The following is a 54,726-nucleotide window of genomic DNA, read 5'->3' on the forward strand; positions in this document are numbered from 1 at the left end:
CAGCACACAGCGGCCAACACATATCCCGACTGTGGAGCGAGCAAGCGGCCAATCAGCCGCGGTGCGTCACGCCCGCAATCAATGGCCGACAGCCGCAAGCAGCACACCAGCGGCAACCCGCGGCCGCAGACATGTCGATTCAGTGAGAAGAGCAAGCGTCAATTTCGCAGAAGCGAGCCGCGCCAGTCGGGAAGCAATTTCTACTACAAGGCACGGGACAACCATCACGAGGATTCCCGCTGCACGCCTCAGGCGCGCTTCAAACGCTCAGAGCATCGCTGCAGGAATGATTCAAACGCTCAGTGAACGTTGCGCGGTGGTCGAAGGAATCGACGACAGCATACACAGCCGAACCGGCCAACTGCTTTTACGATTCCCGATTCCCGAATCCCGAATCCCGGCCTCACTCCCGCATCGCCAGTACCGTGATCTCCTCGCGATCGTGATACAGCTGCTTGGCGCGCACGATCAATGACTTTTCTGCCTGTTGCTCGAACAGGTCCAGGCATAGACGGGTCTCGTCCCAGCGCTTTTTCATCGGCAGCTTGAGGTTGAAGATGGTGTTGCGGCACCAGCCTTCGCGCACCCAGGTGGCCATGCGTTCGGCCACGCGGCGCGGTTGCTCGACCATGTCGCAGACCATCCAGTCCAGCGGTTGCGCAGGCTTCCAGTGAAAGCCGTCGGCACGCAGATGCTCCACCAGCCCGGTCTCCAGCACATGCTCGCGCAGCGGGCCGTTGTCCACGCTGGTCACGTGCACGTGCTGCCGCGTCAGTACCCAGGTCCAGCCGCCGGGCGCAGCGCCCAGATCGGCTGCGCGCATGCCCGGCTTGACCCGTGTGTCGCGTTCTTCGGGCGTGAGCAGCGTCAGCAGGGCTTCGTCGAGCTTGAGCGCAGAGCGCGAGGGCGCTTCCGGCAGCAACTTCAGGCGTGGAATGCCCAGTGGCCACGGCGCGCTGTCGGCGCTGTCGGCCATCGCCAGTACGGCGTGGTCGCCGTCGAGAAAACAGACGTGCAACCGCGGTTGGCGCAGTTGCGGCTTGTCGGTGAGCAAGCCGGCCTTGCGCAGGGCCGGGCGCAGCGCATTGCCGAAGCTGCGCGCCAGGCCCGCCAGCGGCTTGCCCGCGTCCGAATCCGGGTGTTCCACCCACAGATCGCCAAAGCGCTGCTGCCCGTCCAGCGCGGCCAGGATCGGCGTGATCCGGTCCTTGGGGTCGATGCCCTTCAGCTCGGCAATCACCACCAGCTTTTGCCGGGCGAAGATCAACTCGCGCCACTGCAGTTTTGCTGCAAGTTGCGCGGCGTCGTCGCAGACGAACAGCACATAGCCATCGTTGCGCTGGGTGCGCGCATAACCGGCGATGCCGACGAATGCCGCGCGCGCGCTCAGTTCTGCGGCCAGCTCAGGTTCGAAACCCTGCCGGCAATAACACAGCAGGCCGCTCATCGCTGCACCTGCCCGGCGCCCATTGCGCCTGCGACATCAATAATGGTCACCGCCGCCCTCGCCGTAGTTGCGCAGCACGGTACACGCCTGGTCGCGCAGCACGTCGCGCACCACCTCGATGCCGCGACGGGTCAGTTCGCCCACCCAGTCGGCCGGCAACGGGCCTTCGTCGAATTGCGTCAGCGCCATCACGTCGTCGGCGCGCGCGCCGATCAGCAGGCGATCGATGCCGGCCCATACGGTGGCGCCGTAGCACTGGCAGCACGGCTGCGCGGAGGTGGCCAGCGTCACCGGCGACAGCACATCGTTCAAGCGTGGCGTCTGCAGGCGCTGTTGCGCGAGCATGTAGGCCATGTTTTCGGCATGCGCCAGCGAGGTGGTCTGCGGCACCACGCGGTTCACTGCCGCGGCGATGATGCGGTGGTCCGGGCCGAACACCACCGCGCCGAACGGGCCGCCGCTGCGCTCGCGCACATTCATCCGTGACAGCTCGATCGCCAGGGCCACCTTGTCCTCATCGCTGGGATAGGCGCGGCTGTCGTCGACATGCGCGTGGATCCAGTCGGGCAGGGTGAGGTGGACGTGCGCGTAGAGCATCAGTGGACCATGTCTGTAGGGGGAGTGGCGGGGCGCAGTGTATCGGCCTGCGCGTCCTTTGCGGCACATTGGCCGGCCACGCACTGGCAGGCGCTGATCTCGCGGAAGCCGCACACGCTCATCATGCCGCCAGCCTGGCATTGCGCCAGCACGCCTTTGGGGTCGGTGGCGCTGTTGACGTTGACGCAGGCCGGAAACGCACCGCAACAGTTGCCGACATTCTTCACCGTGCAATCGGCATCGGTGCGGCAGGTGGCGGTGACGATGACCGCCTTGCCGGTTGCCGGGCCGCGTGTCGCGCCGGTCGCCGCAGGCGGCGTGGCGGTATCGGCCGGTGGTGCGGCCACGCAGCCAATCGACCCAAGACAGGCCAGCAGCAATAGCGTGCTCAGACACCGGGACAAAAGACGGGACATGCGGCCGCTCCGATCAGGATAGGTGAGCGGCCATGGTAAGCCCCGGATGCGCGGAATGTGGCGCGCGCAGGATCAGCGACAAGATCCCGCAATCCAGGTCATGCGCGCGTTGAGGCTGATGACGCTGGCGATGGCGTTGGGTGTGACCGGGACATGCCTGCAGTCTTGGAGCAGCTAACAAAACCATTGTGCAGCCCCATGCGGGCGCGGCCGATGCTCGAATCGGCACGTGCCACGCGTCCACTCCGGTTCCTCCGTACCGTCCGCACCCACCTGGCGACTGCTCGATACGTGTTGTCAGCCGCTCTTGGTGAAGTCAACGCCGTCTGCGCAGTGACCGGTGGCAGCGCGTGGCAAGGTCCAGTTGCTGCATGCTTTCGTCGCGGCGATCGCTGGGCAGATCGTCATCTAGCCGACCCGGAAGCAGCGTACAGAACACCTCGGCCGGAGTCGCCGCGTCCGAGATGGGCGGCTGCGGCGAGCAGGCCGCCAGGCCGATCGACAGCGAAAACACCGCGCCGCGCAAGATATTTGCAGGTGGGCGTAAGCATGGTTGCGGGAGGCACATGGCAGCATCGCTGGCTGACACAGCCTGCACTCTAGGCCGCCGCGTGCATCAGGTACCGGCGTCATTTCGCTTGCGCATGCAGTGCTGCGCACCACAGCACGCCGACCAGCAGGCAGGCGATGGCGGCCAGCTCCAGTGGCGTGGGCAGGCGCATTTCCCAGGCGAAGCCGTACAGCAGCGCAAAGACCGTCTCGAACACGATCATCTGCCCGACCAGGGTCAGCGGTAGCACGCGACTGGCACGGTTCCACAGCGCGTTGCCGATGATCGAGGCCAGGATGCCCAACAACAGCGACACGCCCCAGAAACTGGCCCACTCGAGCGGTGCATGCGTTGCACTGCCGATCAGGGCCACCGGTGCCAGCAACAACGCCAGTGCGCTGGTGACCACGCCGGTGAGCAACGACCAGTCGCCGCCGGACAGATCCGGGCGCCGCCGCAACCAGCGCGCATTGGCGATCGAATAGGCCGACCACGACACCAGCGCACCCGCCGCACACAGCAGGCCGGCGATCCGGGTCAGCCGATCGCTTGCCTGCTGGCCGGAGTCGTCCTGCACGGTATCCAGTGCCACCAATGTCACGCCGATCACGCACAGCACGCAGGGCGCGGCCAGACGTCGCAATTGCACCGCACCGGCGGCCCGCGTCCCGATCACGGTGACCACCACCGGCAACAGCCCGATGATCAATGCCGTTGCCGCGCCGCCTGCCCACTGCACGGCGCTGCCAAGCAGCACGTAATAAACCAGGTTTCCCATCAGGCTCAAGCGCACCAGCGCCCACCATTCGGCAGCGCCCAGCCGGGCAGCGGTCTGCCGCGCGCGGGGCGCCAGCAGCAAGGCCGCCACGGCGCCATACGCGAGATACCGCGCCACCGCCAACTGCAGCGGCGTAAAAGCGCCCAGCAGTTGCGGTGCCAGAAACACCAGCCCCCACAGCGCGCCTGCGCCGATTCCGCAGGCGACACCCACCATCAAGCGTTCACGCATCGTGCCGTTCCTCAGGGCGTGTATTGCAGCGTGCCGTGCGGCAGGGCGTTGATCAAGGCGAGCGCTGCAGACAGATACAACCCCGCCACGCCGCAACGGTGCGCTGTTCCAGCCGCTGTGATGTCGTCGGTCACACGCACCGCGCCGCGTGCGAACGATGGCGTTGCGCAATCAGTGGGATGGCGTCGCAGCACCTGCGCGACCGCCACGATCGTGATGGTCTGCAGATCCACGGCATGGCGGCCAGTCTGCTGCGCATCGGCGCTGCGGCGGCGAGGGTGCGTGATAACGCAGATGCCGCCTCTGCAGCCGCACAGCCGCCGACCGATCTCGCTGGCAGCGACGCCCTGCTTGCAAGAGCGCCGCTGGCTGTCCTGCGCGCTTACTTGGCCCAGGTATCGCGCAAGGTCACGCTGCGATTGAAGACCGGTGTGGCCGCACTATGGTCGCGACGGTCGGCAACGAAGTAACCGGTGCGTTCGAACTGGAACGCCTGCTCGGGCGCTGCCAACGCTGCACCCGGCTCCACGTAGCCGCGCACGTTGCGCTTGGATTCGGGGTTCAGGTAATCGCGGTAGGTCTTGCCTTCGGATTCGTCGTCGGGCTTCTCCACCGAAAACAGGCGGTCGTACAGGCGGATTTCCGCTTCCACCGCGTGCGCGGCGCTGACCCAGTGGATGGTGCCCTTGACCTTGCGGTTGGCACCTTCCATGCCCGGTCGCGATTCCGGATCCAGCCAGCCGCGCAGTTCGACGATCTCGCCGTCGGCGTTCTTGATCACCTCGTCCACGCGCGCAATGCCTGCGCCGCGCAAGCGGATTTCGCCGCCCGGCACCAGGCGCTTCCAGCCCTTGGGCGGAACCTCGGCAAAATCCTCGCGCTCGATCCACAGCTCGCGCGCGAACGGCACCTCGCGTGTGCCAAAGCTGTCGTCCTTGGGGTGGTTGGAAAATTGCAGCGTTTCGGCGTGGCCTTCCGGCAGGTTGGTCAGCACCAGCTTGAGCGGATCGATCACGGCCATGCGGCGCGGCGCCGCTGCGTCCAGATCCTCGCGCAGGCAACCTTCCAGCACCGAGAAATCGATCAGCGAGTTCTGCTTGCTGATGCCCACGCGGTCGACGAACAACCGCATCGCCGCCGGCGTGTAGCCGCGGCGGCGCAGGCCCTGCAGCGTGTACATGCGCGGGTCGTCCCAACCGTCCACCAGTTGCTCTTCCACCAGCGCGGTGAGCTTGCGCTTGCTCATCACCGTGTAATTGATGTTGAGGCGCGAAAACTCGATCTGCCGCGGCTTGGCCGCTTCGCGCGGCAAGCCCTTGTCCAGCAGCGGCTGCAGCAGTTCCGGGTGACCGGCCAGGTCCACCTTGTCCACGCACCAGTCGTACAACGGGCGGTGGTCTTCGAATTCCAGCGTGCACAGCGAGTGGGTGATGCCTTCCACCGCATCGCCGAGCGAATGCGCGAAGTCGTACATGGGGTAGATCGGCCACGCATTGCCGGTGTTCTGGTGCTCCACATGCTTGATGCGGTACAGCGCCGGGTCGCGCAGGTTGATGTTGCCGCTGGCCATGTCGATCTTGGCGCGCAGCGTGCGCGCGCCGTCGGGGAATTCGCCGGCACGCATGCGCGCGAACAGCTCCAGGTTTTCTTCGACGCTGCGCTCGCGGAACGGCGAATTGCGGCCGGGCTCGGTCAGCGTGCCACGGTACTCGCGCACCTGTTCTGCGGACAGGTCGCACACGAACGCATGGCCATCGCGAATCAGCTTCTGCGCGGCTAGGTAATACACCTCGAAATAATCCGAGGCGTGGCGCAGTTGCGCCCACTCATAGCCCAGCCAGCGCACATCGTCCTGGATGGCGACCACGAACTCGGGGTCTTCCTTGGCCGGGTTGGTATCGTCCAGGCGCAGATTGCACAGCCCCCCGAACTCGGCCGCCAGTCCGAAATCCAGGCAGATCGCCTTGGCATGGCCGATGTGCAGGTAGCCGTTGGGCTCGGGCGGGAAGCGGGTGCGGATGACCGTGTGCTTGCCGCTGGCCAGATCCTCGCGGACGATCTGGCGGATGAAGTCTTTCTTCTCCGCCGGGGCGGTGGCGTCGGTGGCTAGGGTCTCGGACATGCGCGCATCAGCAATAGGTAAACCGCAAGTTTAGGCGGTGGCACCGGATAGGGGTAGGCGCGGGCGGCGGCGGGGTGCCGTCTGGGCGTCGATTTGCGTGTGGCCTGGTGCCCAATCGCCCCTGCAGGCCGTGCCGGGGTTGCGTGGGTTCTGGCGTCGCCTGCCTTCACGCTGCAACCCACCGGCACGCCAGGCGGCGCCGACGGACCAGGCGAGCAGGCGCGGTCGGAGCGCCCTTCGCGCAACAACCGCGGTGCCAAAGCCGCTCTCGCCTCACGCTTGGCTTCTTCGCGCTGTTGATCCGCAAACACGGCCTTGCGCGCGTGCTGCAGGACAGGGCATGCCGTGCGGCCCGGCATGGCTGGCGGGCATCGGCCGCGACGCGTACGCTGCGCCGACCCCGTTGGAGCGCTCGAGCCCATGTCACTGCCCCGTCTGGTGATCGGCGACAAGACCTTGTCTTCCTGGTCGTTGCGGCCGTGGCTGCTGTTGCGTCACTTCAAGGTGCCGTTCGAGGAAGTCGCGCTGCCACTGGCGACGCCCGAATTCCAGGCGCGTATTGCCGGGTATTCGCCGACCCGCCAGGTGCCGGTGCTGTGGGACGACGCCCTGCATGTGTGGGATTCGCTGGCGATCTGCGAGTACATCAACGAGCGCTGGCTGGACGGGCGCGGCTGGCCGGCCGACCTTGCCGTGCGCGCACAGGCGCGCGCTGCCGCGGCGGAGATGCATTCGGGCTTTGCGGCCTTGCGCAGCCAGCTGCCGATGAATCTGGCCCGCGCGCCGGGCCCTGCCCAGTGGGATGCGGCCGCCGAGCGCGATATCACGCGCATCCAGGCGCTGTGGGCCAGCCTGCGCGCCGAACACGGCCATGCCGGGCAGTTCCTGTGTGGGCAGTTCGGCATCGTCGATGCGATGTATGCGCCGGTGGCGCTGCGTTTTTCCAGCTACGGCGTGCCGTTGTTTGAAGCGGCCGGCGATTATCTGGCGGCGCTGGATGCGTTGCCGGCGTTGCGCGACTGGCGCAACGGCGCAGCGCGCGAACGTGCGGAGCGTGGCTGAAGATGCAAATCGCCTACCGCGCCAGTCACCTCATCGATGCGCATCTGGCCAAGCACGCGCTGGAAGATGCCGGCATCACCGCGTTCGTCTTCGGTGAATCGCTGCTGGGCGGCGCCGGCGAGCTGCCCGCCTTCGGCGTGCTGCAGGTCTGCGTGGCAGATATGCAGTTGACTCAGGCCCAGGCGGTGCTGGCAGAGATCGGCTTGTGCGGGCAGGTCACGCGGGCGCTGTAGCGTTGAACGCGCTGGGCGCCTGTGCAATGCCTGGCGTAGGAGCGCACCCGGGCGCGACGGGCATTGCCGGGAACATACGTCGCGCGCGGGTGCGCTCCTACGAGGGAATCGCGCGATCGCGCGCCCATCAACTCTGCTGACGCCACCCCGGCGGCGCTGCATCCGGCGCGGCCAATGCGCGCAGGCGCTTGAACAACACGGTGGTTTCGGCCACGTTCCAGACCCGCAGTGCGACCTCGAAGGTATCCAGCGGCTTGGTCAAAAAGTCCTTGGCGCCCAGGCCCAGTGCGCGGTGGCGCGCGCTGCGGCTGGGGTCGGCGGTGAGCACGATCACGGGCAGGAACTGGCCAGGGTCTGATAGCCGCGCCAGCTGTTCCAGCAGCGCGTAGCCGTCCAGCTCGGGCATCTTCAGATCCAGCAGGATCAGGTCCGGCGCAAATGCCGAGACCAGGCCCATGACCCGGAGCGGATCGGTGGTGGCGATCACTTGCTGGAAGCCTTCGCGTTGCAGCAGGTCTTCGAGCAACCGCACATTGGCCGGCTCGTCGTCGACAATGAGGATGCGGGAACCGAGGATTTCGTCGCGTGTCATGCCAGCAATCCGTCAAGCACAGTGAAGAATTCCGCCACATCGAGCGGCTTGGTCAGATAGGCGCGCACGCCTTGATTGCCGACGCGCGCCAGCGTGGCGGTCGTGGCATCGGCACTGATCACCACCACCGGGATGGCGGCCAGCGCCGGCTGCGCCTGCAATTCGCGCAACAGCTCTTCGCCGTTGCCATCGCTCAGGTGCAGGTCCAGCAGGATCAGATCCGGCGCGCCGTGCTGCAATAGCGCACGCGCCTGCGCCAGGCTGGCCGCTTCGAGCAGTTGCCACTGCGGGCGACGCTCGGTGAGCGTGCGGATCAACGCCTGATTCGATGGGTTGTCTTCGATGCTCAACAGCCGGCACACGCCGCTGCCGACACTGCTCGGCGGCACCAGCGGCCGCGCAGGTTCGCTTTGCTGATGCTCGCCCTGCGGCAGGGAAATCCAGAACCGCGCGCCATCGCTGCTGCTGTCCACGCCAATCTGCCCACCCATCGCCTCGATCAAGCGCTTGCTCAGCGCCAACCCCAGCCCGGTGCCTTCCACCGCAGAGCGCTCGGCGCCCAAACGCTCGAACGGTGTAAACAGGCGTTCGATCTGCGCCGGGGTCAGCCCCGCGCCCTGGTCGGCAACCGTGATACGCACCTGCTCGCCATCGGCCTGCGCGCTCACCTGCACCTGGCCGCCAGTACGATTGAACTTGACCGCGTTCGACAGCAGGTTGAGCAGCACCTGGCGCAGCCGCTGCGCATCGGCGCGCACCGTCCACGGTCCATCGATGGATGCCGGTTGCAGTGCAATGCCATGCTTGTCGGCATCCGGCGCGATCAGTCCCAAGGCTTCGTGCACGGCCGCGCGTACCGAGACCGGCCCCGGGCTCAGATCAAGTTGATCGGCTTCGATACGCGCGATGTCCAGCAGCTCGGTGATCAACCCGAGCAAGTGCCTGCCGGCACCCAGAATGTGCTGCAGGTGCCGCCGATGACCCGGCTCGGGCAGATCCATTTCCAGCACCTGCGCATAGCCCAGGATCGCATTGAGCGGAGTCCGCAGTTCATGGCTGCTGCGCGAGAGAAATTCGGTTTTTGCGCGGTTGGCGGTTTCGGCCTCGCGCCGCGCCAGCTGCGCTTCGGCTGCGCGTGCGGCCAATAGTTCGCTGGCTTGCGCCAGACGCTGCCCGACCTGGCCCAGCTCGTCGCCGGCACGCGGTTGCGGTGCCAGCGGCAGGCCTTCGCCCAGCCGGTCGGCGTTGGCGGCCAGGGTGCGCAGGCGCCCGGACAATGCCGAGGCGAACCATGCCACCGCAAAGACCGCGCCCAGCCCGCCCAGCATCGCCGCGCTCAAGGTGATGATGAGGTTGCGCTGGCGCAGCCCCTGCGCCTTGGCGGTACGCACCTGCAACTGCGCGGTTTCGTAGTTGCGCAATTCGCGCAGTTCCGCACGCAGGATGTCGAGTTTGTATTTGCCATCCCACAGTTGCCGGATCTCTTCTTCGCGGCTCAGATCCGGTGCCAGCAATCTGCGCCAACCCTGCATTTTTTCGGCAAAAAGCGGCTTGATGCGCGCAAAGCGCCGCGCCTGGCTGGGGTCGGTGATGCGTTGCGAAAGACGGTCGGCCACGCGCTGCAGCCGCGGCTCTGCATCGCGGTACGGGGTCAGGAATTCATCGCGCCGCACCAGCCGATAGCCGCGCACACCGGCCGCGGTTTCGGCCAACAGCGCGTGTGCTTCGTACAGGTCGCTGAGCACTTCCAGGGTCTGGCGCACGTCGTTTTCGGCGGCGATGTTCTGCCGTTCCACGCTGTAGATCGCCATCAACGCAACGGCCAGCAACAGCAGCGGCAGGGTGACCACCGCCAGGCTTTTGCGGGTAATCGGCCAATCGTTCCAACGCACCGCCAATGCATTCATAGCGCAAGTCCGGATTGGACCGCGTACACCGCGGCCTGGGTGCGATCTTTTACCTCAAGTTTCTGCAGGATTCGCTCCACGTGCACTTTGACCGTGCCGGGAGAAATCCCCAGTTCAGCTGCGAGGGTCGCGTTGGTGAGTCCGCGCGGGAGCAACGACAATACCTGTTTTTCGCGCTTGCTCAGCGCGGCCAGACGGTCGTCCTGCAGCGGTTTGCGCCGCCGCGTGGCAATTGGTTTGGCCGGTTCTGCCACCATCGCCGGCAGCAACAGCGCGAACGCCTGCAGCGCCTGCACGTCGTCATTGCCGGGAGGCGGGCGGCCGTCGCTCCAGGCCACGCAGAGCATGCCGTGCGTGGTGCCCAGCGCGTGGATCGGCACCCTGGCTTCGCGCATATCGGACGGGCGTGGCGGCATCCACCAGGCCGCTTCATGGCCATCGCCCGCGGCGCTGGCCCCGGGCGGCAATGCCCGGCCGCGGCTGGCTAACACCTGCGCGCGCGGGCCGCGCTGCGCCAATACCGCGCCGTGTTCCAGGCCCAGCAACAACAGCACCCGCCCGAGGACTGCATCGCAGGCCTGCTCGGGGCTCTGTGCCTGGCGCAGTGCAACGGCTGCTTCCCACAGCGCCTGCCAACGCGCGCTATCGGAGGCCTCGCGGCGCAAGGTCAGGCGCCAATCGCCAGCATTGGTAGGGGTTTCCATAGGTTCGCTCTAGGCCGATCAGCATATTTGAGTATATGCCACTCGGCAGAATTGTTGGGGCTGCTTGATTTCGATACTGGCCTTGCCTGCTGAGGCACCCCCATCAATCACACGGAGACTTCCCATGCGTCGCACCCTCTTCTCTCTGGTTCTGGCTGTGGCTGCCACCCCGGCGCTGGCTGGCGGCGTGATGCATTACACCGACAAGGCCAAGCTGCCGGCCGGCGGCGAGGAGCGCGAAGTCGCTGCGCTGTTCGACACTTGGAACGCGGCGCTGGCCACCGGCAACCCGCACAAGGTGGCCGACCTTTATGCACCGGACGGCGTGTTGCTGCCGACGGTCTCCAACGAAGTGCGCGCCTCGCGCGAGCAGATCGAAAACTACTTCGAGATGTTCCTGACCAAGAAGCCGCAGGGCGTGGTCAACTACCGCACCGTGCGCGTGCTCGACGACGACAGCGCCGTGGATGCCGGCGTGTACACCTTCACCTTGACCGACAAGGCCGGCAACAAGAGCAACGTGCAGGCCCGCTACACCTTCGTCTACGAAAAGCGCGACGGCAAGTGGTTGATCATCAACCACCACAGCTCGGCGATGCCGGAAGTGGACACGCGCGCGACAGTTGCCAAGGCCAAGTAATGCGGCGCGGGCGACAGGCGCCGGTCGGGCAGGCTTGAAAGTGGCTCTGGCCGGCGCCATCCAGCAGGCAATCCTCACGATTGCGGAGTTGCACCATGCTGGGAATCGGCGCCTTCAAACAACGTATGCCACGCCCGGGCGAAGCCCTGCCTGGGCGCGAGCAAGCGCTGCCGCTGCATAACACGCACCTGGTCAACGGCCATCCGTTGCGCGGGGAATTCACTGGTCTGGCCCAAGTGCAATTCGGGCTTGGCTGCTTCTGGGGCGCAGAACGCAAGTTCTGGAACGTGCCAGGGGTTTACACCACGGCAGTGGGTTACGCCGGCGGGCAGACGCCGAACGCGACCTATTCGGAAGTGTGTTCCGGGCAGACCGGCCACACCGAAGCGGTTCTGGTGGTGTTCGACGAACAAGCGGTGTCGTTCGCGCAATTGCTGCGTACGTTCTGGGAAAGCCACGACCCCACCCAGGGCATGCAGCAAGGTAACGATGTCGGCACGCAATATCGCTCGGCGATTTACTGCACCACGCAGGCGCAGTACGACGCCGCGCTTGCCAGCCGCGATGCGTATCAGCAACAACTGACCGCAGCCGGGTACGGCGAAATCACCACGGAGATCCGTTTCCCGGCGCCCACGTTCTACTACGCCGAAGACGATCACCAGCAATATCTGGCCAAGCACCCCAATGGTTATTGCGGGCTTGGCGGCACGGGAGTGAGCTGCCCGATCGGGCTGGATGCCTGACGGTAAGGCGGGCCGGATTGAAACGTTGCCATCCACAAAGATCGTGGCAGCGTGCCGATGGCCGACAGTGACCGGCAGCGTTATCACGATCAGGCACCGCATGGGAGTGCGTGCTAGGCAACTTGAATGGCTGCGTCGGAGACGGCGTGGCCATCTTTTTTTGCGGCGTTCTCGCCAGGCATGCCGCTGATGGCGCGGTGTGTTCGCAGGCGAACCGGCGCGGTGAAGCTGCGCCGCAAATCGCAGTTGCGTGCTGCCACGGCACGCGAGGCGTAAAAACCGGTTGCGTACCCAACCTGGCGCTCGTTGCGCCAGCATTGGAGGCAAGTCGCCAGGGCGCGCGAAAGACCGGTTGGTGCATCGGATGGTCAGCCGATGCAGCGCATCAACCATGCCGGCCTGAATCGAGTGGATTAAACGAATTCTCCGGCAAACATGCCGCGCAACTGGGCAAGCGTGTCGGTGCGCTCCGGATGCAATTGCCGCATGCATGCCAATGCGAAATTCACCGGGCTGGTGCCGGGTGCGGTGATGACGCCGTCGGCGCTGACCACCTTTTCGTGGCGATAGTGCGCAGCGCCTGCGTACGGCACCACGTGCTCCTGCAGGAAGGCCAGCGCGTTGCTGGTGTGCGCGCGCTCATCGAGCAGGCCGGCATAGGCGAAGGCGAGGGTGGCACCGCAAATCGCCGCGACCGGGCGCTGCTGCTGCACGCGCTCGACCAGCAAGCCGCTCAGACCGGGGATTTCGCCGGCCTGCCAGCGTTCGCTGCCGGGCAGGATCCACAGATCGGCCTGCAGTGGCGCCAGATCGGAAAGGGCGAATTCCGGCGTGATGCGCACCCCGCCGATGGACTGCAGCGGTTGCCCGTCGATACTGGCAATGGCGACCTGGTCGCCGAACCATTCGCGTGCTGCCGGCAGCACCACGCCGATTTCCCAATCGGCCACGCCGTCGACCATCACCACTGCAATGTTTGCCATTGTCCGTTACGCCAGTTGAGGGAATCCGGATTCTAGGCAGTGCGCGCGCAGCGGATGTAAGCGATATGTGGAGGGCAGGGCTCACTCGGTCCGGGCGTGACACGGCGCGGGTATGGCGTGACGTTGCCGCGCGGTCTCCTGCCTGTCGTGCAGCGGCGCTGATATGTGGTTGCCGTTGATCCCCGGCAAAGCCGGCTGCGCACGCCGACGCCCGCGAGCTGCCGCACCGGTGTCCGTTATCGGCACGCAGACCGGCTTGGCCGCACATCTCCATCTAAACCCAAGTCAAAAACGACAACGCCCGCAGCCAAGCAGCTGCAGGCGTTGTGAGCAGAACAGGCGCGCTGCGTGATCAGCCAGCGAGCTTGTCGGCGATGGTCTTGCGCAGTGCGTGCAAGTCCTTGGCGAACGTGTCGATGCCGCCGGCCAGCTTCTCGGTGGCCATCGGGTCGGCGGCCAGGCCCGAAGCGAAGCTGTCGCTGTCGATCGGGGTGAACGGGGCATTGTCGGCCTTGGCCGGGGAGAGCTTGCGCGGCAACTCGCCGTGCTCGGCGTCGAGCTTTTCCAGCAGGTCCGGCGAAATGGTCAGGCGGTCGCAACCTGCCAGCGCTTCGATCTGCGCGGTGGAGCGGAACGAGGCGCCCATGACCACGGTGGACGAGCCGCGCTGCTTGAACTCGTTATAGACGGTGCGCACGAAGACCACGCCCGGATCTTCGTCGATGCTAGCCGGGGTCTGCCCCTTGCCCACGTAGTAGTCCAGGATGCGGCCCACGAACGGAGAGATCAGGAACACGCCCGCTTCGGCGCAGGCCAGCGCCTGCGAGCGGTTGAAGATCAGCGTCAGGTTGCAGTCGATGCCTTCTTTCTGCAGCTGACGGGCGGCTTCGATGCCTTCCCAGGTCGCGGCGATCTTGATCAGGATCTTGTCCTTGGACACACCGCGCTCGGCGTACATCGCAATGAACTTGCGCGCCTTGGCGATGGTGGCCTGGGTGTCGTGTGCCAGATCGGCGTCGACTTCGGTGGACACGCGCCCCGGCACCAGTTCGGCCAGCTTGACGCCCACGCCGATGGTGAGCCGGTCGGCGACTTCGTTGACGGTGGCAGTGCGATCGTCGCCGCCGTGCTCGCGGCCCCAGGCCAGCTCGCGTTCGATCAGGTCGGCGTAGACCGGCAGATCCAGGGCCTTTTTGACCAGGGTGGGATTGGTGGTGCAGTCGACCGGCTGCAGGCGCTTGATGGCGTCGTAGTCGCCGGTATCGGCAACGACAACGGACAGTTCACGCAGCTGGGCGAGCTTGGAGGGGGATGCAGTCATGCGGGTTCTCTCGAATCGTGGAACGGGTCGGGGATAGGACGCAGCGCGCTACGTTAGCGCGCTGCGCGCCGGAAGTCGCCCGCCGCTGCGGGTTGGTCGTGCACGGCATTCACGCGCAGGCGAAGGTCGCGTCCGTCGGGCGTGCGCCAATCGATGCTCTGGCCGACCGACAGGCCGAGCAATGCGCTGCCCACCGGCGCAAGCACCGAGATGCGGCCGTGCTGCACATCGGCTTCATGCGGATACACAAGGGTGAGCGTATGCCGTTCGCCATGCAGTTGGTCTTCGCATTCGATGCGTGAGTGCATGGTGACAACATCGCCGGGAATCTGGTCGGGCGGCAACACGCGGGCGCGGCCCAGTTCGTCGCTCAGCGCAGTGGCGGCGGGATGCTTGTTGAAGGTTGGCGAATCGAGCAATGCCTCGAGCCGGGCAAGGTCGTGGCTGGATACCAGGATGGATGGCGGCAAGCCGCTGTGGTGTTGCGAAGTCATGGCAGTCTCCTGACGAATACGGCTTGCCAACACGGCAAGCGGCACTGGCAAGATGAGGGCGCCGGCGGCTGATGGCAATGGATGGTGTGAAGCCAGGACACCGTCAGGGCCGCCAGGCAGTCGCTGCGGGCCTGGTGCGGCGAGCAAGCGCTGCGGTTGGGTCAATTGGAGGGGGAGGGCATGACGGGCGCTGCACACGAGCCTGCTACCAGCCCATGCCGCAAACGCCGCGCCATCGGTCTCAAGCAAGCGAACAAGACGCTGCGCGTACATCGCATGGTCGCGTGGGCAGCGCGCCGCCGCCAGCCGCGTCGAGCAGACAGCGGCGGATTGATGCGCCGCCAACCTTGGGCAAGAGGGCTGCGCACAAACACAAAGCGACGCTCGCGCGCCGCCCATTTCCAAACCTCCCACACCACAGCCAAAGCGATCGCAACCGCGATACGCTTTTCCGATTCCCGATTCCCGATTCCCGATTCCCGATTCCCGATTCCCGATTCCCGATTCCCGATTCCCGATTCCCGAATCCCGAATCCCGAATCCCGAATCCCGAATCCCGAATCCCGAATCCCGAATCCCTAAGCCGCAACCGCCTTCGGTCCTGTCGCCGGCTGATCCAGCGTGAACAGGCTCTCGGGCAATTCCTTGAACAATTGCGAGAGCTGCTCGAGAAATGCGGTCATGGCCGAACTGCGGCGCCACGCCATCGCGATGCGGCGGCTAGGCTGCTTGTCTTCACGGAAGCGGATCAGGCGGATGTTCTCCGAGCGCGCAACAGGCGGCTTGACCGCCAACAGCGGCAGCAAGGTCACTCCGACATTCGCCGCGACCATCTGGCGCAAGGTTTCCAGACTGGTGGCCTGAAATTCGGATTTTTCCAGCGCGCCTGCCAGGTGGCAGACATCCAGTGCCTGGTCGCGCAAGCAGTGGCCATCTTCCAGCAGCAACAGTCGCTGCTCGGACAGGTCATCCAGGGTCATGCTGTCGTGGCGCGACAGCGGGTGGCCTTCGGGCACTGCCAGCACGAAGGGTTCTTCGAACAGGAATTCGGCATGCAGCTGGTCGTCCTGCAATGGCAGTGCAAGCAGTGCGGCATCCAGGCGGCCTTCGCGCAACTGGTGCATCAGCCGATCGCTCTTTTCTTCGATCAGCAGCAGTTCCAGACGCGGAAAACGCTGGCGGATACGCGGTACCACGTGCGGCAACAAATACGGGGCCAGGGTGGGAAAGATGCCCAGGCGCACCGTACCCGCTTCCGGATCCTGGCTGCGGCGTGCGGCTTCCTTCATCTGTTCCACCTCGGCCACGATGCTGCGCGCGCGCACGGCGGCTTCGCGGCCGGCCGGGGTCAGCATGACCTTGCGCGGTGCACGTTCCACCAGCGACACGCCGAGTTCGTCTTCGAGTTTCTTGATCTGGGTGGACAGCGTGGGCTGGCTGACAAAGCAGGCCGACGCAGCACGGCCGAAATGCTTGTGGTCGGCCAGGGCTACCAGATATTTCAGGTCACGCAGATTCATATGCAGCAGCCTTCTTTGCGGTGACGGGGAACGACTGGCGCGTGTGCAAGCTTAGGCGCCCGGGCTGGCCGGGCGCCAAGCAGGCGCTCGCTTATGCCGCCTGGGCCACGCTGTCGGCAGTGGCCGGTGCGCTGGTGCGGATCAGGTGGTCGAATGCGCTCAACGCGGCCTTGGAACCTTCGCCCATCGCGATCACGATCTGCTTGTACGGCACCGTGGTGGCGTCGCCCGCGGCGAACACGCCGGGCACATCGGTCTGGCCGCGGTCGTCGACGATGATTTCGCCGCGCGGCGACAGCGCCACCGTGCCGCGCAGGAACTCGGTGTTGGGGAGCAGGCCGATCTGCACGAACACACCTTCCAGCTCGATGTGCTGGATGTCGCCGCCGGTGCGGTCCTTGTAGACCAGACCGGTGACCTTCTGCCCGTCGCCCAGCACCTCAGTGGTCTGCGCGCTGGTGATGATGCGCACGTTGTGCAGGCTGCGCAGCTTGCGTTGCAGCACTTCGTCGGCGCGCAGCTTGTCGTCGAATTCCACCAGCGTGACATGCGCCACGATGCCGGCCAGATCGATCGCCGCTTCCACGCCGGAGTTGCCGCCGCCGATCACCGCCACGCGTTTGCCCTTGAACAGCGGGCCGTCGCAGTGCGGGCAATACGCCACGCCCTTGTTCTTGTACTGGTCTTCGCCGGGCACGTTCATCTGCCTCCAGCGCGCACCGGTGGACAGGATCACGGTCTTGCTCTTGAGCGAGGCGCCATTGGCCAGCTTGATTTCGATCAGGCCGTCGGCACCAGCCGGAATCAGCTGCTCGGCACGCTGCAGATTCATGATGTCCACGTCGTACTGGCGCACGTGCTGCTCCAGCGCGGCGGCCATCTTCGGGCCTTCGGTCTCCGGCACGGAGATGAAGTTTTCAATCGACATGGTGTCCAGCACCTGGCCGCCGAACCGTTCGGCCGCCACCCCGGTGCGGATGCCCTTGCGCGCGGCATACACCGCTGCTGCCGAGCCGGCCGGGCCACCGCCCACCACCAGCACGTCGAAGGCTTCTTTCGCGGCGATCTTCGCAGCGTCGCGCTTGGCGGCGTTGGTGTCGAGCTTGGCGACGATCTGCTCCAGCGTCATGCGGCCCTGGTCGAACAGCTCGCCGTTCAAGTACACGGTGGGCACCGACATGATCTGGCGGGCTTCCACTTCGTCCTGGAACCAGGCACCGTCGATGGCCACGTGCTTGATGCGCGGGTTGAGCACGGCCGCCAGGTTCAGCGCCTGCACCACGTCCGGGCAGTTCTGGCACGACAGCGAGAAATAGGTTTCGAACTGGTAGTCGCCCTCCAGGTGCTGCACCTGCTCGATCAGCTCGGCAGCGGCCTTGGACGGGTGGCCGCCCACCTGCAGCAGCGCCAGCACCAGCGAGGTGAACTCGTGGCCCATTGGCAAGCCGGCAAAGCGCAGCGAGATGTCCTGGCCCGGCGTGGTCAACGCGAACGAGGGCTTGCGCTGGTTGTCGTCGCGGTGGATGTCCAGGCTGATCTTGTCCGACAGCAGGACCAACTCTTCCAGCAGGTCGAGCATTTCGCGCGAGCCGGCACTGACGTCGATCGAGGCGTTGATTTGAATCGGCCGCGTCACCCGTTCCAGGTAGGCGGTCAGCTGGGTCTTGAGATTGGCATCCAACATGGAGAACTCCTGGGAATGGGCAAGGGGAGGGCATGGCGTCGCTGCGCTGAGGCAGGTCGCCGGGAAGGAAGGGAGTGAACCGCAGCCGGCGCGAGGTCGGGATGCGTGCTGGCGGCGGCTGGCGGGCAGCCCGGCACCGGCTCCGGTTCACCCCCGGCCCAATTGGGCCGGAGATGCTCCGACCTTGCGACAGGTCGGAGGGGGACAGCCGGCTTAGATCTTGCCGACCAGGTCCAGCGACGGAGCCAGGGTCTTGGCGCCTTCCTTCCACTTGGCCGGGCAGACCTGGCCAGGATTGTTGGCCACGAACTGCGCCGCGGTCAGCTTGCGCAGCGTCTCGGTGACGTCGCGGGCGATGGAGTTGTCGTGGATTTCCAGGGTCTTGATCACGCCTTCCGGATTGATGATGAAGGTGCCGCGCAGTGCCAGGCCTTCTTCTTCAATGTGCACGCCGAACGCGCGGGTCAGCTTGTGGGTCGGGTCGCCGATCAACGGGAACTGCGCCTTGCCCACGGCCGGGGAGGTTTCGTGCCACACCTTGTGCGAGAAATGCGTGTCGGTGGTGACGATGTAGACCTCGGCGCCAGCCTTCTGGAAGGCGGCATAGTTGTCGGCGGCGTCTTCCACTTCGGTCGGGCAGTTGAAGGTGAACGCGGCCGGCATGAAGATCAGCACCGACCACTTGCCCTTCAGGCTGGCCTCGGTGACCTCGATGAAGTTGCCGTTGTGGTACGCATTTGCCTTGAACGGCTGGACCTGGGTGTTGATAAGAGACATTGAGTTTCCTCGTGCGGTGAAAGGGGGCGGGGGATGGAACAAGCGCCATGGTAGGCAGAATCGATAGATTCCTCAAATCGATTGATGGAATTAAATAGATAGCCTGTGACTATCAACTCGTCAGATGGCATCTAGCGCAGTCGCAGTGCACGCCATGGTCGATAATGGCCAGCCGATGTTGCGCGTAGGTGAACAGCCCGTATGTCCGACGATCTTGCCGCCATTCCCGCCGATCAGTTGCTTCGCCGCGCTGCCGGGCGGATTGAGCGCTGCGATGCCGAAGCACTGCTGCTGCACGCCTTGGACCGTGATCGCGCCTGGCTGTTCATGCACGGCCGCGATGCGGTGCCTCTATCGGTCGCGCAGGCCTTCGACGCCTTGGTGCAGCGCCGCGAAGCCGGCGAACCGGTGGCCTATCTGACCGGCTCGCGCGGGTTCTGGACGCTGAACCTGGCGGTCTCGCCGGCCACGCTGATCCCGCGCGCCGACACCGAAGTGCTGGTCGAGCTGGCGCTGGAGCGCCTGGACACCATGCCAGGCCATCGTGTCGCCGATCTGGGTACCGGCAGCGGCGCGATCGCGCTGGCTATCGCCAGTGAACGTCCGCAGGCGCAGGTGATCGCCACCGATGCCAGCGCCGCGGCGCTGGCGATGGCCCGGCGCAATGCAGACAGCCATGGCCTGCGCAATGTCGATTGCCGGCACGGGAGCTGGTTTGCGCCGCTGGCGGGGGAGGCCTTCGATCTGATCGCCAGCAACCCGCCGTATATCGCCGCGCACGACCCGCACCTGCAGCAGGGCGATCTGCGCTACGAACCGGCCAGCGCGCTGGCCTCGGGCAGCGACGGGCTGGACGATATCCGCCTGATCGTGGCCGATGCGCCTGCGCACCTGCTGCCCGGCGGCTGGTTGCTGCTGGAACACGGCTGGGACCAGGGGGCGGCGGTGGCCGAACTGCTGGCCGCGCGCGGCTTCGCTGCGGTGGCCACGCATCAGGATCTGGAGCAGCGCGATCGCGTGACCTTGGGGCGCTGGTCGCCAGCTGCGGGCCAGGCCAGCTGAGCAATTGCCTTAGCGCCATTCTCGGCAGACCCACCGCGCGTTCCGACGCGGAGCACGCGCATTCTGCAGGGCGGTCGTGCGTATGCGCCCGCCTGCCGGTGAGCGCTGAAGGTTGATGTGCTCTTCAGGGCCTTGCCCCTCACCGCGCATCCGCCTTTGCGATCGCAGGGCGTTGCCCGTGTGCGTGCGCAGCAGCCGATACACTAGCGGTTTCCCGCAGGACCGACGCATGCGCACGCTCTATCCCGAGATCACGCCCTACCAGCAGGGCAGCCTGAAGGTCGACGACCGCCACACGCTGTATTTCGAGCAGTGCGGCAATCCGCAGGGCAAGCCGGTGGTGATGTTGCATGGCGGCCCTGGCGGCGGATGCAACGACAAGATGCGGCGCTTCCACGACCCGGCCAAGTACCGCATCGTGTTGTTCGATCAGCGTGGTTCCGGCCGTTCCACGCCGCATGCCGATCTGGTGGACAACACCACCTGGGATCTGGTGGCCGACATCGAACGGCTGCGCACGCATCTGGGCATCGATCGCTGGCAGGTGTTCGGTGGCAGCTGGGGCTCCACGCTGGCGCTGGCCTATGCGCAGACCCACCCGCAGCAGGTCACCGAGCTGGTGCTGCGCGGCATTTTCCTGCTGCGCCGTTTCGAACTCGAATGGTTCTACCAGCAAGGCGCGAGCCGGCTGTTCCCGGATGCCTGGGAGCACTACATCAACGCGATTGCGCAGGACGAGCGCGGCGACCTGATCGCTGCCTTCCATCGCCGCCTGACCAGCGACGACGAGGCCACGCGGCTGGCCGCCGCCAAGGCCTGGAGCGTGTGGGAAGGCGCCACCAGCTTCCTGCATGTGGATCAGGACTTCGTCACCGGGCATGAAGACGCCCACTTTGCGCTGGCGTTCGCGCGCATCGAAAACCATTACTTCGTCAATGGCGGTTTCTTCGAGGTCGAAGACCAGTTGCTGCGCGACGCGCATCGCATTGCCGACATTCCCGGTGTGATCGTGCACGGCCGCTACGATGTGGTCTGCCCGCTGCAAAGCGCCTGGGACCTGCACAAGGTCTGGCCGAAAGCACAGCTGCAGATCAGCCCGGCATCGGGGCACTCGGCGTTCGAGCCGGAAAACGTCGATGCCTTAGTGCGTGCCACCGATCGCTTCGCCTGATCGCAGCGGCGCGCGTTGCGATGCGGAGGATCGTTGATTGCCTGCGCGGTGCGCGCGTCACCCGATTTGTAGGAGGGGTCGCTCGCGAAGGACTCGTTTTTCGTAGGAGCGCACCCGGGCGCGAGGTGCTTTATCGGTAACGCCCGTCGCGCCCGGGTGCGCTCCTGCCTGGTATGTGTTGTTCATCGTCGCATGTCGCAAGACAGTTATCGTTGCAGCAACCCATCGGCCAACGGTGGAAGAAGGCGCGCCAATCGTTGCGCCCACGCCGTTTGCCCGGCGGTGTCGGCAATCAGGTCCTGGCGGATTTCCAGTTCCACATGCAGCAGGCCGCGGCCCTCGCCATACACCGGAATGGCGTAATCGGTGGCGTCGCTGACCGCATACGGCTGGTTGTCGCCGACCACCAGGTCGGGTTCGGCACGCAGCGCCTGCAGCAGGCGATGCGCCAGCCGCGTGTCGCGGTGGTAGAGCACGCCGGCATGCCAGGGCCGCGCGTTGCCGGCCATGACCGGGGTGAAGCTGTGCATCGACACCAAGACGGTCGGTTGATGGCGCTGTGCACGCGCATCCAGCTCGGCGGCGATGCGTGCGTGATACGGCGCGAAGATCGCCGCGATGCGCTGCTGCCGGTCGCCGTCGGTCAGGTGCTGGTTGCCCGGAACCAGGGTGCCGTCGCTGACTGCCGGCATCAGGCTGGGAGCGCCGTGCGGGCGGTTGCAGTCGATCACCAGGCGCGAATACGTCTGCGCGATGGCGAACGCATCCAGCGCCTCGGCCAGCCGCTGGGTGATCTGCGCAATGCCGATATCCCAGCCGATATGGCGGTCCAGCTCGAACTGCGGCAGCCCCAGGTCGGCCAGCCGCGCCGGCACGCGTTGGCCGGCGTGGTCGGCGATCAACAGCCACGGCGAGGCGGCCTGCGCGTTGTACACGGCGAACGGCGCCGGATCGTCGGCGCCGAGCAATGGTTCGATGGCTGCGTCAGCCACGCGGGGTGCCGTCCAATGCATGATCGGCCAGATACAGGCCGGCCCAAAGCTTGGGGTCCATCTGATAGCCCTCGGCCATCTTCTGCACCAGCCAGGCGCCGACCTGCGCGCGCGGGATTGCGTGCACGGTGATGTCCTCGCTGGCATCGCCGCCGCCGTCGCCGACCTTGCGCAGACCGGTGGCACGCACGAAGGCGATCCTCTCGCTGCTGGCGCCGGCCGAGGTGGGGCCGATCATCAGCACTTCGGCATGCTCGGCGGTCCAGCCGGTTTCTTCTTCCAGTTCGCGGATGGCCGACAGCTCGATCGATTCATCGGCATGCACATCGCCCACCAGCCCGGCCGGCATTTCGATGGTGCGCGCCTGCAGCGGCACGCGGAACTGTTCGACGAACAACATCGCATCATCCGGCGTTACCGCCACGATGATCGCCGCCAGGCCGCCGGCATGCACACGTTCGGAATACTCCCAGGTGCCACGCACGACCATGCGCTGGTACTTGCCTTCGTAGACCACGGTGGGCGGGGTGTCGGGTCGGTTCATGGGCGGGGACCTTGTGCCAGGGAGACGGGAGGAAACGGTGCGGGGGCGCCGGTGCTGGCGGCCAACAGGCGGCGCCGGGTGAGCGGGCCGAAGCGCAGGCTTTCGCACAACCCGGCGAGCATGTCCGCATCGGCGTGGGCACGCGTGAAGCCGGCCTCGGTGAGCGCCAGCGGCGCGTCGAGCGCGATGGTGGTGAGCTGACGCCACAGCAATGCGTGTTCGCGCTGTTCGCGCAGCCGCACCGCCATTTGCGCCGCGCCGCGCAGGCGCAGGAAGGGAATTTCGTCGATGCGCTCCAGCAGCGCATCCAGGCTGCCGAAGTGCGCCAGCAGCACGGCCGCCGATTTGGCGCCGATGCCGGTCACGCCGGGAATGTTGTCGATGGCATCGCCGCATAACGCCAGGTAGTCGGCGATCTGGTGCGCATGTACGCCGTGGCGCGCCTTGACCCCATCCATGCCCCAGCGCTGGTTGCGCGCGTAGTCCCACTGCTCGTCATGCTCGAGCAATAACTGCGACAAGTCCTTGTCGGCCGACACGATCACCCCGCGCAAGCCGTGCGCCCGCACGCTGTGCAGCGCGCTGCCGATCAGGTCGTCGGCCTCGTAATCGCGGTGGGCCAGCACGCTCAGCCCGAGTGCTGCGCACAGCGCCTTGCAATGCGCGAACTGGCGTCGCAACGCATCCGGCGCGGGCGTGCGGTTGCCTTTGTAGGCCGGGTAGATCGCATGCCGGAAGCAGCTGTCCAGGGCTTCGTCAAAGGCGATGGTGATGTGCTGCGGATCTTCGCGTTCGAGCAGGTCCAGCAGAAACCGCGCAAAGCCGTGCACCGCATTGGTGGGCCACCCCTGCGCATCCTGGAATTCGTCCGGGATGGAGTGCCAGGCACGGAACACGTACAGGCTGGCATCCACCAGATACAGCGGGGACGGGCGCTGGATGGCCAGCGGCGCAGCGTCGAGCGGGTTGGTCGGTGTGGTCACGGCGTCCAGTCGCGCAGCAACGCACGCGGGTCCGGGCGCTCGCGTTCGGGCACCTGCATGCGCGGCGTGCCGATATGGATGAAGCCGGCGATGCGTTCGTTGTCTTGCAGGCCCAGGTAGCCCGTCACCGCCGGGTCGTAGGCCATCCACGCGCTCAACCACTGCGCGCCGAAGCCGTGCGCCTGGGCAGCCTGTAGCAACGCGAAACAGACGCAGCCGGCGGTGAGCAGTTGCTCCTGCACGGGTACCTTGTGCTCCGGGCGCAGCGAGGCGATCACCACGATCACCACCGGTGCGTCGCTGAAGCGTCCACGTTCCTTGGCAAGGGTGGCCGGCGATGCCAGCGGGTCGGCGGCCAGGGTGCGCTCGGCGAGGAACTCACCCAGCGCAGCGCGCGCGGCACCGCTGATGCGCAGAAAGCGGAACGGCACCAGTTTGCCGTGGTCGGGCACGCGCACCGCCGAGGTAAGCATGCGCAGCAAGGTGTCTTCATCCGGCCCGGGCGCGCCGAGTTGTTTGGAGGGAACCGAACGGCGCGCGTCCAGCGCCTGGAGCGAATACGGTGCGTGCATAGATCCGGGTCGGGGCAACGAGGTATCGAATTATAGACGGCCGCTTCCCAACGATCGCTGCAGCGTGGCCGGTGGGGCCGTGGCTCTGCCGCGATCCACCTTCCGTACCCGCACCCATCTGGATTTCATCCACCGCGCGGGCCGCGGATTGTTGCGGGCAAGCCGTCTGGGATCAGCCCGATCTCCGGCGCCTGGTGGTCGGCGACCGGCGGCGTGGGCGGCGGTGCCTCGCCTCACCGGCGGAGCTGGCGATGCCGATGCTGCTGGAACGCCTGCGCCTGCAACGCGATGGCGATATCTTCCATGGCGCGATGCAATGCTTGGCGGATGGTCCGGAAGCGTCCGCGAAGCTGAAGGCTTAACACCCGCACGCGCAGAATGACCGCCGGCAAGCTCCACCGCGACGTTGCGAGCTAGGATGGCCGCTTGGCACGCAAACCCTGGGCGGTCACGAGTAAAGTGAGTAACATGTCACACTTAACGGATGCGCGAACCGCCTACCATGCACGGGCGGAATTTGGGGCCGCGTCTGTTTCTTCTCGTTTTGAAATTTTCACGCCTGCAGAGGCGGGGAGCCTTTGCGCATGACTTTTCAGCCCAGTCCGTCGGGACATCCGGGCCGTGACCAACGCTTGCTCGAGCAGGCGCACGACGTGTTCGTGCCGGCGCTCGCGCAGGTTTTTGCTGCTGCAGTCGCGCATTTCGACGATGTGCTGTTCGACCGTGCCGAATCCGCTGGCGCGTCACAGTTGCTGTTTCTCGATGGCATGCGCGAATTGCGCCGCAAGCGCGAAGACGTTGCACGCCAGTTCCGTCAACAGCTGGAAGACGGCTGGCAGGCGTTGGTGCTCGGCACGCCGTTGTCGGCCGAAGTGGTGCTGGCCGGCGACATGGGCGCCGGCCCGCTGAGTCTGGTGCCCGAGCACGTGCTCGAATCGCGGCTGGCAGTGCGCAATCTGGCCACGGTGCTGTTGCGCGATTTCAAACAGGTGCTGGCGCGGGTGGACCGCCGCCTGGGCTGGATTGCCGGCGGGCTGGAGCTGATGGCCGATACCAACCCGATTGGCCCCGAACATCTGGGCGTGGCGATCCACGAAGCCTTCGCCACCTGCGACCTGGCGCCGGAAGTGCGACTGGTGCTGATCAAGCTGTGCGAACGCGATCTGGCCGAGCCGATCGGCAAGTTGTACGCACGCCTGGACGAAACCCTGGCCAAGGCCGGGGTGATGCCGGAAATTTCGCAAGCCAAGCGCGCGCCGCCGCGCATGCAGCCGCGGGGCGAAACGCCGGAAGAGCGCGGCCAGGCAGAGGCGCAGGGCGCTCATGCCGAGATGGGCGGCGACGATCAGGGTGATCAGTACGCACCGGCCTGGGCCAACCGTTTTCTCGACCGTTGGGCGCACAGCCGCGGCCGCATGCAGGCCGCGACGCAACGCGGGCATGCCGACGGTGGCGGGGCTGGCGGCATGGACGGTGGGGCCGACCATCCCGGCGGTAGCCAGGGCATGCTGCTCGAGGCGCTGCACGAGTTGCTGCAACAGACCCGCAGCGTGCGCGACACCGCCGCTTCTGCCGCCACCGTCGCGGTTGGGCAGCAACGCCCGTTGAGCCAGCGCGAAATGATGTCGGTGCTGTCGCTGTTGCAGGCCACACCCAGCGCGACGCTGCAGGCGGCCATCGGCGACGACACCGAATCGCTTGCGCAGCGCTTGAAGAACGAGGTGCTTTCCAGCGCCACGCGCCTGGGCGTGGACCCGGCTACCGCAAAACTCGACCCGATGGACGAAGACGCCATCGACCTGGTCGGCATGCTGTTCGACGTGATGCTGGACGAGCGCGATCTGGAAAATCGTTCGCGCGAAATGATCGGCCGCCTGGTCGTGCCGTTCGTCAAGGTCGCGCTGCTGGACCGCAAGATGTTTGTGCAGAAGACCCATCCCGCGCGGCGCCTGCTCAACTCGCTGGCTGAGGCCTGCGAAGGCAACAACGGCGACAGCGCTGCCGAGCGCGTGCTGATGGGCAAGGTGGAAGAAATCGTCGACCGCCTAGTGGCCGAATTCAACGAAAACCTGGCGATCTTCCTCACCCTGGAAGAAGAATTCCGCGACTTCCTTTCGCAGCACCGGCGCCGGGTGGAAATTGCCGAGCGTCGTGCCACCGAAACCCAGCGCGGGCAGGAAAAGCTCGAGCTGGCGCGCAGCCGCGCGCTGTTGGAACTGGAGCAGCGTGCGCCCGAAGACGCGGGCCTGCCCAAGGCGGTGGACGACTTCCTGCGCCAGCCGTGGCTGCATCACCTGACCATGGCGATCCTGCGCGACGGCGAGGAAGGTCCCGGCACTATCGAGGCCCTGGCGCTGGCCGACGGCGTGCTGGAAGAACTGGCAGAAGCGCGCCGTCATATCGTCGGCAAGCCATGGCTGCAGGTCTGGCAGCCGGCGCTGCATCGCGTGTTCGCCAGCGTGGGCCTGCACGGGGATGCGGTGGTGGTGGCGATCACCGCCTTGCACGACACCTTGCAGGCGATCGCCGAAGCGCGCCCAGAACTGGAAAAAGCCCTGCCGGAACTGCCGCAGGTCAATCTGCCGCCACCGGCTGCGGAAAGCGTCAGTGTGGTGCTGGGTGCCGAAGCGGTCGCGCAAAGCATCGACAGTGCCGATGCCGAACGTTTCCGCGCAATGGATATCGGCACGTGGCTGGATTTTGTCGACAAGGACGGCAAGGTGCAGGCAGGCAAGCTGTCGTGGGTGAGCCCGATTTCGCAGCGCCTGCTGTTCGTCAATCGACGCGGCGTGCGTTTCTGTGTCGCTTCGCCGGAAGAACTGGCGGTGATGGTACGCCTGGGCCGCCTGCGCGAGCACATCAACGACGGCGCTTTCGACAGCGCGATGCAGGGCGTGATCGATCGCCTGGATCCGTTGCAGAACAACAGCACGGTGCACTGAGCAGTCCTACACGCAGTTGTCGCTGCCGGGGGCGTAGACGATTGGAACGCGCGCGCTGCGCGGGCGTCGTCCGGTACCACCGGCAGGCGCACCGCGCTCTGCCTGGCATCGCCGCGACTGGGCGCAAGACCTGAGCAACGCATGGCTGTGCAGGTGCTGGTGCTGAAAGAACGGGCCGCTGGCACGCCGCGTGGCCGCGACGCCGGAAACGGTCAGGAAACTGGCCGCGCCCGGTGCCGCCGTGTGGATCGAGCCGGGGCCGGCCGGGCCAGCAGCATGCACGATGCCGCGTACCTGCAGGCCGGTGCGCAGCCTGCCTGCGCCGGCGCCATGGCGCAGGCCGAGATGGTGCTGTGCGTGCAGGCGCCCTCTACCGACACATTGCTTCGCTGCAAACCGCACACGGCGGTGATCGGTATGCGCTGGCGCCGGACACGGATCCGGCGCGCCCAGGCATTTGCCACGCGGCAATTGATTGCGTTTCCACTGGAGCGCCTGCCGCGCACCGCACTCGCACAATCGATGGATGTGTTGCGCTCGCAGGCAGGCATGGCGAGTGACAAGGCGGTACGGAGTGCCGCGCAACTGGCGCCGCGTTTCTTTCCGATGCCCATCACCGCCGCCGGCACCATGCGCTGTGCAAAGTGTTGGCGATACGGACGGTGCGTTGACGCTCGGCCGGGACGATGAGTTGCTGGCCAAGACGCGCTATTCGGCGCCGGCAGCGACCGCCGCTTAGGGAAGGTCTGAACAACGCGATCGGAGGATGTGGTAAGCCATATCGGTCGCGGTGACCGCGCTCAGATCCTCGGTTTTTCGCCGTTTTTGGCGCTTTTTCGGGGTATCGTCCCGATTACGGGCGCACCTACCCCGCGGCGGTAATGAACTCTTTGCGCTTCAGCCACAGATTCGACAGCGCAAACAGCATCAGCATCTGTGCGGTGTTCTTCGCCAAACCGCGATAGCGCACCTGACGTAGCCAAACTGGCGCTTGATCACCCGAAACGGGTGTTCCACCTTTGCACGCAGGCTGGCTTTTGTGTGCTCCCAGCGCTTGGCCAACTTCAGTTCGCGCTTGTTCTTAATCTGCTTCAGCTTCGAGGGCTTCTCCGCGATCAGGTAGCGCAGTTTGCGCTTGCGCTTCATCTCCTCGCGTTTCTCAAGCCCGGTGTAGCCGCTGTCCGCGCACAGCGTGTCCTCCTTGCCGTGCAGCAGCTTGTGCGCTTGTGTGATATCGGCCACGTTGGCCGCCGTGCACTCCACGTGGTGCACCAGCCCGGAGTCATCGTCCACCCCGATGTGCGCCTTCATCCCGAAGTAGTACTGGTTGCCCTTCTTGGTTTGGTGCATCTCCGGATCGCGCTCGCCATCCTTGTTCTTGGTCGAGCTGGGCGCAGCGATGATCGTGGCGTCCACGATCGTCCCGCCGCGCAAGCTCTGCCCCTTGCGCGACAGGTGCGCGTTGACCCGATTGAACAGCTTGCGCGCCAAATCGTGCTGCTCCAACAGATGGCGGAAGTTGAGAATCGTCGTCTCGTCCGGCACCTCATCCAGCCCGCCGATCTTGGCGAAACGGCGCATCGACACCGTGTCGTACAGCGCTTCTTCCGCCGATGGATCGCTCAGTGCATACCACTGCTGCAAAAAGTGGATGCGCAGCATGGTCTCCAGCCGATACGGCTGTCGCCCCGGCTGCCCCGACTTCGGGTAGTGCGGCTCGATCAGCGCCAGCAGGTCCTTCCACGGCACGACCTGGTCCATCTCGGCCAAGAACACCTCACGCCGCGTCCGCTTGCGCTTGCCGTTGTACTCCGCGTCGCCGAAGGTCAGCTGCATCGAAATCGTCTACTCGGGTCGTTGATCGATTGTGGCAGATCACGATGGATTGTTCAGAGTTTCCTTAGGCGTCGCAGAAAGTTCGGTGCACGCAATCCAGCAAGGGCAGCGCGCTGCGCATCACGACCCATCGTCGGCCCGGCGCTGAAGAGCGCCGTTCCGGGCCGGTTGAGGTTTGGCGCGGCCAGGCATTTCGTCATTGTCGTTGCAATGAGCGACGCAGCAAGGCCATCGATGCGAGTACCGGTGCTGGCGTGCGTGCCGTTTGCTGCGACGTCCTGTCGCTGCGTGCGCTACAAAACGTCTGCGGCCTCGCGTATGGGTATTCGGGGTGCGCAGTTTGCGCGTCGCTGCAGTGGCTGGCCTTGGCATGCTGCAAGTTGCCAAGCGCGACGGCTGATCAATGTCCACCGCGCATTGCAGCCCTGCGCGGCGCTTGAGCAAGCGCAATCTTCCGCCGGCTCCGCTGCGCACTCCTGGTAATCGTCAGTCCTCGACCGGTGGATGCTCGCGCAACCAAGCGCTGCGTTCGGCCGGGCTCATCTTCTGCCAGCGTTGCTGCAGTTCGTTGCGCTGTTGCGGGTTGAGCGTGCGCATGCGGTCGAACAAGGCCTTGGCCTCGCGGCGTTGCTCCGGACTCATGTTGCGGAAGCGGTCCATGCCGGCCTTGGCCTGCTTGCGCTGCTCGGGCGTCATGTCCAGCCAGCGGCGCGCGTGCCGGTACATCCTGGGGCGTTCTTCGGGCACGTCGTTCCAGCGCTCGCGCAGCGCATCGATCATGACCTGGCGCTGCTGCTTGGTCAGTTGGTCCCACTCGGGCATGGGCGTCTCGTCGCGCGGGCCCTGGCCGCGTGGGCCAGGCGCGTCCATGGGCGGACCCGGGGGCGGAGGTCCGGGCGGGCCGTCCTGAGCCAGCGTGGAGGCGCATGGCCCGGCGCACAGCAACAGGGTCAACAGCAGGCGGGTGGTGTGGGTCATCGTGCTTATTCCATGGCCAGGGCGGTGTCGGAGCCGAGCCAGACATACAGGTCCGGGTTCTGGGCCAGCAGGTCGTCTGTCTCGGTGGTGGCGCTGGTACTGGCAACCGGCGAGGTCGGCGCGGCGCCAGATGAGTCGCTTTGGCTCGGATGCAGCTGCAGGCCGATGCCGATCGCCAGCAAGCCCGAGCATGCGGTGGCCAGCAACCAGTAGCCACGTCGGCTGCGCGTGGGTGCCGAGGCGCGGCGGGCCTGGCGCAGGCGTGCCAGTGTCTGCGGCGGCAGGCTGGTCAGCGCGGTGGCATGCAGCTGGCGCAGCTGCGCATCCAGCCGGGCGGTGTCGTGGGAGTGGTTCACAGGAAATCCTCGAACTGTTTTTGCAACGCGTCGCGCGCGCGCGACAGGTGGGTTTTGACCGAGCCTTCGGAGCAGCCCATCGCCTTGGCGGTGGTGGCCACGTCCAGGTCTTCGAGCACGCGCAGGGTGAAGGCTTCGCGCTGGCGCGCCGGCAACGTGCGCAATGCATCGACCAGCCGTTGGTAGGCCTGTTGATGCTGCTGTTCGTCGACCGGCCCGGTACCGGGGTCGGCCCAGTCGATCGGGCCTTCGTCGTCGGCGCGCTCGGTCGGTGCCCAAAACTTCAGGCGAAAGCTGCGTCGCCGCTGCAGGTCGATGATGCGGCTGCGCAGGATGCTCCAGAACAGCGGCGTCCATTCGTCGGCCGGCCGTTCGCGGTAGCCCAGCAGCTTCACCATGGCGTCCTGCACGGCGTCCAGCGCATCTTCGCGGTGCCGCAAGCCGGCCTCGGCAAAACGGAAGGCACGCGGCCCGATGCCGGCCAGAAAGGCATCCAGCGACACCGGCGCGGTGGCGGTCGATGCGGTTGTAGCTTGCGGATCGAAAGGAGTTCCCACCAGCACAGCGTAGCTTCCGCGGAGACGATACGACGTCAACGAACGAGCGCGGATTCGGTTGACAGGCGCCCGCACGGACGTGGCGTGGGTACGATCGGCGGGCCGCACCGGTCAGTGGAGCCAGCGACGATGAGCGACGGATTCGTAGCGTTGTACATCTTCATGCTGGCGGCCATCGCCGGCCACGTGATCATCTCGCCGGTGCCGGTGATGCGGCATACGCCACTGATGTCCGGCCCAACTTCGTCCACGGCATCGTGCTGACCGGGGCGATGATGGTGCTGGGGCATGCCGACACCACGGTGGAAAAGCGCTGGGATGTGTCGCAGTGGCGCTAGGTGCGGGAAACGCGGCGGGGCTAGGTGGTCACCGAGCGAATGTTGTAGACGTTCAAGTCCAGCAAGACGCCGCCTGGCAGGGATAAGTCACGAACGTCTGCACTGCCGAGCAAGCCCCACGGTGGGCTTGCCAGGCGGAACGCATGGCAAGTGTCTCCGTGACGGTTGCCGGGGCTGGAGTGGCCGCCGTATGGGCGCATGCGCCCAGAGCAAGAGTGGCGAGCAAGGCTTAGAGGGTGCGCGCGATCCTGAAGCGTCCGTTGTGCGCTGGCGTGGCGGCGACGCTAGTGGCCTCGGACATTGAGGTCAATCGTCAGGATTGCGTTGCGTTCCATCGCCGACCCGCTCGACAGCGTTTGGCCGGCGCCTCCACCAGTGCCGATCCCTCCCTCAACAGCCGGCCTGCGCTCGTCGCGATGCGCAATTTGGTACAGATGGCCAAGCCCAGTCGTTCCACTGACACGCCAACGGTCCGGCAATCGGCTAGGGGCCCTGTCATCGTGCCGACTCAGCGCGCCGTCCACCACGCCAGCACCAGCGCGGTGGCGTAGCACAGCAGGTCGAAGCCGTTGTTGGCCAGTTGCAGCAAGGTCCAGGCCAGGCCGGCGCCCATCTTCTGTGCCGAGGTCCACGGGTCCAGGCCGAGCGGTCCGCCCAGTTGGGCCGAGGCGATGCCCCAGTTGGCGCCCGCGATGATCAGCGCCGTCGCCACCAGGGCCACGCCGATGCGCAGGCGGCCTGCAGGCAGCGTGCCCAGGCGCAACATCCAGACGATCTCCAGCGCGGCGACCACGGCCATCCAGCCGGCCTGGTTGCCCAGGGCCAGGGCGATGAGCAACCAGGCGATGAGGGCGGTGACGCATCCCAGCAACAGGAGCGGGGGCCAGAGCCAGTGGGCCGTTCTGGCGGACGCGGTGGTGGGCGGCATTGGAGCTCCTGACAGTGCGCACATGATAGAGCGCGCGCCGGCCTTTGCGACGCACACCACACCACGACGGTGCGGCTGATGGAATGCAGCGTCGTTCCCGGCTGGCGCGGTGGCCGGCGGCGGTGGCGTCGCGGTCGGCTAGAATGGCCGACTTGCGCGCGACCTGCGCGGCCCCATATCCAGCCCATGTATTCCCGTAGCAGCGAACCCGTCCAGTTCGAACGCGATTGCGATGCCGTCATGGTGCCGCAGGGCGATTCGGTGACCCTGCCCGCCGGCAGTTACGGCTATATCACCCAGGCGCTGGGTGGCAGCTATACCGTCTTCGTCGAAGGCAATCTGTTCCGCATTGCCGGCAAGGATGGCGATGCGATCGGCAAGGAGGCCCCGCCGGGGCTGGAATTGCCCGCCAATGCCAGCGACGAAGAGGTGGAAGCGCTGGTGTGGCAGCAGCTGCGCACCTGTTTCGACCCGGAGATTCCATTCAATATCGTCGATCTGGGCCTGGTCTACGAAGCGGTGGTCAGCCATCGCGAGGAAGACGATCAGCGCCGGGTCGACGTCAAGATGACCTTGACCGCGCCCGGTTGCGGGATGGGCGAAATCCTGGTCGACGATGTGCGCAGCAAGGTCGAAATGATCCCGACCATCGCCGAGGCCGACGTCGAGCTGGTGTTCGACCCGCCGTGGGGCCGGCATATGATGTCCGAAGCGGCCCGTCTCGAGACCGGCATGCTCTGATCGTCACGCGCCATGTCCACGATGTGGCGCTGCGTCCTTTCGCCCGCCATACAGGAATCTCCCGGTGTCCGTGTCCTTCGCTTCCACCCGTTCTCCGTCGCCGCGCAGCGCCGACGAACTGTCCGTGATCCTGGCCGCACCCGGCTTCGGGCTGCATTTCACCGACCACATGGTCGCCATCTCCTGGAACAACGAGCAGGGCTGGCACGACGCGCAAGTGCGCGCGTACGGCCCGCTGCAGCTGGATCCGGCAGCGTCGGTGCTGCATTACGGCCAGGAGATCTTCGAAGGCATCAAGGCCTACCGGCACGCCGACGGTTCGATCTGGACCTTTCGTCCGCAAGCCAACGGCGAGCGCCTGCAGCGGTCGGCGCGCCGTCTGGCGCTGCCGGAATTGCCGGTGGACCTGTTCGTCGAATCGCTGCGCCAGCTGGTGGCCGTGGATAGCGGTTGGGTGCCGTCGGCGCCGGAGACCAGCCTGTATTTCCGCCCGTTCATGATTGCCGATGAGGCCTTCCTGGGCGTGCGTGCGGCGCACAAGGCCTCCTATTACGTGATCGCCAGCCCGGCCGGCCCGTATTTCGCCAAGGGCGTGGCGCCGGTGTCGATCTGGTTGTCCACCGAATACGCACGTGCGGCCAAGGGCGGCACCGGCGCGGCCAAGTGTGGCGGCAACTACGCCGCGTCGTTGTTGCCGCAGCAGAAGGCCTATGCCCAGGGCTGCTCGCAGGTGTTGTTCCTAGACCCGGTGGAAGGCAAGTACATCGAAGAACTCGGCGGCATGAACGTGTTCCTGGTCTACAAGGACGGCACGTTGGTGACCCCAGAACTGTCCGGCAGCATCCTGGAAGGCATCACCCGCGACAGCATCCTGCAACTGGCCCGCAACCGTGGCATGCAGGTGATCGAGCGCAAGGTCGCGATCGACGAGTGGAAGCAGGGCGTGGCGTCGGGCGAGATCACCGAGGTGTTCGCCTGCGGTACCGCGGCGGTGGTGACCCCCATCGGCGAGCTGAAGGGCGAGGGGTTCGCGGTGGGCGATCTGTCCGCGCCCGCGGGCGAGGTGACCATGTCGCTGCGCCAGGAACTGACCGATATCCAGTACGGCCGCGTGCCGGACCGCCACGGTTGGTTGGTGCGTTTGTCGTAAGCAGACATAGTTCGTCAAACAACGGCCTCCGTGTGTCAGCACGGGGGCTTTTTTGTTTGCGCAACAGCAAAAAGACCATTTTTCGACCGTGAACCGGTCGAATTCAGCATGAGTCGTATGTGATTCAAATCGCACAATGACATTTTAATTTCGAAAATTACCAACTCCGTATTGTCCAGTTCGGTTTCTTTGGGATAGGTTCGCTGAACGGATCGATAACATGGGCGGTCCGGGGCACTGGGCCAGTCGCCATCGCGACGGTTTCGGAACTACCGCTTCGGCGGTTCTCTTGACTGGAAGGGAATTCGATGTCTAATGCGTCGTTTCGTCCGCGCCACCGAGCGCTCTGCATCCTGGGTGCTTCGGCACTGACCTCGCTGCTGCTGGCAACGCCGGCGTTCGCCGGCGATGTCTACCTGGGTGGCCTGGCCACCGCGCAGACCCACCAGAAGTTCATCGTGACCTACAAGGACGGCAGTAGCGCCCTGAGCAGCCCCAGTGTGTTGACGACCTCGTTGCGCACCGCTGCACGTGCGTTGCCGGCCAAGGCCGGCAAGCCGTTGGGCCTGAACAGCGTGCGTCGCCTGGCAGTGGGACCGGAGCTGGTTCAGGCCGACCGCGCGCTGGATCGCGCCGAAGCCGAAACCCTGATGCGCCAGCTGGCTGCCGACCCCAACGTGCAAAGCGTGGAAGTGGACCAGATGCTGTACCCCACGCTGACCCCCAACGACAGCCGCCTGTCCGAGCAGTGGGCCTTCGGCACCACCAACGCCGGGCTCAACATCCGCCCGGCCTGGGACAAATCCACCGGTGCCAACGTCGTGGTTGCGGTGATCGACACCGGCATCGTCAGCCATCCCGACCTCGACGCCAACATCCTGCCCGGCTACGACTTCATCAGCGATGCCACCGCCGCGCGCGACGGCAACGGGCGCGACAACAATCCTGCCGACGAAGGCGACTGGAACTCCACCAGTGGGTGCACCACGTCCAATTCCAGCTGGCACGGGACCCATGTCGCCGGCACGGTGGCGGCGGTGACCAACAACACCACCGGCGTGGCCGGCACCGCGTTCAATGCCAAGGTGGTGCCGGTCCGCGTGCTCGGCCGTTGCGGTGGTTCGCTGTCGGACATTGCCGATGCCATCATCTGGGCTTCCGGTGGCACCGTGAGCGGTGTGCCGGCCAATCCCAACGCCGCCGAAGTCATCAACATGTCGCTGGGCGGCGGTGGCACCTGTTCGTCCACGATGCAGAGCGCAATCAACGGCGCAGTCTCGCGCGGTACCACGGTGGTCGTGGCGGCCGGCAACAGTGCCGCCAACGTGTCCGGTTCGTTGCCGGCCAACTGCGCCAATGTGATCGCGGTGGCGGCCACGACCTCGGCCGGTGCCAAGGCCAGCTATTCCAACTACGGCAGCGGGATCGACGTTTCCGCGCCAGGGTCGGGCATCTTGTCCACGCTCAACAGCGGTACCACCACGCCGGGCAACGCCAGCTACGCTTCGTACAACGGCACCTCGATGGCGGCGCCGCACGTGGCCGGCGTTGTGGCCCTGGTGCAATCGGTGGCGCCCACCACGTTAACGCCTGCCGCAGTGGAAACGCTGCTGAAGAACACCGCCCGCGCCTTGCCGGGAGCCTGTTCGGGCGGTTGCGGTGCGGGCATCGTCGATGCCGATGCGGCAGTAACGGCGGCCATCGCCGGCAGCAGTGGCGGTGGTGGTGGTGGCGGAACCGGCAACACCTTGACCAACGGCACGCCGGTGACCGGCCTGGGCGCAGCCACCGGCGCGGAGTTGAACTACACCATTACGGTGCCGGCCGGCAGCGGCACGCTGACGGTGGCCACCAGCGGCGGCAGCGGCGATGCAGACCTGTACGTGCGGGCCGGTAGCGCGCCCACCGACACCGTCTATGCCTGCCGTCCGTATCTCGATGGCAACGCCGAAACCTGCAGCATCACCTCGCCGTCGGGGACTTATTACGTGCGGATCAAGGCGTACAGCACGTTCTCCGGCGTGACCCTGACCGCCAGCTACTGACACGCTGGACCGCTGCACGCGTTCCCTGGCATGGCCGCCAGGGAACGCGCTTCTTGACTTCACCCCATCTGCGATACCTCGCCCAGGTCTGCCGTTTCGGCAGGCGCAGGCGACGTGTTGCCGCTTGGCCGGAATGGACACCGGTCAGTCGCTCCGACGGGCCTGGCGCCCGTGCAGTTTCCGGCTCCGAACCGCAGCGTGCGGCAACGGGCCGGCCCTCCCGCCGCAGCTGCGGCACCTCTCCAATAAGGAACGATCGATGTCCAATGTGTCGCAACGTCGTGCGCCCACGCGCGCGCTGGTAGTCCTGGGTGTTTCTGCGCTGACCTCGCTGCTGGCCGTGCCGGCGTTCGCCGGTCAGGTCAATCTGTCCGGGTTGGATTCGCAGCCCACCCTGGACCGCTTCATCGTCAAATACAAAGACGGTTCCAGTGCGGCGGTCAGCCCGACCTCGATGCGCGCATCGCTCAATTCCGTGGCCGGTGCAATGCCGGCACGCGCCGGCCGTGCGCTGGGCCTGAACCACGTGCGCCGCACGGCGTTGGGTTCGGAAGTGCTCAAGACCGACCGTGGCCTGGACCGCGCCGACGCCGAAACCCTGATGCGCCGCATCGCCGCCGACCCCAGCGTGGACTACGTGGAAGTCGACCAGATCATGTACCCGGTGCTGACCCCCAACGACACGCGCCTGTCCGAACAGTGGGGCTTCGGCACCTCTTCCTCCAGCATCAACGTGCGCCCGGCCTGGGACACCGCCACCGGTACCGGCGTGGTGGTGGCCGTGATCGACACCGGCATCACCAGTCATCCGGATCTCAACGCCAACGTGCTGCCGGGCTACGACTTCATCAGCGATGCCACGCGTGCACGCGACAACAACGGGCGCGACAGCAACCCGGCCGACCAGGGCGACTGGACCACGGCCAACCAGTGCTTCTCCGGTTCGCCGGCCGCCAATTCCAGCTGGCACGGCACCCACGTCGCCGGCACCATCGCGGCGGTCACCAACAACAGCACCGGCGTGGCCGGCACCGCATTCAACGCCCGCATCGTGCCGATCCGTGCGTTGGGTGCCTGCGGCGGCGCCACCTCCGACATCGTCGATGCGATCGTGTGGGCCTCGGGCGGCACCGTGTCCGGCGTGCCGGCCAATGCCAACCCGGCCGAAGTGATCAATATGTCGCTGGGCGGCAGTGGCAGCTGCTCGAGCAGTTACCAGAACGCGATCAACAGCGCGGTGTCGCGCGGCACCACCGTGGTGGTGGCGGCCGGCAACAGCAATGCCAACGTGGCCAACTTCACTCCGGCCAGCTGCGCCAACGTGATTTCGGTGGCATCGATCACTTCGACCGGCGCGCGTTCGAGCTTCTCCAACTATGGCACCGGCATCGATATCTCCGCGCCGGGTTCGGCGATCCTGTCGACCTTGAACAGCGGCACCACCACGCCGGGTTCGGCCAGCTACGCCAGCTACAACGGCACCTCGATGGCGGCCCCGCACGTGGCCGGCGTGGTGGCGCTGGTGCAGTCGGTCGCCAGCCGTCCGCTGACCCCTGCGGCGGTAGAAACGCTGCTGAAGAACACCGCACGTCCGCTGCCGGGCGCCTGCTCGGGCGGCTGCGGCGCGGGCATCGTCAACGCGGCCGGCGCGGTCAGCCAGACCCCGTAAACCTGCGCCGACGACGACCGCGCTGCCGGCGCGATGCCGGCAATGCGTCGGGTCTTCTCCGACACCCGTGTCGGTGGTTTGGAAACCTGCACTGCCCCGCTCTGAGCGGGGCAGTGTGCGTTTGGGAAGCGGCAATTGCCGCACCGCCGGCCAGGGCCGCCAGCGCTGGCTGAATGAAGCGCGTGCCAGCGTGGCACGGCCGCTTCAGCGCGCCCGGTCGCACGCCGATAGCCAGCCCACGTGAGGCATGCAACCTCTGCATGCACGCGCATCGGGCACGGCGCAACGCAGTGGCGTCAGCGCGTTGCCAACCGGGTTGCAAGATCCTTGGGGAGGGATGAGGTCATGCCGTATCACTCAGTGGGCGCACTGCGCCGCGTTGCATTCGTCTGTGCGTTGTCATGCACGTTTCATGCCGCCGCTGGCGAGGTCAGTCTGCAAGGGCTGAATTCCAGCAGCACCCATCAGCGCTTCATCGTCAGCTACAAGAACAGCGTCGGTAGCAGCCGGGCGACCGGGTTGTCTGCGCCATGGGCTGAGATCGCGCGTGCCGCGCCGTAGGCGCGCGGGAAAGCGCTGGGCCTGTCGGCCACGCGCCGGCTCAGTGGCGGGCCGATGTTGCTGGTGGCTGACCGCAAGCTGGACCGCGTGGATTCGGAAAGCCTGATGCGGCGCCTGGCCGCCGACCCGGCGGTCAAACGCGTGGAAGTGGACACCCTGATGCGGCCATTGCTGGTTCCCAACGACCCGGGCGTGCCGCAGCAGTGGGCGATGGGCGCGACCGCCGCCAGCCTCAATATCCGTCCGGCCTGGGACCGTTCCACCGGCAAGGGCATCGTGGTGGCGGTGATCGACACCGGCATCACCAATCATCCGGACCTGGCAGCCAACGTGCTGCCCGGCTACGACTTCATCGTTGATCCGGCCACGGCGCGCGATGGCACTGCGCGCGATGCGAACGCCGCCGACCAAGGCGACTGGGCCGCGGCCAACGAATGCGGGCCTGGTGCGTCGGCGTCCAATTCCAGCTGGCATGGCACGCACGTGGCCGGCATCGTGGCGGCGGTGGGCAACAACGCGGTGGGCGTGGTCGGTACCGCGTTCAACGCCAAGATCCTGCCGTTGCGGGTGCTGGGCCGCTGCGGCGGCTACATGTCCGATATCGCCGATGCGATCGTGTGGGCGTCCGGCGGCAAGGTCAGCGGCGTGCCGACCAACCCGAATCCGGCCACGGTGATCAATCTGTCGTTGGGTGGCGCGGGCACCTGTTCGGCGACGTTGAACAACGCCATCGCCGCAGCCGTCACGCGCGGCAGCGCGGTGGTCGTGGCCGCCGGCAACAGCAATCTGGACGTCTCCACCAGCGTGCCGGCCAATTGCGCCAACGTCATCGCCGTGGCGGCCACCACCTCGGCCGGCGCCAAGGCCAGCTTCTCCAACTTCGGCAAGGGCGTGGATATCGCCGCGCCCGGGCAATCGATCGTGTCCACGCTCAATACCGGAACCACGGCACCGGGCAATGCGGCCTATGCGGTGTATAGCGGCACCTCGATGGCGGCGCCGCACGTGGCTGGCGTGGTGGCGCTGATGCAGTCGGTTGCCCTGAACCCGCTGACGCCGGCAACGGTGAAGGCCCTGCTGAAAGCCAGCGCGCGGCCCATGCCGGTGGCCTGCACACAGGGGTGCGGGGCCGGGCTGGTGAATGCCGATGGCGCGGTGGCGGCGGTGATCGAATCGACCACCTTGGCCAGGAATGTGGCACGCACCGGGCTGAGCGCAGCGCTTTCCGATTCGCTGTATTACCAGGTCAACGTGCCGGCCGGCACACGTTCGCTCAAGGTCACGCTCGCCGGTGGCAGCGGCAATGCCGACCTGTCGGTACGGGCCGGCGCGTTGCCGACCGACGCCGCATACAGCTGCCGCAGCGTGTTGCCGGGCAATGGCGACAGCTGCACGCTGGCCGCGCCGGCCGCGGGTGTCTATTACGTGCGCTTGAAGGCAACGCTGGGCTTTTCCGGCGTCAGTGTCACCGCAGCGTATTGAGTGGTTCCGGCGTGGCGTTGCCGTGCCGGACACGCGGCATGGTGCTCTGGTGCGGCAATGGTGCATGCAGTGCGGAAGACATCGGTGGAAGATCGACCTCACGCAGGCGATCTGTCAGAGCCATCGCGTGCGTCGCGTCCCAAACGCGTAACGCGCATGCCAACCGGCCTGCGCGCATCGCGTCTACGCGTTCACTCGCAGAGCGCGCAGGCGCGTGCGGCGATTGCTTGCATCAGCTGGTTGCCGGGCAATTCCAGCAGCAGCCCGCGTTGGCCGGCGTTGATCCACAGCGCCGGTGCATCCAACGCGGTGATTTCGACCAGCACCGGCGCCTGTCGTTGCTGGCCGAGCGGGCTGATGCCGCCGACCTTGTAGCCGGTGCGCCGTTCGGCATCGGCCACCTCCATCATGCGTGCCGACTTGCCGCCGCAAGCGCTGGCCAGTTTCTTCAATGACACCCGGCGATCGCATGGAATCACCACGCACACCGGCGTGTCGTCGACCCATGCCATCAGCGTCTTCAACACGGTATGCGGCTGCAGGCCCAACGCATGTGCGGCCTGCAATCCCTTCGCATCGGCATCGGCCTGGTAGTCGTAAGGATGCAGGACATAACCCACGCCGGCCGCGTCCAGTGCCTTGGTGGCGCGGGTGGCCTTGCTCATGCACTCAGACCGATTCGAAGCGGTTGGCGGCCACGTTCTTGCGCACCTTTTGCGGATTCCAGATGCGGCCGTTCATGGCGATATACACGCCTGCCGGTAGCGATTGCACTGCACCGACGGCGCAACCGATATTGAATTCGGCATCCGAGCCGCGAAAACGCGCCGGATTCAACGCGCCGGTCATCACGATGGTCTTGTCGGCGATCGTCTGCAGCACCTTGCCGGTTTCCACCATCGAATCGGTGCCGTGGGTGATCAACACGTGGCGGGTGGGCTGGGCGGCGATGGTGGCGCGGATCAGTTCGCGGTCGGCATCGGTGATGTGCAGCGAATCCTTGCGGATGATCGGAATCACCGAAAAACGAAACGTCACGCCCAGTTCTTTCAGAATCTGTCCGATCTGCGGGTCGCCGATCTGGTAGTCCGATTTGTCGTCGAAGTAGATCTTGTCGATCGTGCCACCGGTGGTGACGATCAGGAGGTCTTCCATTGCTGCGGATCCTGTAGGGCTAACGCGGGCAGGCCGCGCGCGGGCCGCCATGATACCGCCCGGCCAGGGGGCTGGCAGTACGGCAGCCATCGGAATAAACAGCGGGGTCGAGACGTGCGCCTGGTAGCCGAATGCGTGGCGGCGCTGCGTCCGATCGAAATGGCGTGGCACAGGCGCACGCCGACGCGCCCAAGGGTGACTGCCTGTTCCACGTGCAGCGCGTGTTGTGCAGGCCGGGCGGGGCCCTGGCCATGTCGTGCTTGCGTCGCGTCAGCGCGCAGCTGACTCTTAGACTGAACGCGTTCCTCAGCGGTGCCTGTGCCCAGCTTCCACATGCCGCAGCGCAAAACGCAGTGTGATCGGCGCACCCCTGCGCTGCGCTGGGCGCGTGTGCTACGTCACGGACTCAACAAAGGGGCATGACGGAAATTGACTTGACATGTATGCGGTCGATAGTCGGCGAGCCGTCGGTACGCATGCCCTCGGCATTCCCCTTCCCGGAGAGCCTCATGAACAAGTCCTTGTCGATGTTGCGCGCGCTCACCTGCGTGATGGCCGTGCTGCTGGCGGGCCACGCCGCCGCGCAGACGGTGACGATCACGCCTACGCAGACCTACCAGACGGTGCGCGGGTTCGGCGGTATGAATGGCGCCGGCTGGATCAACGACCTGACACCCGCGCAGGTGGATCTGGCTTACGGCAGCGGCACCGGGCAGATCGGGTTGTCGATCCTGCGCATGCGCATCGACCCCTCCAGCTCAGGCTGGGCGACCCAGGTGCCGACGGCAACGCGCGTGCATGCGCTGGGCGGGCTGGTGTTCGCAACCCCCTGGACCCCGCCGGCCTACATGAAGTCCAACAACAGCCTGACCAATGGCGGCAAGCTGCTGACCAATTACTACGGCGCCTATACCCAGCACCTGCTGGATTTCGCCAATTACATGTCGGGCAAGGGCGCGCCGCTGTATGCGATTTCCCTGCAGAACGAGCCGGATTGGCACCCGGATTACGAATCGGCCGATTGGAGCGGCAGCGACTTCGTCAACTACCTCGTGAGCCAAGGCAGCAGGTTCGGCAGCCTGAAGGTCATCGTCAGCGAGTCGGTGGGGTTCAACTTTTCCATCACCGACCCGGTCCTCAACAACGCCACGGCCAATCAGGCCACCTCCATCGTGGCCGGCCATCTGTATGGCGCAAAGCCGCGCGACTATGCCTTGGCGCGCAGCAAGGGCAAGCAGGTGTGGATGACCGAGCATTACACCGACAACACCGATGGCAACGCATGGCCGTCGGCATTGGGAGTGGCCAGCGAACTGCACGCCAGCATGGCGGCCAATTTCAATGCCTACATCAGGTGGTACATCCGGCGCAGCTACGGGTTGATCAGCGAAAACGGCGCGGTGAGCAAGCGCGGCTATGCGATGTCGCAGTTCGCACGCTTCGTGCGGCCAGGGTCGGTGCGCATCGGCGCCACCGAACACCCGTATAGCGATGTCTCGGTGACCGCCTACCGCACCCCGGACAACAAGCTGGTGGTGGTAGCGGTCAACACCAGCACCGGCCACCAGCGGCTGGACCTGACGCTACCGTCCGGCACTGCCACGCAGTTCGCCAAATACAGCACCTCGAGCACGCTCAATGTCGGGTTCGGCGGTAACTTCAGCGTGGTCAACGGCAAGACCTCGCTGTATGTCGACCCGCAGAGCGTGGCCACGCTGGTCGGAAACTGACAGCGGCCCCCGAAACGCCGCACGTCTTCGTCAGGTGGCGCGGACCGCGCGCAGGGACCGGGGTGGAGGCGTGTGCACGCCGCCCTGATCGCCGGCCGCGTCCGCCTGACGATGATTGCAGTTGGTTGAATGGCTGCGTTGGGGTGGTCGCGGCTGACCACCTCGACCGGACGCATGCCCAGCCGCATCGCGCAGCTGCGCACGCGGTTTGTTCGACTCGCCGATCAGCGTGGCGGGCGTTTCCTGCCAAAGCGCGCCGCCATGCCGGGGCCGCCGACCAAGCCCACCACCGCCAGGGCGAGCAGCAGTTCCAGCCATGCCATTACACGTGCCTGCGGCTGGCTCCAGGCGGCCATGACGCCATGGCTGAACCAGCCCAGCGCGAACACGCCGGCCCAGAAGCGTGCACGCGCGCTGCGTACGGCCAGCACCCCGGTCAGCGCGGCCGGCAGCACGAACACGATGAGCGCGGCCAGTGGGCGCGGGTCGTCGTGAAACCACACCGCAAACAACGCTGCCAGCGCCAGCAGCGCGGCGCTCAGCAACCAATGCGTGGCGCGCACGCTCACGGAGTTGCCAGCCGCCGCGCGACATCGGCCACCCGGCGGCCCAGCGCACGCGCCAGCAGCGCTTCGTCCTCGCTCGGTTGCGGGTCGCCGCCAGCGCCAGAGACATGGCTGGCACCATAGGGCGTGCCGCCACTGGTGGTGTGGCTGAGCGCAGCTTCCGTAAACGGAATCCCCACGATCAGGCAACCGTGATGCAGCAGCGGCAAGTGCATCGACAGCAAGGTGGATTCCTGGCCGCCATGCATCGACGCGGTAGAGGTAAACACGCCCGCCGGTTTGCCGGCCAGGGTGCCACTGGCCCATTCGGCGCCCAGGCTGTCGAGGAAATGCTTCATCGGTGCGGCCATGTTGCCGAAGCGGGTGGGGCTGCCCAGCAGCAGGCCGCTGCACTCGGCCAGATCGGCACGGTCTACATAGGGCGCGCCTTCGTCCGGGACCGGCGGGGCGCTGGTCTGGGTGACCGCAGCCACCGGTGGGACGGTGCGCAGCCGCGCGCTCATGCCGGGCACTTCGCCGATGCCGCGTGCGATCTGCCGCGCCAGCCGCGCCACCGAACCGCCCCGGCTGTAATACAGCACCAGAATCTCCGCCATCGTGTCGTTGCCGCCTGTGTGAGTTGCCGCAGTATCGGCCAAGCCAGCCTGTTGCTGCACGCCGCAGCTGCGGCAAGGCCGCGATGACGGCGCATCGGGTACCCTTGCGCGATGTCGCGTGTGAACAAACTCCACCAATGGAAAGAACGTCTGCGCGACCGCGCGCGGACGGTGAGTTTCGGGCGCTTTCTGTGGCGCCGCTTCCTGGACGACCGGCTGTTCCAGGCCGCCGCCTCGCTTGCGTACACCACCGTGTTCGCGCTGGTGCCGTTGGCGATCGTGGTGTTCGGGGTGCTGTCGGCGTTTCCGGCCTTCAACGAATGGAAGGACGCGCTGACCGACTTCATCTTCAACAATTTCGTGCCTGGCGCAGCGCGTTCGGTGCAGAACTATCTCAATCGCTCGCTGGAAGACCTGGGCAAGTTCACCGTGGCCGGCATGGTCGCGCTGGTGGCCTCGCTGCTGATCACCCTGCACAGCATCGAACAAACCTTCAACAGCATCTGGCGGGTCGCCGCCGCGCGCCCCAAGGTGACGCGCTTCCTGATCTATTGGACGGTGCTGACGCTGGGCACCATGCTGGCCGCCGCCGCCATGGCGATGGCGGCCTACGTGTTCGCACTGCCGCTGTTCCGCACCACCGAAGGCCAGTGGCTGGCCGAATTCGCCTGGCGGCTGGCGCCGATGGCGGTGGAGTTCGTCTGCATCGTGCTGATCTACCGCGTGGTGCCGCAGCACGTGGTGCGGCTGCGGCATGCGCTGCCGGGCGCGCTGCTGGCGGTGATCCTGATGGAAGTCGTCAAATGGGGGTTCGGCTTTTACCTGGGTAATTTCCAGACCTACCAACGCATCTACGGCGCGCTGTCGGCACTGCCGATCCTGCTGTTGTGGATCTACCTGAGCTGGGTGTCGGTGCTGCTGGGCGCCTCGCTGGCCTCGTCGATGTCCGCCTTCCGCTACCAGCCCGAGGCCATGCGGCTGCCCCCGGGCTTCGAGATCTATGGCCTGCTGCGTCTGCTCGGTCGGTTCCGCCAGGCGCGCATCCACGGCGATGGCCTGGACGAAGACCGCATCCTGGCGCTGGAGCCGATGCTCACCGACACGCTGATGCAGGAACTGCTGTGCGAGCTCAAGCGCATCCGCCTGCTGCGTCGCGACGAGCGCGGGCAGTGGCTGCTGGCGCGCGATCTGGATGTGGTGCCGCTGGCCGAACTCTACGAACACTGCCAGCTGCGCGTGCCGATCGAAGACCGCCCGTTGCCGTGCCGCGACGATGCCTACGGCCAGGCCGCCGCCGCCGCGCTGGAACAGCTGCGCCAACCCTTGCGCAGCGTGCTGGCGCAGCCGGTCGGCGACCTCTACACCCACCTTCCCGGAGATCCTGCATGACCGTGCGTCTTGTCCGCAGCGCCTGCGCGCTGCTATTGCCACTGCTGTTGCTGACCGCCTGCAAGCCGGCCAGCGAGGCCACTCCCGCTGCCGGCAACGGCGCTGCGCCTGCCGCCACGCCCCAGGCGCCGACCACGCCAGCCACGCCGGCCGACCCGGCTGCACCGCCCAACAGCTCGGTGGTGCAGCAGACCGCCCAGATGCCCAAGCTCTCGCTGCCGACCGTGACCGGCGAGACCTACGACCTGGCCGCGCACCGCGGCAAATGGGTGGTGGTGAATTTCTGGGCCACCTGGTGCGCGCCGTGCCTGAAGGAAATGCCCGAACTGTCGGCGCTGCACACCATGCGCGACACCGTCGAGGTGGTGGGTCTGGCCTACGAAGACATCACCAGCGCCGACATGCAGGCGTTCTTGAAGGACCACCCGGTGTCGTACCCCATCGCGATCCTCGACCCGTACCAGCCACCACAGGACTTCGCTACCCCGCGCGGCCTGCCGATGACCTACCTGATCGGCCCGGACGGCAAGGTGGCCAAGCAATTCCTTGGCCCGGTGACCGCACGCGATATCGAAGCGGCCGTCGGCATCACCGGCAAGGCGGGTTGATGCAGGCGGCGCGTTTTGTGGTGAGCGGCGTGGTGCAGGGCGTGTGGTACCGCGCGTCCACCCGTCAACGTGCAGTCGCACTCGGCCTGATCGGGCATGCCCGCAATCAGGCCGACGGCAGCGTGGAGGTAGTCGCCGCCGGTAGCGCGGCGGCGCTGGACGCCTTGGAAGCCTGGCTATGGCAGGGCCCGCCGGCTGCCACGGTCGCGGCGGTCACGCGCACGGCCTGCCCGGTTCCGCCGACTGAAGACTTTGTAACTGGGTGAGCGCGCGCCACTGAAGCAGGGCAACAGAGTTGGGTTGCCTCGCCGATAACCCTGTCAACGCGATCAGGCGTGCACGGGGAATGTAATGGCCGCTCCATCTCAAGACCGCAACGACGGGCACGACCTGCCCGCGCATCGCCGCAACCGCCAGATGGCGCAGCTGGCGCCGTGGCTGTATCTCGGTGGCCTGCTGGGCAGCGGCTGGTTGCTGTTTCTGCACCCGCAAACCCGTGTGCTACCCACCGGACAGGCGGCAACCAGCTGGCTGCTGGCCTGGATCTTTACCGGCATCGTGATCGGCGCGGTGGTGTGGAGCCTGCGTCTGGCACGCCAGGGGCTGGCTCAGCCTGCGGCAAGCTATCCGCTGTCGGCGCGCTTGCCCGATTCGTGGGCCGATGCCTACGCTGCACTCCTGCGCCCGGCCACTGCAGCTCCGGTGGCCGCGGCCAGGCCGGACCCGGCCGGCGCCCAGCGTGGTGCAGCCTGGCATCGCTTCGGCGGCGGCATGCTCAGCGCGGAAACCTTCGACCCCAACGACGCCACCCGCGCGCCTTGGGACGGGCTGGATGCGCAGTCCTGCATCGTGCGCCTGGACGATGTGCGTCAGGCCTGGCACAACGCCGCCGCCAACCGCACCCTGCAGCAGGAGCGCCGCTACTGGCTGGATGTGGTGCTGTCGCTGCTCGACCACGGCGTGATGCGCCCACTGCAGGACGGCTACCTGCCCGACACCGCCGCGCTGCGCACCGAACGCTTCCTGTTGGGCGCCGATGCCGGCCCGATCGTGCTGTCCGAGGTGCCGGCATTGTTTGCGCGGCGTCTGGCGCTAGCCATCGAAGCCATGCCGACCGCCCAGCGCGAAGCCGCTGGCGTGCAATGGCGTCTGCTGCAGCAATTGCATGCATTGGTCGCCGAAGGACGCATGTTGGACGAGCGTTCGCAGGTGATCCAGGTGCTGGCATGGAACCCGGATGTGGACCTGGACCAGGTCGAAGTGGCCTACATCCTGGCCGCCGAATACCGCGAAGGCATGCGCGACTGGCTGCGCCGCGCCGCGTTGGTGCGCCTGCCCGATAGCGCGTTGCGCCTGGACGAAGTGCTGCTGTCGTCCTGCAGCCCGCTCGGTGCGCAGGCCGACGATGTGGACTACATGGAAGCGATGCGTCCGCTGCATCGCGGCTTCATGCAATTGTTCAGTCAGCGCCTGAGCCAGCTGGTGCTGCAGGCCGAGCAGGCCGAACGTCAGGCCGGCCTGCACCCGCTATCGCGTGCCACCGCGGCCAGCGACGAAATCTCTCAGGACTGGGCGGCGTAATCGTCGATCGGTTCCAGCACGCCATAGCGTTCCTTGTGCAGCTTGCCGGGCAACGGCGGCAGCTGCACCCCCGCATCGGGCACCGCGGTGTCCGGTAGCCGGTCCAGCAGATCGCGGATCAGGCTCAGGCGGCCACGTTTCTGGTCGTTGAAATCCACCAGCGTCCACGGTGCGTCGGGCGTATGCGTGGCCTCCAGCATGCGTTCGCGTGCGGCGGTGTAGTCGTCGTATTTGGTGCGCGACTGCAGGTCCACCGGCGAGAGCTTCCAGCCCTTGAGCGGGTCTTCGCGGCGTTCGGCAAAGCGCTTTTCCTGCTCGGCCTGGTCCACGCACAGCCAGTACTTGAACAGCAGGATGCCGTCGTCGACCAGCATCTGTTCGAAGCGTGGCGCCTGCTCCAGGAACAGGTCGTACTGCGCGTCGGTGCAATAGCCCATCACCTTCTCGACGCCGGCGCGGTTGTACCAGCTGCGGTCCATCAGCACCAATTCGCCGCCCGCCGGCAGGTGCGTCACATAGCGCTGGAAATACCACTGCGTGCTTTCGCGGTCGTTGGGTTTGGGCAGCGCCACCACCCGACACTGGCGCGGGTTGAGGTGGCTGGCGATGGCCTGGATCACGCCGCCCTTGCCGGCGGTGTCGCGGCCTTCCACCAGCACCAGGGCGCGCTGGTTGGTGTGGCGCAGCCAGCGCGCCATGTCCACCAGCTCCAACTGCATTGGCGCCAGCAACTTTTTGTAAGCCTTGCGTTTCAGGTGCGACATGCGCGTTCCAACACCAGTGGAAAGCGCGCAGGCTATTGCCCCAGGCGTGGACGCAATGTCGCCAGATTGCACGGCTTGGTGCGGGCATCCAGCTGCGCACGCACGATCTTTTCCCAGGCCGTGCGGCAGGCCGAGGTGGAGCCGGGCAGGCAGAACACGAAGCTGTGATTGGCCAGCCCGGCAAAGGCGCGCGACTGCAGCGAGGAGGTGCCGATTTCTTCCACGCTGATCGCGCGGAACATCTCCCCGAAGCCAGGCATGAGCTTGTCCAGCAACGGAGTGATCGCTTCCGGGGTACTGTCGCGCCCCGTGAAGCCGGTGCCACCGGTGATCAGGATGCCGTCGACCTGCGCATCGGCAATCCAGTTCGACACGATCGCACGCATGCGGTAACGGTCGTCCGGGCACAGTGCACGTTCGTGCAGCACGTGGCCTTCGTGGGTGAGGGCATCGGCCAGGTAATCGCCGGAGCGGTCATCGGCCAGGGTGCGGCTGTCGGACACGGTCAGCACGCACAGGCGCAGGGGAATGAATTCGGGAATGGAAGGCATGCGTGCAGCCTAGCGAGCGTGGACGGCCGGGTACAGCGTTATGGTGTGAAGTTGCATGAACCGGGTGACTAAAGGGTGTTGGCTAACGCGTCGCTGTTAGCCCCTCTTCCTGCGAAAGAGGGGTTGGGGTGAGGGTACGGTTGACCGATACCACCGCCGGAGCCGCATGCTCATTCGGCGCTACGCGCTACCTTCGCCTCCGCATGAAGGAGGGCAATGTCCCGACGGGAGACGGCACTACAGCATCGATGCTTGTTCGCAGCGCTTGGCGGCGCCTTCCACCGCTCATCTCACGCAACACGTGGGTGCTGCACCCAACGACCGAGCCTGGAGCCGGCCAGCGAAACGACCGGGGGCGCCGGATGGTACGGCCGATGCCCGGAGACGCAGCCCATCGCTCGTCCACTCCAGCTTCGGCGCACCGGATGCCCGAGTAGCGACTGCTCGCGACAGCTGGCGGCGCTCTAAACCCCCAACCACCCGCTGCGCCGCGCAATACCACGCAGCAGCGCGGCCAGATCATCCGCAAACCCGTCCATATCGAAAACGCCGCTGCGCAGGCGTTGTTCCGCCACCCGAGCATGCACGCCACGCAATGCCTCTGCATCGCTCGCCAGTTCGATCGCCTTGGCCACAAACGCAGCGTCATCGGCAACATTCATGTCATCCAGCCCCAGATGATGATTCAGGCTGCCGGCCACACGCGCGGCAAACGTCTGCCCAGGCGTGGTCAAGACCGGGCAACCTGCCCATAACGCATCGGAGGCGGTGGTGTGCGCGTTGTACGGGTGCGTATCCAAAAACAGATCCGCGTGTCGATAGCGCGCCAGATACTGCCGGTGCGGCAGTTTGGGCATGAAGACCAAGCGCTGCGCATCCACGCCTTGTGCCTGCGCTGCTGCACGCAATCGCGCATCGGCCTGGCCCGGGCCGGACAGCAGCCACAGCACGCTGCCGGGCACCGCGCGCAACACCGCCAGCATGCGCGCCATGCTGCGTGGATTGAGCTTGTAACTGTTGTTGAAGCAGCACAGCACCACCGCATGCTCCGGCAGCCCGCACTGCACGCGCGATGGTGGTTCGTCCACCGTGCGCGAGGTGTCCGATGGCTGGAAGGCGCGCGGCAGGCGCAGCACCTGTTCGCTGTAGAACGGCTCCAGCGACGCCGGCAACGCAACGGCATCGCCAAGCACATAGTCCATCCACGGCGCGCCTGAGGTGCCCGGATACGCCAGCCAGTTGAGCTGTACCGGTGCCGGCCGCAATGCGAAGACTTCCGGTCGTCCGCCACCGCCCCAGCCACGCAGATCGAACAACAGATCGATGCCCTGGTCGCGGATATGGTGCGCAGTGGCCAGATGCCCCAGCGCAGTGACATCGTGCATGCGCGTTGCCTGCGCCAGGCGTGCGCGAATGTCGCTGCCATCGTCCGGGGTGGTTGCAAACAACTGCACCTGCAGGTCCGGTTGGCGTTGCTTCAATGCTTCGAACAAGGCCACCGTCAGCAAGCCCGTCGGGTGCGCACCAAAGCCGTTGGACACGAATCCGAGTTGCAGCGCGCCGTGGGTGCGCAGCGTTGCCGCTGGCAGCGGGCGCACGGAGGAGGCAACGACCTGCGCGCGGGTACGTGCGCACGCCAGTTGTTCCGCGGCGCTGGCGTCCTCGCTCAGGAACGCGAAAGGCTCCACGGCCGCCTGGCCTTGCGTCACTGCAGTGCGCACCTGTGCAGCCAGTGAGTCCAGCTCGCGCCAATCGCATAGGCGGCGCCGCCAGTTGAGCAATTGCGCGGTGATGTAGGGTTCGTCGGGCAATAGCCGATGGGCGCGCGTATAGGCGGCCGCGGCCTGTTCCGGTTGGCCTGCATCTTCGAGCGCGTGCCCAAGCCACAGGGCGATCCCTGGATGCTGCGGTACCAGGTCCGAGGCTTGCTGGAGCAGCGTGGCCGCTTCGGCATGGCGCTGTTGCGCCCAGCGCACCCGTCCCAGCCGCGCCACCGCTTCCGGATGGCCCGGATGCAACGCCAGCGCGCGCTGCACGGCTGTTTCGCCGGCAGCGGTGACGCCCATGCCCAGCTCGGCATCGGCCAGCATCAACCAGGCGACGAAATCGCCCGGCTGGCGTCGCACTTGCTCGCGCAGCTGCAGCAGCTCGCGCGGCACTTGCGCACTCACGGGCTATCGCTCAACCGTGCCAGTTCGTCGGCTTGATGTTCGTGCAGCAGCCGCCCGATCAATGCATCCAGGTCGCCTTCGATGATGTTGGGCAGGTCGTACAAGGTCAGCCCTTCGACGCGATGGTCGGTGATGCGACCCTGCGGAAAACTGTAGGTGCGGATGCGCTGGCTGCGGTCGCCGCTGCCCACCTGCAACTTGCGCGTCTGCGCTTCGGCCGCTGCCGCCTTGCTGCGTTCGGTGTCCAGCAGCTGCGCCTTCAACCGCTTCATCGCCTTGTCGCGATTGGCATGCTGGCTGCGCTCGGTCTGGCATTCCACCACCACCCCGCTGGGCACGTGGGTGATGCGGATCGCCGATTCGGTCTTGTTGACGTGCTGGCCGCCCGCACCGGACGAGCGAAACGTGTCCACCTTCAGATCGGCCGGATTGATCGTGATCTCTTCCACGTCGTCGGCTTCGGGAATGATCGCCACCGTGGCGGCCGAGGTGTGGATGCGGCCTTGCGATTCGGTTGCCGGCACGCGTTGCACCCGATGGGTGCCGGATTCGAATTTCAGGCGCGAATACGCGCCGCGCCCGACCACGCGCGCCACCACTTCCTTGTAGCCGCCGTGCTCGCCGGGGCTGTCCGATTCGATTTCCACCTTCCAGCCCTGGCGCTCTGCGTAGCGTGCGTACATGCGGAACAGGTCGCCGGCAAAGATCGCTGCCTCGTCACCGCCAGTGCCGGCGCGCACTTCCAGGAACAGGTTGCCGTCGTCGCGTGGGTCGCGCGGTACCAGCAGCGCGGCCAGCTGTGCATCGAGGTGTTCCAGGCGCGCCTGTGCAGCGGCCATTTCCTCTTCGGCCAGCTCGCGCATCTCCGGGTCGTTGCGCAGCGCCTCGGCCGTGGCCAGGTCGGCCTTGGCGCGCGCCTCCTCTTCCAGCGCCACCGCCACCGGCTCCAGTTGCGACAGTTCGCGCGAAAGCGTACGGAACGTGTCGTTGTTGCCCACCACATCGGGGTCGGAGAGCAGGTGCTGCAGTTCTTCGCGGCGCTCGGCCAGCGCTTCGAGCTTACGGCGCAGGGTCGGCGTCATCGGTCCTCACGATCGGGGTAGCTATGGGGGGATGTTGGTAACCCGGTTTTTCCGGAAACAGCCGGTCGGCCGCAGTGGTCAATTCCAGGTCGTTGTTGAGCGCCGCATCGCGTAGTGCGGCGGTGGGCGGATGCAGCAGGCGGTTGGTCAGCGCATGCGCCAGCTGCTCCAGCACTTCGTCGGCCGGTTTGCCGTTGTGCAACTGCTGGCGCGCCTTGGCCAGCAGCTCGTCGCGGGTGCTATCGCCGAAGGCGCGCAGCCGCTTGAGCGGTGCCTGGCGCGCGTTGGCCTGCAAGGTTTCGACATAGCGCGCCACTTGCAGGTCGATGATGGCTTCGGCCTGGTCGGCCGCTTCGCGGCGGCCACGGCGGTTGTCTTCGACCGCGCGTTCCAGGTCATCCACCGTGTACAGGTAGGCGTCGCTCAACTCACCCACCGAGGCCTCGATATCGCGCGGCACTGCCAGGTCGAACAGCAGCATCGGCTTGCGCTTGCGTGCGCGCAATGCCTGTTCCACCTGTGCGCGTGTCACCAGCGGCTCACGTGCAGCGGTGGCCGAAAACACCACATCCGCCTCGGCCAGGTGGCGTTCCAGATCGGTCAGCGGCAAGGCGAAGCCGCCGTGCTGGCTGGCGAGCGTCTGCGCGTGGGCGAGGGTGCGGTTGGCGATCAGCAGGCGGCGCACGCGGCCTTCGCTCAGATGCTTGGCCGCCAGTTCGATGGTTTCGCCGGCACCGATCAGCAACACCGTCGATTCGTTGAGCCGGGCAAACGAGTCTTGTGCCAACCGCACCGCCGTGGATGCGACCGACACCGGATTTGCGCCCACGCGGGTGTCGGTACGCGCGCGCTTGGCCACCGAAAAGGTCTGTTGGAACAGCCGGTCCAACCCGCTGCCCAGCGCGCCGTGCGCCCGCGCCACTGCCCAGGCGTCCTTCACCTGGCCGAGGATCTGGGGTTCTCCCAATACCATCGAATCCAGCCCGGTGGCGACGCGGAACAGGTGACGCACCGCCTCGGCTTCCTGGTGCTGGTACAGATAACCGCTCAGCCCGGGCGCGTGGGTTTCCAGCCAGGTGACCAGGCTGTGCGCCTCCTCGGCCATCGCATACAACTCGGTACGGTTGCAGGTGGACAGCAGCGCGGCCTCGCTTACCTGGGGCAGCGCACGCAGCGATTCGAGCGCGCGCGGCAGCGCATCACCTGCGAACGCCGCGCGTTCGCGCAGGTCCACAGGTGCGGTCTGGTGATTCAGTCCGAGCACCCACAACGTCATTGTTCAGTTGCTTGCGATAAGCTGGCGGCCATTCAGGGCCCCATTTTACGGCCCGGTTGCCCCCGATGCCTGTACCGATTCGCATCCTGTGTGTTCTTCTGCTGGTCGCAGTCTCCGCCAGTGCCACCGCAGCACCCAAGAAAGCACCGCCCGCTCCGCTCCCAAGCAGTGCCGGTACTTCGTCGCTGGAGCCGGTGCTGGCCGGCGAATTCGCCTTGCAGGCCGGGCAACTGGACGATGCCGCGCGCGCCTACCTGGACGCCGCCAAGGCCGAAGCCGGCGATGCCGGGCTGGCCGAGCGCGCCGCCCGCATCTCCATGTTGGCCAACGACGACCCGCGCGCGATCGAAGCGCTGGCGTTGTGGCGCGCCCGCGCGCCGTCGTCGATGTCCATGCGCAGCACCGAGGCCTCGCTGGCCCTGCGCCGCAACGACCTGCGCACCGCGCGCCGCGACCTGCTCGGCCTGCTCAAGGAGCCCGACCCGCGTGGCTGGCGCTTTGCGCTGATCGCCCTGGCCAACGGCGGCCGCGAGCCGGAAGCCTCGGCCGACGTGCTCGAAGACCTGGTCAAGGCCGGCGCCATCCCGAATCAGATCGAAGCCTGGCAGGAATTCGGTCGGCTCGCGCTGCGCATGGAGCGCCCCGCGCTGGCCAAGCGCATCGTCGACGAGGTGGTGCGCCGCTTCCCCGAAGAGCCGCGCGTGGCCTTGCTGCACGCCACCCAGTTGCAGCAGGAAGGCAAGAACGACGAAGCGCTGGCGCTGCTGAAGAATATCGAACCGCAGGCGGTCAAGGACTCCGAGCTGCGCGGCGCACTGGCGTTCGCCTACGACGCCATGGGCCAGACCGAAGCTGCGGCACGCGTGCTTTCGACCGGGCCGCAGGACACCCAGACCTATGGCTTGCGGGCCTCGATGCTGGCCAAGGAAAAAGACCGCAGCTCGCTGCAGGCGCTGTACGCCGAGCTCAAGAGCAACGCCACCAAGCCCGATCCGGACCGCCGTCTGCTGCTGGGCAAGATCGCCGAATTCCTCAAGCGCTACGACGAGGCGGTGGAGTGGTATCGCGGCGTGCCGGGTGGTCCGCAGCTCAGCGAGGCGCGTCTGCGCGCCGCCAGTGCCTTGTACGAACTGGGCCGCAAGCCCGAAGCGCTTGCCGAAGCCCGCGCCTTGCAGGGCGACGCCAGTGCCGACGATGACGCGCGCCGCGACGCCTACGTGCTCGAAGCCGAACTGCATCAGCGGGCCGACGATGCACCGGGCGAACTGGACGCCTTCGAACGTGGCCTGGCCGCCTACCCGGACGACAGCGCGTTGCTGTACGCCCGCGGGCTGGCCTGGGAGCGGCGCGACGATGTCCCGCGTGCCGAGGCCGATCTGCGCAAGATCCTGGTGACCGAACCGGAAAACGTCGCGGCCCTGAACGCGTTGGGCTATACCCTGGCCGACCGCACCACCCGCTACAAGGAAGCGTTGGCGCTGATCGATCGTGCCCGCACCGCCGACCCGGACAACCCGGCCATTGTCGACAGCTATGGCTGGGTGCT

The 54,726-nt window shown here is 66.4% G+C and carries 51 protein-coding genes, 1 other RNA gene and 4 pseudogenes (1 of these 56 only partly in view); 22 read left to right on the forward strand and 34 right to left on the reverse strand.

The window, feature by feature from the left end:
- Positions 1-403 precede the first annotated feature (403 nt).
- Genes rlmM through ACCQ03_RS04805 form a run of 3 tightly spaced genes read right to left on the reverse strand, consistent with a single transcriptional unit; the run spans position 404 to position 2,391 of the window.
- Positions 404-1,447: a 23S rRNA (cytidine(2498)-2'-O)-methyltransferase RlmM gene (rlmM, locus tag ACCQ03_RS04795; protein ID WP_017157292.1), complete on the reverse strand. Its 1,044-nt coding sequence runs from the start codon at positions 1,445-1,447 to the stop codon at positions 404-406.
- A 36-nt stretch (positions 1,448-1,483) separates the two neighbouring features.
- Positions 1,484-2,044: a nucleoside deaminase gene (locus tag ACCQ03_RS04800; RefSeq protein ID WP_039570775.1), complete on the reverse strand. Its 561-nt coding sequence runs from the start codon at positions 2,042-2,044 to the stop codon at positions 1,484-1,486.
- On the reverse strand, positions 2,044-2,391 hold the full coding sequence (locus ACCQ03_RS04805) for a hypothetical protein (protein WP_237377094.1): 348 nt from the start codon (positions 2,389-2,391) through the stop codon (positions 2,044-2,046). Before ACCQ03_RS04805 ends, ACCQ03_RS04800 begins: the two co-directional genes overlap by 1 nt.
- 296 nt (positions 2,392-2,687) lie before the next feature.
- On the opposite strand from ACCQ03_RS04805, the gene ACCQ03_RS04810 reads away from it, so the two are divergent.
- A non-coding RNA gene (locus ACCQ03_RS04810) (sX9 sRNA) lies at positions 2,688-2,763 on the forward strand.
- Between the two features lie 326 nt (positions 2,764-3,089).
- On the opposite strand, the gene ACCQ03_RS04815 is transcribed toward ACCQ03_RS04810, so the two are convergent.
- The 3 genes from ACCQ03_RS04815 to ACCQ03_RS04825 form a co-directional block, all read right to left on the reverse strand.
- Positions 3,090-4,019: a DMT family transporter gene (locus ACCQ03_RS04815; RefSeq protein ID WP_209225653.1), complete on the reverse strand. Its 930-nt coding sequence runs from the start codon at positions 4,017-4,019 to the stop codon at positions 3,090-3,092.
- A gap of 11 nt (positions 4,020-4,030) precedes the next feature.
- On the reverse strand, positions 4,031-4,252 hold the full coding sequence (locus ACCQ03_RS04820; protein ID WP_057679196.1) for a hypothetical protein: 222 nt from the start codon (positions 4,250-4,252) through the stop codon (positions 4,031-4,033).
- Positions 4,253-4,401: 149 nt separating this feature from the next.
- A complete protein-coding gene (locus ACCQ03_RS04825) occupies positions 4,402-6,141 on the reverse strand; it encodes a glutamine--tRNA ligase/YqeY domain fusion protein (RefSeq protein ID WP_150145576.1) in 1,740 nt (579 codons plus the stop codon).
- 420 nt (positions 6,142-6,561) lie between these two features.
- Between ACCQ03_RS04825 and ACCQ03_RS04830 the strand changes: the two genes are divergently transcribed.
- Complete coding sequence (locus ACCQ03_RS04830; protein WP_057679194.1) at positions 6,562-7,203, forward strand: glutathione S-transferase family protein; 642 nt, start codon at positions 6,562-6,564, stop codon at positions 7,201-7,203.
- A 2-nt stretch (positions 7,204-7,205) separates the two neighbouring features.
- Complete coding sequence (locus tag ACCQ03_RS04835) at positions 7,206-7,436, forward strand: putative signal transducing protein (protein WP_039570790.1); 231 nt, start codon at positions 7,206-7,208, stop codon at positions 7,434-7,436.
- A gap of 127 nt (positions 7,437-7,563) precedes the next feature.
- On the opposite strand, the gene ACCQ03_RS04840 is transcribed toward ACCQ03_RS04835, so the two are convergent.
- Genes ACCQ03_RS04840 through ACCQ03_RS04850 form a run of 3 tightly spaced genes read right to left on the reverse strand, consistent with a single transcriptional unit; the run spans position 7,564 to position 10,639 of the window.
- Entirely contained in the window at positions 7,564-8,028 is a 465-nt protein-coding gene (locus ACCQ03_RS04840) for a response regulator (protein WP_017157282.1), read from the reverse strand.
- Complete coding sequence (locus tag ACCQ03_RS04845) at positions 8,025-9,935, reverse strand: ATP-binding protein (RefSeq protein ID WP_057679193.1); 1,911 nt, start codon at positions 9,933-9,935, stop codon at positions 8,025-8,027. Before ACCQ03_RS04845 ends, ACCQ03_RS04840 begins: the two co-directional genes overlap by 4 nt.
- The gene (locus tag ACCQ03_RS04850) at positions 9,932-10,639 is read right to left on the reverse strand and encodes a helix-turn-helix transcriptional regulator (protein ID WP_057679192.1); all 708 of its coding nucleotides are present in this window, start codon (positions 10,637-10,639) and stop codon (positions 9,932-9,934) included. Before ACCQ03_RS04850 ends, ACCQ03_RS04845 begins: the two co-directional genes overlap by 4 nt.
- A gap of 124 nt (positions 10,640-10,763) precedes the next feature.
- Here ACCQ03_RS04850 and ACCQ03_RS04855 point away from each other — a divergent pair, with 124 nt between their 5' ends.
- Both ACCQ03_RS04855 and msrA read left to right on the forward strand, forming a co-directional pair.
- Positions 10,764-11,279, forward strand: a complete 516-nt coding sequence (locus ACCQ03_RS04855; protein WP_057687012.1) for an SgcJ/EcaC family oxidoreductase — start codon at positions 10,764-10,766, stop codon at positions 11,277-11,279.
- A gap of 95 nt (positions 11,280-11,374) precedes the next feature.
- Entirely contained in the window at positions 11,375-12,025 is a 651-nt protein-coding gene (gene msrA, locus ACCQ03_RS04860) for a peptide-methionine (S)-S-oxide reductase MsrA (RefSeq protein WP_054318707.1), read from the forward strand.
- A gap of 113 nt (positions 12,026-12,138) precedes the next feature.
- Here msrA and ACCQ03_RS04865 read toward each other — a convergent pair.
- From ACCQ03_RS04865 to ahpC, 7 genes and pseudogenes are all read right to left on the reverse strand, one after another.
- A pseudogene (locus ACCQ03_RS04865) lies at positions 12,139-12,343 on the reverse strand (hypothetical protein).
- Positions 12,344-12,438: 95 nt separating this feature from the next.
- Complete coding sequence (locus ACCQ03_RS04870; RefSeq protein ID WP_008576347.1) at positions 12,439-13,008, reverse strand: type 1 glutamine amidotransferase family protein; 570 nt, start codon at positions 13,006-13,008, stop codon at positions 12,439-12,441.
- Positions 13,009-13,360: 352 nt separating this feature from the next.
- Complete coding sequence (locus ACCQ03_RS04875) at positions 13,361-14,329, reverse strand: transaldolase (protein WP_057680021.1); 969 nt, start codon at positions 14,327-14,329, stop codon at positions 13,361-13,363.
- Positions 14,330-14,382: 53 nt separating this feature from the next.
- Positions 14,383-14,823, reverse strand: coding sequence for a nucleoside diphosphate kinase regulator (gene rnk, locus ACCQ03_RS04880; RefSeq protein ID WP_209225651.1), 441 nt, complete (start codon positions 14,821-14,823; stop codon positions 14,383-14,385).
- Positions 14,824-15,401: 578 nt separating this feature from the next.
- Positions 15,402-16,343 carry a LysR substrate-binding domain-containing protein gene (locus ACCQ03_RS04885; protein WP_017159506.1) on the reverse strand — a complete coding sequence of 314 codons (942 nt, stop codon included), beginning with the start codon at positions 16,341-16,343 and terminating at the stop codon, positions 15,402-15,404.
- 91 nt (positions 16,344-16,434) lie between these two features.
- On the reverse strand, positions 16,435-18,027 hold the full coding sequence (gene ahpF, locus ACCQ03_RS04890) for an alkyl hydroperoxide reductase subunit F (protein ID WP_209225649.1): 1,593 nt from the start codon (positions 18,025-18,027) through the stop codon (positions 16,435-16,437).
- Positions 18,028-18,240: 213 nt separating this feature from the next.
- Positions 18,241-18,804: an alkyl hydroperoxide reductase subunit C gene (gene ahpC, locus ACCQ03_RS04895; protein ID WP_003488826.1), complete on the reverse strand. Its 564-nt coding sequence runs from the start codon at positions 18,802-18,804 to the stop codon at positions 18,241-18,243.
- 201 nt (positions 18,805-19,005) lie between these two features.
- Here ahpC and prmC point away from each other — a divergent pair, with 201 nt between their 5' ends.
- Both prmC and pip read left to right on the forward strand, forming a co-directional pair.
- Positions 19,006-19,866 carry a peptide chain release factor N(5)-glutamine methyltransferase gene (prmC, locus tag ACCQ03_RS04900; protein WP_209225647.1) on the forward strand — a complete coding sequence of 287 codons (861 nt, stop codon included), beginning with the start codon at positions 19,006-19,008 and terminating at the stop codon, positions 19,864-19,866.
- A 229-nt stretch (positions 19,867-20,095) separates the two neighbouring features.
- Complete coding sequence (pip, locus tag ACCQ03_RS04905) at positions 20,096-21,037, forward strand: prolyl aminopeptidase (protein ID WP_039567734.1); 942 nt, start codon at positions 20,096-20,098, stop codon at positions 21,035-21,037.
- 206 nt (positions 21,038-21,243) lie between these two features.
- Here pip and ACCQ03_RS04910 read toward each other — a convergent pair whose 3' ends face one another.
- From ACCQ03_RS04910 to ACCQ03_RS04925, 4 genes are read right to left on the reverse strand one after another with little or no spacing between them, the layout of a single operon-like run.
- Entirely contained in the window at positions 21,244-22,029 is a 786-nt protein-coding gene (locus ACCQ03_RS04910) for an N-formylglutamate amidohydrolase (protein ID WP_209225645.1), read from the reverse strand.
- Positions 22,022-22,573, reverse strand: a complete 552-nt coding sequence (locus ACCQ03_RS04915; protein ID WP_209225643.1) for an NUDIX hydrolase — start codon at positions 22,571-22,573, stop codon at positions 22,022-22,024. Before ACCQ03_RS04915 ends, ACCQ03_RS04910 begins: the two co-directional genes overlap by 8 nt.
- Positions 22,570-23,556 carry a 5'-3' exonuclease gene (locus ACCQ03_RS04920; RefSeq protein ID WP_057662651.1) on the reverse strand — a complete coding sequence of 329 codons (987 nt, stop codon included), beginning with the start codon at positions 23,554-23,556 and terminating at the stop codon, positions 22,570-22,572. Before ACCQ03_RS04920 ends, ACCQ03_RS04915 begins: the two co-directional genes overlap by 4 nt.
- Positions 23,553-24,128, reverse strand: coding sequence for a nitroreductase family protein (locus ACCQ03_RS04925; protein WP_057662653.1), 576 nt, complete (start codon positions 24,126-24,128; stop codon positions 23,553-23,555). Before ACCQ03_RS04925 ends, ACCQ03_RS04920 begins: the two co-directional genes overlap by 4 nt.
- Before the next feature lie 64 nt (positions 24,129-24,192).
- Between ACCQ03_RS04925 and ACCQ03_RS04930 the strand changes: the two are divergent.
- The 3 genes and pseudogenes from ACCQ03_RS04930 to ACCQ03_RS04940 all read left to right on the forward strand — a co-directional run bounded on the left by ACCQ03_RS04930 (position 24,193) and on the right by ACCQ03_RS04940 (position 27,760).
- Positions 24,193-24,490, forward strand: a pseudogene (locus tag ACCQ03_RS04930) (hypothetical protein).
- A gap of 222 nt (positions 24,491-24,712) precedes the next feature.
- Complete coding sequence (gene pacR / locus ACCQ03_RS04935) at positions 24,713-27,070, forward strand: PacR family protein (protein ID WP_057680015.1); 2,358 nt, start codon at positions 24,713-24,715, stop codon at positions 27,068-27,070.
- Between the two features lie 141 nt (positions 27,071-27,211).
- Positions 27,212-27,760 (forward strand): Rossmann-fold NAD(P)-binding domain-containing protein, encoded by a 549-nt coding sequence (locus ACCQ03_RS04940; protein WP_372359842.1) that lies wholly within the window; start codon positions 27,212-27,214, stop codon positions 27,758-27,760.
- Between the two features lie 175 nt (positions 27,761-27,935).
- Here the strand turns inward: ACCQ03_RS04940 and ACCQ03_RS04945 are convergent.
- The 4 genes from ACCQ03_RS04945 to ACCQ03_RS04960 form a co-directional block, all read right to left on the reverse strand.
- A protein-coding gene (locus ACCQ03_RS04945; RefSeq protein ID WP_412566710.1) for an IS5 family transposase occupies positions 27,936-28,906 on the reverse strand; the annotation gives its coding sequence in 2 pieces (ribosomal slippage) (positions 27,936-28,045 and positions 28,045-28,906; 972 coding nt in all).
- Between the two features lie 486 nt (positions 28,907-29,392).
- Positions 29,393-29,884, reverse strand: coding sequence for a DUF3106 domain-containing protein (locus ACCQ03_RS04950; RefSeq protein WP_017156962.1), 492 nt, complete (start codon positions 29,882-29,884; stop codon positions 29,393-29,395).
- A gap of 5 nt (positions 29,885-29,889) precedes the next feature.
- Complete coding sequence (locus ACCQ03_RS04955; protein ID WP_209227846.1) at positions 29,890-30,240, reverse strand: hypothetical protein; 351 nt, start codon at positions 30,238-30,240, stop codon at positions 29,890-29,892.
- The gene (locus tag ACCQ03_RS04960) at positions 30,237-30,803 is read right to left on the reverse strand and encodes an RNA polymerase sigma factor (RefSeq protein WP_057680013.1); all 567 of its coding nucleotides are present in this window, start codon (positions 30,801-30,803) and stop codon (positions 30,237-30,239) included. The genes ACCQ03_RS04955 and ACCQ03_RS04960 overlap by 4 nt, the downstream gene beginning before the upstream one ends.
- Positions 30,804-30,926: 123 nt before the next feature.
- On the opposite strand from ACCQ03_RS04960, the pseudogene ACCQ03_RS04965 reads away from it, so the two are divergent.
- Positions 30,927-31,183: pseudogene (locus ACCQ03_RS04965) on the forward strand (proton-translocating transhydrogenase family protein).
- Positions 31,184-31,643: 460 nt separating this feature from the next.
- Here the strand turns inward: ACCQ03_RS04965 and ACCQ03_RS04970 are convergent.
- Entirely contained in the window at positions 31,644-32,063 is a 420-nt protein-coding gene (locus ACCQ03_RS04970; protein WP_057680012.1) for a hypothetical protein, read from the reverse strand.
- A 186-nt stretch (positions 32,064-32,249) separates the two neighbouring features.
- Between ACCQ03_RS04970 and sufT the strand changes: the two genes are divergently transcribed.
- The 5 genes and pseudogenes from sufT (at position 32,250) to ACCQ03_RS04995 (ending at position 39,711) form a co-directional block, all read left to right on the forward strand.
- On the forward strand, positions 32,250-32,804 hold the full coding sequence (sufT, locus tag ACCQ03_RS04975) for a putative Fe-S cluster assembly protein SufT (RefSeq protein ID WP_017156958.1): 555 nt from the start codon (positions 32,250-32,252) through the stop codon (positions 32,802-32,804).
- A gap of 64 nt (positions 32,805-32,868) precedes the next feature.
- Positions 32,869-33,954: a branched-chain amino acid aminotransferase gene (locus ACCQ03_RS04980; protein ID WP_057680011.1), complete on the forward strand. Its 1,086-nt coding sequence runs from the start codon at positions 32,869-32,871 to the stop codon at positions 33,952-33,954.
- A gap of 308 nt (positions 33,955-34,262) precedes the next feature.
- Positions 34,263-35,999, forward strand: a complete 1,737-nt coding sequence (locus ACCQ03_RS04985; RefSeq protein WP_057680010.1) for a S8 family peptidase — start codon at positions 34,263-34,265, stop codon at positions 35,997-35,999.
- A gap of 259 nt (positions 36,000-36,258) precedes the next feature.
- Positions 36,259-37,668 carry a S8 family peptidase gene (locus tag ACCQ03_RS04990; RefSeq protein WP_209227848.1) on the forward strand — a complete coding sequence of 470 codons (1,410 nt, stop codon included), beginning with the start codon at positions 36,259-36,261 and terminating at the stop codon, positions 37,666-37,668.
- 345 nt (positions 37,669-38,013) lie between these two features.
- A pseudogene (locus tag ACCQ03_RS04995) lies at positions 38,014-39,711 on the forward strand (S8 family peptidase).
- A 191-nt stretch (positions 39,712-39,902) separates the two neighbouring features.
- On the opposite strand, the gene ybaK reads toward ACCQ03_RS04995, so the two are convergent.
- Both ybaK and ACCQ03_RS05005 read right to left on the reverse strand, forming a co-directional pair.
- Positions 39,903-40,376 (reverse strand): Cys-tRNA(Pro) deacylase, encoded by a 474-nt coding sequence (gene ybaK, locus ACCQ03_RS05000; RefSeq protein ID WP_057687011.1) that lies wholly within the window; start codon positions 40,374-40,376, stop codon positions 39,903-39,905.
- 4 nt (positions 40,377-40,380) lie between these two features.
- A complete protein-coding gene (locus ACCQ03_RS05005) occupies positions 40,381-40,866 on the reverse strand; it encodes an asparaginase domain-containing protein (RefSeq protein WP_003488754.1) in 486 nt (161 codons plus the stop codon).
- 509 nt (positions 40,867-41,375) lie between these two features.
- Here ACCQ03_RS05005 and ACCQ03_RS05010 point away from each other — a divergent pair.
- Complete coding sequence (locus ACCQ03_RS05010) at positions 41,376-42,596, forward strand: glycoside hydrolase family 30 beta sandwich domain-containing protein (RefSeq protein ID WP_209227852.1); 1,221 nt, start codon at positions 41,376-41,378, stop codon at positions 42,594-42,596.
- A gap of 224 nt (positions 42,597-42,820) precedes the next feature.
- Here ACCQ03_RS05010 and ACCQ03_RS05015 read toward each other — a convergent pair whose 3' ends face one another.
- Together ACCQ03_RS05015 and wrbA are read right to left on the reverse strand one after the other, a co-directional pair.
- On the reverse strand, positions 42,821-43,165 hold the full coding sequence (locus ACCQ03_RS05015) for a DUF2069 domain-containing protein (protein WP_057678914.1): 345 nt from the start codon (positions 43,163-43,165) through the stop codon (positions 42,821-42,823).
- Positions 43,162-43,758 (reverse strand): NAD(P)H:quinone oxidoreductase, encoded by a 597-nt coding sequence (wrbA, locus tag ACCQ03_RS05020; RefSeq protein WP_017160451.1) that lies wholly within the window; start codon positions 43,756-43,758, stop codon positions 43,162-43,164. Before wrbA ends, ACCQ03_RS05015 begins: the two co-directional genes overlap by 4 nt.
- A 111-nt stretch (positions 43,759-43,869) precedes the next feature.
- On the opposite strand from wrbA, the gene ACCQ03_RS05025 reads away from it, so the two are divergent.
- The 4 genes from ACCQ03_RS05025 to ACCQ03_RS05040 all read left to right on the forward strand — a co-directional run bounded on the left by ACCQ03_RS05025 (position 43,870) and on the right by ACCQ03_RS05040 (position 47,336).
- Positions 43,870-45,147, forward strand: coding sequence for a YihY family inner membrane protein (locus ACCQ03_RS05025; protein ID WP_150145588.1), 1,278 nt, complete (start codon positions 43,870-43,872; stop codon positions 45,145-45,147).
- Positions 45,144-45,755 carry a TlpA family protein disulfide reductase gene (locus tag ACCQ03_RS05030; RefSeq protein WP_003486785.1) on the forward strand — a complete coding sequence of 204 codons (612 nt, stop codon included), beginning with the start codon at positions 45,144-45,146 and terminating at the stop codon, positions 45,753-45,755. The genes ACCQ03_RS05025 and ACCQ03_RS05030 overlap by 4 nt, the downstream gene beginning before the upstream one ends.
- Entirely contained in the window at positions 45,755-46,021 is a 267-nt protein-coding gene (locus tag ACCQ03_RS05035) for an acylphosphatase (protein WP_057678916.1), read from the forward strand. Before ACCQ03_RS05030 ends, ACCQ03_RS05035 begins: the two co-directional genes overlap by 1 nt.
- An 85-nt stretch (positions 46,022-46,106) precedes the next feature.
- Positions 46,107-47,336: a hypothetical protein gene (locus ACCQ03_RS05040; protein ID WP_017156946.1), complete on the forward strand. Its 1,230-nt coding sequence runs from the start codon at positions 46,107-46,109 to the stop codon at positions 47,334-47,336.
- On the opposite strand, the gene ppk2 is transcribed toward ACCQ03_RS05040, so the two are convergent.
- The 5 genes from ppk2 to hemA form a co-directional block, all read right to left on the reverse strand.
- Positions 47,318-48,100: a polyphosphate kinase 2 gene (ppk2, locus tag ACCQ03_RS05045; RefSeq protein WP_057678918.1), complete on the reverse strand. Its 783-nt coding sequence runs from the start codon at positions 48,098-48,100 to the stop codon at positions 47,318-47,320. The genes ACCQ03_RS05040 and ppk2 overlap by 19 nt on opposite strands.
- Before the next feature lie 32 nt (positions 48,101-48,132).
- A complete protein-coding gene (gene moaB, locus ACCQ03_RS05050) occupies positions 48,133-48,651 on the reverse strand; it encodes a molybdenum cofactor biosynthesis protein B (protein ID WP_057678919.1) in 519 nt (172 codons plus the stop codon).
- 464 nt (positions 48,652-49,115) lie between these two features.
- Positions 49,116-50,822, reverse strand: a complete 1,707-nt coding sequence (locus tag ACCQ03_RS05055) for an O-linked N-acetylglucosamine transferase, SPINDLY family protein (protein ID WP_057678920.1) — start codon at positions 50,820-50,822, stop codon at positions 49,116-49,118.
- Positions 50,819-51,904: a peptide chain release factor 1 gene (prfA, locus tag ACCQ03_RS05060; RefSeq protein ID WP_017155005.1), complete on the reverse strand. Its 1,086-nt coding sequence runs from the start codon at positions 51,902-51,904 to the stop codon at positions 50,819-50,821. The genes ACCQ03_RS05055 and prfA overlap by 4 nt, the downstream gene beginning before the upstream one ends.
- Entirely contained in the window at positions 51,882-53,180 is a 1,299-nt protein-coding gene (hemA, locus tag ACCQ03_RS05065; RefSeq protein WP_057662692.1) for a glutamyl-tRNA reductase, read from the reverse strand. The genes prfA and hemA overlap by 23 nt, the downstream gene beginning before the upstream one ends.
- 65 nt (positions 53,181-53,245) lie before the next feature.
- Between hemA and ACCQ03_RS05070 the strand changes: the two genes are divergently transcribed.
- Positions 53,246-54,726: the 5' portion of a tetratricopeptide repeat protein gene (locus ACCQ03_RS05070; protein WP_057678922.1), read on the forward strand. It continues 208 nt past the right edge of the window; 1,481 of the gene's 1,689 nt are visible here — the first part of the coding sequence; its start codon is at positions 53,246-53,248; its stop codon lies off the right edge, out of view.

This window comes from Xanthomonas sp. NCPPB 3569 (assembly GCF_041475645.2).
Lineage (GTDB): Bacteria > Pseudomonadota > Gammaproteobacteria > Xanthomonadales > Xanthomonadaceae > Xanthomonas > Xanthomonas phaseoli.

What these genes read in the sequence shown, in the direction of transcription:
- rlmM (WP_017157292.1), bottom strand. Translation starts at nt 1,447, where the DNA reads ATGAGCGGCCTGCTGTGTTATTGCCGGCAGGGTTTCGAACCTGAGCTG.
- ACCQ03_RS04800 (WP_039570775.1), bottom strand. Translation starts at nt 2,044, where the DNA reads ATGCTCTACGCGCACGTCCACCTCACCCTGCCCGACTGGATCCACGCG.
- ACCQ03_RS04815 (WP_209225653.1), bottom strand. Translation starts at nt 4,019, where the DNA reads ATGCGTGAACGCTTGATGGTGGGTGTCGCCTGCGGAATCGGCGCAGGC.
- ACCQ03_RS04825 (WP_150145576.1), bottom strand. Translation starts at nt 6,141, where the DNA reads ATGTCCGAGACCCTAGCCACCGACGCCACCGCCCCGGCGGAGAAGAAA.
- ACCQ03_RS04830 (WP_057679194.1), top strand. Translation starts at nt 6,562, where the DNA reads ATGTCACTGCCCCGTCTGGTGATCGGCGACAAGACCTTGTCTTCCTGG.
- ACCQ03_RS04835 (WP_039570790.1), top strand. Translation starts at nt 7,206, where the DNA reads ATGCAAATCGCCTACCGCGCCAGTCACCTCATCGATGCGCATCTGGCC.
- ACCQ03_RS04840 (WP_017157282.1), bottom strand. Translation starts at nt 8,028, where the DNA reads ATGACACGCGACGAAATCCTCGGTTCCCGCATCCTCATTGTCGACGAC.
- ACCQ03_RS04845 (WP_057679193.1), bottom strand. Translation starts at nt 9,935, where the DNA reads ATGAATGCATTGGCGGTGCGTTGGAACGATTGGCCGATTACCCGCAAA.
- ACCQ03_RS04850 (WP_057679192.1), bottom strand. Translation starts at nt 10,639, where the DNA reads ATGGAAACCCCTACCAATGCTGGCGATTGGCGCCTGACCTTGCGCCGC.
- ACCQ03_RS04855 (WP_057687012.1), top strand. Translation starts at nt 10,764, where the DNA reads ATGCGTCGCACCCTCTTCTCTCTGGTTCTGGCTGTGGCTGCCACCCCG.
- msrA (WP_054318707.1), top strand. Translation starts at nt 11,375, where the DNA reads ATGCTGGGAATCGGCGCCTTCAAACAACGTATGCCACGCCCGGGCGAA.
- ACCQ03_RS04870 (WP_008576347.1), bottom strand. Translation starts at nt 13,008, where the DNA reads ATGGCAAACATTGCAGTGGTGATGGTCGACGGCGTGGCCGATTGGGAA.
- ACCQ03_RS04875 (WP_057680021.1), bottom strand. Translation starts at nt 14,329, where the DNA reads ATGACTGCATCCCCCTCCAAGCTCGCCCAGCTGCGTGAACTGTCCGTT.
- rnk (WP_209225651.1), bottom strand. Translation starts at nt 14,823, where the DNA reads ATGACTTCGCAACACCACAGCGGCTTGCCGCCATCCATCCTGGTATCC.
- ACCQ03_RS04885 (WP_017159506.1), bottom strand. Translation starts at nt 16,343, where the DNA reads ATGAATCTGCGTGACCTGAAATATCTGGTAGCCCTGGCCGACCACAAG.
- ahpF (WP_209225649.1), bottom strand. Translation starts at nt 18,027, where the DNA reads ATGTTGGATGCCAATCTCAAGACCCAGCTGACCGCCTACCTGGAACGG.
- ahpC (WP_003488826.1), bottom strand. Translation starts at nt 18,804, where the DNA reads ATGTCTCTTATCAACACCCAGGTCCAGCCGTTCAAGGCAAATGCGTAC.
- prmC (WP_209225647.1), top strand. Translation starts at nt 19,006, where the DNA reads ATGTCCGACGATCTTGCCGCCATTCCCGCCGATCAGTTGCTTCGCCGC.
- pip (WP_039567734.1), top strand. Translation starts at nt 20,096, where the DNA reads ATGCGCACGCTCTATCCCGAGATCACGCCCTACCAGCAGGGCAGCCTG.
- ACCQ03_RS04915 (WP_209225643.1), bottom strand. Translation starts at nt 22,573, where the DNA reads ATGAACCGACCCGACACCCCGCCCACCGTGGTCTACGAAGGCAAGTAC.
- ACCQ03_RS04925 (WP_057662653.1), bottom strand. Translation starts at nt 24,128, where the DNA reads ATGCACGCACCGTATTCGCTCCAGGCGCTGGACGCGCGCCGTTCGGTT.
- pacR (WP_057680015.1), top strand. Translation starts at nt 24,713, where the DNA reads ATGACTTTTCAGCCCAGTCCGTCGGGACATCCGGGCCGTGACCAACGC.
- ACCQ03_RS04940 (WP_372359842.1), top strand. Translation starts at nt 27,212, where the DNA reads ATGGCTGTGCAGGTGCTGGTGCTGAAAGAACGGGCCGCTGGCACGCCG.
- ACCQ03_RS04950 (WP_017156962.1), bottom strand. Translation starts at nt 29,884, where the DNA reads ATGACCCACACCACCCGCCTGCTGTTGACCCTGTTGCTGTGCGCCGGG.
- ACCQ03_RS04970 (WP_057680012.1), bottom strand. Translation starts at nt 32,063, where the DNA reads ATGCCGCCCACCACCGCGTCCGCCAGAACGGCCCACTGGCTCTGGCCC.
- sufT (WP_017156958.1), top strand. Translation starts at nt 32,250, where the DNA reads ATGTATTCCCGTAGCAGCGAACCCGTCCAGTTCGAACGCGATTGCGAT.
- ACCQ03_RS04985 (WP_057680010.1), top strand. Translation starts at nt 34,263, where the DNA reads ATGTCTAATGCGTCGTTTCGTCCGCGCCACCGAGCGCTCTGCATCCTG.
- ACCQ03_RS04990 (WP_209227848.1), top strand. Translation starts at nt 36,259, where the DNA reads ATGTCCAATGTGTCGCAACGTCGTGCGCCCACGCGCGCGCTGGTAGTC.
- ybaK (WP_057687011.1), bottom strand. Translation starts at nt 40,376, where the DNA reads ATGAGCAAGGCCACCCGCGCCACCAAGGCACTGGACGCGGCCGGCGTG.
- ACCQ03_RS05005 (WP_003488754.1), bottom strand. Translation starts at nt 40,866, where the DNA reads ATGGAAGACCTCCTGATCGTCACCACCGGTGGCACGATCGACAAGATC.
- ACCQ03_RS05010 (WP_209227852.1), top strand. Translation starts at nt 41,376, where the DNA reads ATGAACAAGTCCTTGTCGATGTTGCGCGCGCTCACCTGCGTGATGGCC.
- wrbA (WP_017160451.1), bottom strand. Translation starts at nt 43,758, where the DNA reads ATGGCGGAGATTCTGGTGCTGTATTACAGCCGGGGCGGTTCGGTGGCG.
- ACCQ03_RS05025 (WP_150145588.1), top strand. Translation starts at nt 43,870, where the DNA reads ATGTCGCGTGTGAACAAACTCCACCAATGGAAAGAACGTCTGCGCGAC.
- ACCQ03_RS05030 (WP_003486785.1), top strand. Translation starts at nt 45,144, where the DNA reads ATGACCGTGCGTCTTGTCCGCAGCGCCTGCGCGCTGCTATTGCCACTG.
- ACCQ03_RS05035 (WP_057678916.1), top strand. Translation starts at nt 45,755, where the DNA reads ATGCAGGCGGCGCGTTTTGTGGTGAGCGGCGTGGTGCAGGGCGTGTGG.
- ACCQ03_RS05040 (WP_017156946.1), top strand. Translation starts at nt 46,107, where the DNA reads ATGGCCGCTCCATCTCAAGACCGCAACGACGGGCACGACCTGCCCGCG.
- ppk2 (WP_057678918.1), bottom strand. Translation starts at nt 48,100, where the DNA reads ATGTCGCACCTGAAACGCAAGGCTTACAAAAAGTTGCTGGCGCCAATG.
- moaB (WP_057678919.1), bottom strand. Translation starts at nt 48,651, where the DNA reads ATGCCTTCCATTCCCGAATTCATTCCCCTGCGCCTGTGCGTGCTGACC.
- prfA (WP_017155005.1), bottom strand. Translation starts at nt 51,904, where the DNA reads ATGACGCCGACCCTGCGCCGTAAGCTCGAAGCGCTGGCCGAGCGCCGC.
- hemA (WP_057662692.1), bottom strand. Translation starts at nt 53,180, where the DNA reads ATGACGTTGTGGGTGCTCGGACTGAATCACCAGACCGCACCTGTGGAC.